Source organism: Serratia sp. JKS296, assembly GCF_900215445.1.
Taxonomy (GTDB): domain Bacteria; phylum Pseudomonadota; class Gammaproteobacteria; order Enterobacterales; family Enterobacteriaceae; genus Serratia; species Serratia marcescens.
The window spans coordinates 4,725,371-4,781,346 of the sequence record NZ_OCMX01000001.1; the positions used below are offsets into that span (position 1 = coordinate 4,725,371).

The 55,976-nt window shown below is 61.2% G+C and carries 54 protein-coding genes (1 of these 54 cut by a window edge); 15 read left to right on the plus strand and 39 right to left on the minus strand.

Features of this window, described 5'->3' with window-relative positions; genetic code table 11:
* Both ubiD and pepE read right to left on the minus strand, forming a co-directional pair.
* Positions 1-1,125, minus strand: the 5' portion of a protein-coding gene (ubiD, locus tag CRO23_RS22630) for a 4-hydroxy-3-polyprenylbenzoate decarboxylase (protein WP_015376309.1). The gene continues 396 nt to the left of window position 1, outside the view; only the first 1,125 of its 1,521 coding nucleotides appear in the window; its start codon is at positions 1,123-1,125; its stop codon lies off the left edge, out of view.
* A gap of 62 nt (positions 1,126-1,187) precedes the next feature.
* Entirely contained in the window at positions 1,188-1,913 is a 726-nt protein-coding gene (pepE, locus tag CRO23_RS22635; protein ID WP_004934469.1) for a dipeptidase PepE, read from the minus strand.
* 245 nt (positions 1,914-2,158) lie between these two features.
* Here pepE and rfaH point away from each other — a divergent pair, with 245 nt between their 5' ends.
* Positions 2,159-2,647, plus strand: a complete 489-nt coding sequence (gene rfaH / locus CRO23_RS22640; protein ID WP_004934466.1) for a transcription/translation regulatory transformer protein RfaH — start codon at positions 2,159-2,161, stop codon at positions 2,645-2,647.
* A gap of 45 nt (positions 2,648-2,692) precedes the next feature.
* Here rfaH and hemB read toward each other — a convergent pair whose 3' ends face one another.
* The 12 genes from hemB to udp all read right to left on the minus strand — a co-directional run bounded on the left by hemB (position 2,693) and on the right by udp (position 13,294).
* Entirely contained in the window at positions 2,693-3,715 is a 1,023-nt protein-coding gene (gene hemB / locus CRO23_RS22645; RefSeq protein WP_004934463.1) for a porphobilinogen synthase, read from the minus strand.
* Positions 3,716-3,729: 14 nt separating this feature from the next.
* Positions 3,730-4,512 (minus strand): 3'-5' ssDNA/RNA exonuclease TatD, encoded by a 783-nt coding sequence (gene tatD, locus CRO23_RS22650; protein WP_079450413.1) that lies wholly within the window; start codon positions 4,510-4,512, stop codon positions 3,730-3,732.
* Between the two features lie 53 nt (positions 4,513-4,565).
* Positions 4,566-5,336, minus strand: coding sequence for a Sec-independent protein translocase subunit TatC (gene tatC, locus CRO23_RS22655; RefSeq protein ID WP_004934456.1), 771 nt, complete (start codon positions 5,334-5,336; stop codon positions 4,566-4,568).
* 3 nt (positions 5,337-5,339) lie between these two features.
* Positions 5,340-5,891, minus strand: a complete 552-nt coding sequence (gene tatB, locus CRO23_RS22660; RefSeq protein WP_097102971.1) for a Sec-independent protein translocase protein TatB — start codon at positions 5,889-5,891, stop codon at positions 5,340-5,342.
* Between the two features lie 3 nt (positions 5,892-5,894).
* The gene (gene tatA / locus CRO23_RS22665; protein WP_016929449.1) at positions 5,895-6,158 is read right to left on the minus strand and encodes a Sec-independent protein translocase subunit TatA; all 264 of its coding nucleotides are present in this window, start codon (positions 6,156-6,158) and stop codon (positions 5,895-5,897) included.
* A gap of 80 nt (positions 6,159-6,238) precedes the next feature.
* Positions 6,239-7,870: a ubiquinone biosynthesis regulatory protein kinase UbiB gene (gene ubiB, locus CRO23_RS22670; protein WP_004934451.1), complete on the minus strand. Its 1,632-nt coding sequence runs from the start codon at positions 7,868-7,870 to the stop codon at positions 6,239-6,241.
* On the minus strand, positions 7,867-8,475 hold the full coding sequence (ubiJ, locus tag CRO23_RS22675) for a ubiquinone biosynthesis protein UbiJ (protein ID WP_097102972.1): 609 nt from the start codon (positions 8,473-8,475) through the stop codon (positions 7,867-7,869). Before ubiJ ends, ubiB begins: the two co-directional genes overlap by 4 nt.
* A gap of 13 nt (positions 8,476-8,488) precedes the next feature.
* Positions 8,489-9,244 (minus strand): bifunctional demethylmenaquinone methyltransferase/2-methoxy-6-polyprenyl-1,4-benzoquinol methylase UbiE, encoded by a 756-nt coding sequence (gene ubiE / locus CRO23_RS22680; protein WP_004934443.1) that lies wholly within the window; start codon positions 9,242-9,244, stop codon positions 8,489-8,491.
* A 78-nt stretch (positions 9,245-9,322) separates the two neighbouring features.
* Entirely contained in the window at positions 9,323-10,870 is a 1,548-nt protein-coding gene (rmuC, locus tag CRO23_RS22685) for a DNA recombination protein RmuC (RefSeq protein WP_097102974.1), read from the minus strand.
* A gap of 140 nt (positions 10,871-11,010) precedes the next feature.
* Positions 11,011-11,541 carry a DedA family protein gene (locus tag CRO23_RS22690; RefSeq protein WP_004934438.1) on the minus strand — a complete coding sequence of 177 codons (531 nt, stop codon included), beginning with the start codon at positions 11,539-11,541 and terminating at the stop codon, positions 11,011-11,013.
* 79 nt (positions 11,542-11,620) lie between these two features.
* Positions 11,621-12,403 carry a tyrosine-protein phosphatase gene (locus tag CRO23_RS22695; protein ID WP_016929452.1) on the minus strand — a complete coding sequence of 261 codons (783 nt, stop codon included), beginning with the start codon at positions 12,401-12,403 and terminating at the stop codon, positions 11,621-11,623.
* A gap of 129 nt (positions 12,404-12,532) precedes the next feature.
* Positions 12,533-13,294, minus strand: a complete 762-nt coding sequence (gene udp / locus CRO23_RS22700; RefSeq protein ID WP_004934432.1) for a uridine phosphorylase — start codon at positions 13,292-13,294, stop codon at positions 12,533-12,535.
* 487 nt (positions 13,295-13,781) lie between these two features.
* Between udp and CRO23_RS22705 the strand changes: the two genes are divergently transcribed.
* Entirely contained in the window at positions 13,782-14,609 is an 828-nt protein-coding gene (locus CRO23_RS22705; RefSeq protein ID WP_079450407.1) for a dienelactone hydrolase family protein, read from the plus strand.
* An 84-nt stretch (positions 14,610-14,693) separates the two neighbouring features.
* Here the strand turns inward: CRO23_RS22705 and metE are convergent, their stop codons facing one another.
* Positions 14,694-16,982, minus strand: a complete 2,289-nt coding sequence (gene metE, locus CRO23_RS22710; RefSeq protein WP_079452306.1) for a 5-methyltetrahydropteroyltriglutamate--homocysteine S-methyltransferase — start codon at positions 16,980-16,982, stop codon at positions 14,694-14,696.
* 90 nt (positions 16,983-17,072) lie between these two features.
* Between metE and metR the strand changes: the two genes are divergently transcribed.
* Positions 17,073-18,017 (plus strand): HTH-type transcriptional regulator MetR, encoded by a 945-nt coding sequence (gene metR / locus CRO23_RS22715; RefSeq protein ID WP_016929455.1) that lies wholly within the window; start codon positions 17,073-17,075, stop codon positions 18,015-18,017.
* A 16-nt stretch (positions 18,018-18,033) separates the two neighbouring features.
* Here the strand turns inward: metR and CRO23_RS22720 are convergent, their stop codons facing one another.
* Positions 18,034-18,894 carry a carboxylate/amino acid/amine transporter gene (locus CRO23_RS22720; RefSeq protein WP_016929456.1) on the minus strand — a complete coding sequence of 287 codons (861 nt, stop codon included), beginning with the start codon at positions 18,892-18,894 and terminating at the stop codon, positions 18,034-18,036.
* 151 nt (positions 18,895-19,045) lie between these two features.
* Here CRO23_RS22720 and CRO23_RS22725 point away from each other — a divergent pair, with 151 nt between their 5' ends.
* Positions 19,046-19,375 carry a hypothetical protein gene (locus CRO23_RS22725; RefSeq protein ID WP_016929457.1) on the plus strand — a complete coding sequence of 110 codons (330 nt, stop codon included), beginning with the start codon at positions 19,046-19,048 and terminating at the stop codon, positions 19,373-19,375.
* Here CRO23_RS22725 and CRO23_RS22730 read toward each other — a convergent pair.
* The 12 genes from CRO23_RS22730 to CRO23_RS22785 all read right to left on the minus strand — a co-directional run bounded on the left by CRO23_RS22730 (position 19,356) and on the right by CRO23_RS22785 (position 31,909).
* On the minus strand, positions 19,356-20,312 hold the full coding sequence (locus tag CRO23_RS22730) for an AEC family transporter (protein ID WP_016929458.1): 957 nt from the start codon (positions 20,310-20,312) through the stop codon (positions 19,356-19,358). The two genes, CRO23_RS22725 and CRO23_RS22730, sit on opposite strands and share 20 nt — an antisense overlap.
* Positions 20,313-20,372: 60 nt before the next feature.
* Positions 20,373-21,110: a glycerophosphodiester phosphodiesterase gene (gene ugpQ, locus CRO23_RS22735; protein WP_016929459.1), complete on the minus strand. Its 738-nt coding sequence runs from the start codon at positions 21,108-21,110 to the stop codon at positions 20,373-20,375.
* A complete protein-coding gene (locus CRO23_RS22740) occupies positions 21,110-22,180 on the minus strand; it encodes a sn-glycerol-3-phosphate import ATP-binding protein UgpC (protein WP_097102976.1) in 1,071 nt (356 codons plus the stop codon). Before CRO23_RS22740 ends, ugpQ begins: the two co-directional genes overlap by 1 nt.
* Before the next feature lie 5 nt (positions 22,181-22,185).
* Entirely contained in the window at positions 22,186-23,031 is an 846-nt protein-coding gene (gene ugpE / locus CRO23_RS22745) for a sn-glycerol-3-phosphate ABC transporter permease UgpE (protein WP_079452302.1), read from the minus strand.
* Entirely contained in the window at positions 23,028-23,915 is an 888-nt protein-coding gene (gene ugpA / locus CRO23_RS22750; protein WP_015376293.1) for a sn-glycerol-3-phosphate ABC transporter permease UgpA, read from the minus strand. The genes ugpE and ugpA overlap by 4 nt, the downstream gene beginning before the upstream one ends.
* 78 nt (positions 23,916-23,993) lie before the next feature.
* Positions 23,994-25,313, minus strand: coding sequence for a sn-glycerol-3-phosphate ABC transporter substrate-binding protein UgpB (gene ugpB, locus CRO23_RS22755; RefSeq protein ID WP_004934396.1), 1,320 nt, complete (start codon positions 25,311-25,313; stop codon positions 23,994-23,996).
* A gap of 187 nt (positions 25,314-25,500) precedes the next feature.
* Positions 25,501-26,688, minus strand: a complete 1,188-nt coding sequence (locus tag CRO23_RS22760) for an aminotransferase-like domain-containing protein (protein WP_097102978.1) — start codon at positions 26,686-26,688, stop codon at positions 25,501-25,503.
* Between the two features lie 44 nt (positions 26,689-26,732).
* The gene (livF, locus tag CRO23_RS22765) at positions 26,733-27,434 is read right to left on the minus strand and encodes a high-affinity branched-chain amino acid ABC transporter ATP-binding protein LivF (protein ID WP_015376292.1); all 702 of its coding nucleotides are present in this window, start codon (positions 27,432-27,434) and stop codon (positions 26,733-26,735) included.
* 268 nt (positions 27,435-27,702) lie between these two features.
* A complete protein-coding gene (gene livG, locus CRO23_RS22770; RefSeq protein ID WP_097102980.1) occupies positions 27,703-28,473 on the minus strand; it encodes a high-affinity branched-chain amino acid ABC transporter ATP-binding protein LivG in 771 nt (256 codons plus the stop codon).
* Entirely contained in the window at positions 28,470-29,753 is a 1,284-nt protein-coding gene (locus CRO23_RS22775) for a high-affinity branched-chain amino acid ABC transporter permease LivM (RefSeq protein WP_097102982.1), read from the minus strand. Before CRO23_RS22775 ends, livG begins: the two co-directional genes overlap by 4 nt.
* Entirely contained in the window at positions 29,750-30,676 is a 927-nt protein-coding gene (gene livH, locus CRO23_RS22780; RefSeq protein WP_015376290.1) for a high-affinity branched-chain amino acid ABC transporter permease LivH, read from the minus strand. The genes CRO23_RS22775 and livH overlap by 4 nt, the downstream gene beginning before the upstream one ends.
* A 117-nt stretch (positions 30,677-30,793) precedes the next feature.
* On the minus strand, positions 30,794-31,909 hold the full coding sequence (locus CRO23_RS22785; RefSeq protein ID WP_097102984.1) for a branched-chain amino acid ABC transporter substrate-binding protein: 1,116 nt from the start codon (positions 31,907-31,909) through the stop codon (positions 30,794-30,796).
* A gap of 405 nt (positions 31,910-32,314) precedes the next feature.
* On the opposite strand from CRO23_RS22785, the gene panM reads away from it, so the two are divergent.
* Genes panM through CRO23_RS22800 form a run of 3 tightly spaced genes read left to right on the plus strand, consistent with a single transcriptional unit; the run spans position 32,315 to position 35,983 of the window.
* The gene (panM, locus tag CRO23_RS22790) at positions 32,315-32,707 is read left to right on the plus strand and encodes an aspartate 1-decarboxylase autocleavage activator PanM (protein WP_016929466.1); all 393 of its coding nucleotides are present in this window, start codon (positions 32,315-32,317) and stop codon (positions 32,705-32,707) included.
* Complete coding sequence (locus CRO23_RS22795) at positions 32,704-33,921, plus strand: DUF3142 domain-containing protein (protein ID WP_097102986.1); 1,218 nt, start codon at positions 32,704-32,706, stop codon at positions 33,919-33,921. The genes panM and CRO23_RS22795 overlap by 4 nt, the downstream gene beginning before the upstream one ends.
* Before the next feature lie 43 nt (positions 33,922-33,964).
* On the plus strand, positions 33,965-35,983 hold the full coding sequence (locus CRO23_RS22800) for a hypothetical protein (RefSeq protein WP_097102988.1): 2,019 nt from the start codon (positions 33,965-33,967) through the stop codon (positions 35,981-35,983).
* A gap of 64 nt (positions 35,984-36,047) precedes the next feature.
* On the opposite strand, the gene rpoH is transcribed toward CRO23_RS22800, so the two are convergent.
* The 4 genes from rpoH to ftsY form a co-directional block, all read right to left on the minus strand.
* Positions 36,048-36,905, minus strand: a complete 858-nt coding sequence (gene rpoH, locus CRO23_RS22805; protein WP_004934345.1) for an RNA polymerase sigma factor RpoH — start codon at positions 36,903-36,905, stop codon at positions 36,048-36,050.
* Positions 36,906-37,222: 317 nt separating this feature from the next.
* Positions 37,223-38,176 carry a permease-like cell division protein FtsX gene (ftsX, locus tag CRO23_RS22810; RefSeq protein ID WP_004934340.1) on the minus strand — a complete coding sequence of 318 codons (954 nt, stop codon included), beginning with the start codon at positions 38,174-38,176 and terminating at the stop codon, positions 37,223-37,225.
* Positions 38,166-38,837 (minus strand): cell division ATP-binding protein FtsE, encoded by a 672-nt coding sequence (gene ftsE, locus CRO23_RS22815; protein WP_004934337.1) that lies wholly within the window; start codon positions 38,835-38,837, stop codon positions 38,166-38,168. Before ftsE ends, ftsX begins: the two co-directional genes overlap by 11 nt.
* Positions 38,838-38,842: 5 nt before the next feature.
* Positions 38,843-40,543, minus strand: coding sequence for a signal recognition particle-docking protein FtsY (ftsY, locus tag CRO23_RS22820; protein ID WP_079452299.1), 1,701 nt, complete (start codon positions 40,541-40,543; stop codon positions 38,843-38,845).
* A gap of 242 nt (positions 40,544-40,785) precedes the next feature.
* Between ftsY and rsmD the strand changes: the two genes are divergently transcribed.
* Both rsmD and CRO23_RS22830 read left to right on the plus strand, forming a co-directional pair.
* The gene (gene rsmD / locus CRO23_RS22825; RefSeq protein WP_097102990.1) at positions 40,786-41,406 is read left to right on the plus strand and encodes a 16S rRNA (guanine(966)-N(2))-methyltransferase; all 621 of its coding nucleotides are present in this window, start codon (positions 40,786-40,788) and stop codon (positions 41,404-41,406) included.
* The gene (locus tag CRO23_RS22830) at positions 41,396-41,668 is read left to right on the plus strand and encodes a DUF1145 family protein (protein WP_004934327.1); all 273 of its coding nucleotides are present in this window, start codon (positions 41,396-41,398) and stop codon (positions 41,666-41,668) included. Before rsmD ends, CRO23_RS22830 begins: the two co-directional genes overlap by 11 nt.
* Before the next feature lie 3 nt (positions 41,669-41,671).
* Here CRO23_RS22830 and CRO23_RS22835 read toward each other — a convergent pair whose 3' ends face one another.
* Complete coding sequence (locus CRO23_RS22835) at positions 41,672-42,028, minus strand: DUF2500 domain-containing protein (protein ID WP_028127633.1); 357 nt, start codon at positions 42,026-42,028, stop codon at positions 41,672-41,674.
* 160 nt (positions 42,029-42,188) lie between these two features.
* Here CRO23_RS22835 and CRO23_RS22840 point away from each other — a divergent pair, with 160 nt between their 5' ends.
* On the plus strand, positions 42,189-42,815 hold the full coding sequence (locus CRO23_RS22840) for a lysoplasmalogenase (RefSeq protein WP_016929474.1): 627 nt from the start codon (positions 42,189-42,191) through the stop codon (positions 42,813-42,815).
* A 40-nt stretch (positions 42,816-42,855) separates the two neighbouring features.
* Here CRO23_RS22840 and CRO23_RS22845 read toward each other — a convergent pair whose 3' ends face one another.
* Both CRO23_RS22845 and CRO23_RS22850 read right to left on the minus strand, forming a co-directional pair.
* The gene (locus CRO23_RS22845; protein ID WP_016929475.1) at positions 42,856-43,233 is read right to left on the minus strand and encodes an AprI/Inh family metalloprotease inhibitor; all 378 of its coding nucleotides are present in this window, start codon (positions 43,231-43,233) and stop codon (positions 42,856-42,858) included.
* 55 nt (positions 43,234-43,288) lie between these two features.
* Positions 43,289-44,752, minus strand: a complete 1,464-nt coding sequence (locus tag CRO23_RS22850) for a serralysin family metalloprotease (protein ID WP_016929476.1) — start codon at positions 44,750-44,752, stop codon at positions 43,289-43,291.
* Positions 44,753-45,433: 681 nt separating this feature from the next.
* On the opposite strand from CRO23_RS22850, the gene CRO23_RS22855 reads away from it, so the two are divergent.
* Positions 45,434-47,752, plus strand: a complete 2,319-nt coding sequence (locus CRO23_RS22855; RefSeq protein ID WP_097102992.1) for a zinc/cadmium/mercury/lead-transporting ATPase — start codon at positions 45,434-45,436, stop codon at positions 47,750-47,752.
* 80 nt (positions 47,753-47,832) lie between these two features.
* Here the strand turns inward: CRO23_RS22855 and tusA are convergent, their stop codons facing one another.
* The gene (gene tusA / locus CRO23_RS22860; RefSeq protein WP_025304890.1) at positions 47,833-48,078 is read right to left on the minus strand and encodes a sulfurtransferase TusA; all 246 of its coding nucleotides are present in this window, start codon (positions 48,076-48,078) and stop codon (positions 47,833-47,835) included.
* 220 nt (positions 48,079-48,298) lie between these two features.
* Between tusA and CRO23_RS22865 the strand changes: the two genes are divergently transcribed.
* From CRO23_RS22865 to CRO23_RS22875, 3 genes are all read left to right on the plus strand, one after another.
* On the plus strand, positions 48,299-48,958 hold the full coding sequence (locus CRO23_RS22865; protein WP_016929479.1) for a 7-cyano-7-deazaguanine/7-aminomethyl-7-deazaguanine transporter: 660 nt from the start codon (positions 48,299-48,301) through the stop codon (positions 48,956-48,958).
* A gap of 41 nt (positions 48,959-48,999) precedes the next feature.
* Positions 49,000-49,434, plus strand: a complete 435-nt coding sequence (locus CRO23_RS22870) for a GNAT family N-acetyltransferase (RefSeq protein ID WP_016929480.1) — start codon at positions 49,000-49,002, stop codon at positions 49,432-49,434.
* Between the two features lie 80 nt (positions 49,435-49,514).
* On the plus strand, positions 49,515-50,078 hold the full coding sequence (locus CRO23_RS22875; protein ID WP_016929481.1) for a DcrB family lipoprotein: 564 nt from the start codon (positions 49,515-49,517) through the stop codon (positions 50,076-50,078).
* A 33-nt stretch (positions 50,079-50,111) separates the two neighbouring features.
* On the opposite strand, the gene glpC is transcribed toward CRO23_RS22875, so the two are convergent.
* Genes glpC through glpA form a run of 3 tightly spaced genes read right to left on the minus strand, consistent with a single transcriptional unit; the run spans position 50,112 to position 54,215 of the window.
* Positions 50,112-51,311 carry an anaerobic glycerol-3-phosphate dehydrogenase subunit GlpC gene (gene glpC / locus CRO23_RS22880; protein ID WP_016929482.1) on the minus strand — a complete coding sequence of 400 codons (1,200 nt, stop codon included), beginning with the start codon at positions 51,309-51,311 and terminating at the stop codon, positions 50,112-50,114.
* Complete coding sequence (gene glpB, locus CRO23_RS22885) at positions 51,308-52,576, minus strand: glycerol-3-phosphate dehydrogenase subunit GlpB (RefSeq protein ID WP_079450399.1); 1,269 nt, start codon at positions 52,574-52,576, stop codon at positions 51,308-51,310. Before glpB ends, glpC begins: the two co-directional genes overlap by 4 nt.
* Positions 52,566-54,215: an anaerobic glycerol-3-phosphate dehydrogenase subunit A gene (glpA, locus tag CRO23_RS22890; protein ID WP_097102994.1), complete on the minus strand. Its 1,650-nt coding sequence runs from the start codon at positions 54,213-54,215 to the stop codon at positions 52,566-52,568. Before glpA ends, glpB begins: the two co-directional genes overlap by 11 nt.
* 364 nt (positions 54,216-54,579) lie before the next feature.
* Here glpA and glpT point away from each other — a divergent pair, with 364 nt between their 5' ends.
* Positions 54,580-55,935, plus strand: coding sequence for a glycerol-3-phosphate transporter (glpT, locus tag CRO23_RS22900; RefSeq protein ID WP_004934295.1), 1,356 nt, complete (start codon positions 54,580-54,582; stop codon positions 55,933-55,935).
* The last annotated feature ends 41 nt before the right edge of the window (positions 55,936-55,976 follow it).

Genomic DNA, 55,976 nt, shown 5'->3' on the forward strand with positions numbered 1-55,976 from the left:
TACCGCCAGGCGGTAAGAGCACCCTTCCGGCGGCAGATAGAAATCGACGATTTCCGGGAACTGCTTTTGCAGGATCGGTACGAACACTTCATTCAGCGCCACGCCCAGGATCGCCGGCTCATCCGGCGGGCGGCCGGTGTAGGTCGAGTGGTAGATCGCGTTGCGGCGCTGGGTGATGTGGGTAACGGTGAACACCGGGAACTGGTCGATTTCATTGTAGTAACCGGTGTGGTCGCCGTAGGGGCCTTCCGGCGCCATTTCACCCGGCTCGATATAGCCTTCAAGCACGATTTCGGCGCTGGCGGGCACTTCCAGATCGTTGGAAAGGCACTTCACGACTTCGGTTTTGTTGCCGCGCAGCAACCCGGCAAAGGCGTATTCGGACAAGGTATCAGGCACCGGCGTGACCGCACCGAGGATGGTAGCGGGATCGGCGCCCAGCGCCACCGCAACCGGGAAACGCTCGCCCGGGTGCGCCTGGCACCACTCCTGATAATCCAGCGCGCCGCCGCGATGCGACAGCCAGCGCATGATCACTTTATTCTTGCCCAGCACCTGCTGGCGATAGATGCCGAGGTTTTGCCGTTCCTTATGCGGGCCGCGGGTCACGGTCAGCCCCCAGGTGATCAGCGGCGCGGCGTCTTCCGGCCAGCAGTGCATCACCGGAATACGGCTGAGATCGACATCGTCACCCTGCCATACCTGCTCCTGACAAGGCGCGGATCCCAGCACCTTGGTCGGCATGTTCAGCACCTGCTTGAACTTCGGCATTTTGTCGAACAGATCGCGGAAGCCTTTCGGCGGCTCCGGTTCTTTGAGGAACGCCAGCAGTTTGCCGACTTCGCGCAGCGCGCTGATGTCTTCCTGCCCCATGCCCATCGCCACGCGATTGGCGGTGCCGAACAGGTTGCACAGCACCGGCATGTCATACCCTTTCGGGTTTTCAAACAGCAGTGCCGGACCGCCCGCTCGCAGGGTGCGATCGGCAATCTCCGTCATTTCCAGGTAAGGATCGATCGGCTGGCTGATGCGTTTTAGTTCCCCTCTCTTCTCCAGCAACGAGAGGAAATCGCGTAAGTCACGGTATTTCATGCTGATCATTATAACGGCCAGTGGGGAGGGCATTATAAGCCCTCTTCACGGTTGTTGCTGCAATTTTGTTAACGCCGCCCGCCGCCGGGTGGCCCTCAGCCGCAGTTGAACGGCACCAGCGCAGCCAGCGCGCGCGTATCCTGATATTCACGCGTCTCCTCACCGTGGCGGAACACCTTGAAGCCCTGCCCGTTAGCGCTGAAGTAACGCAGCGCATTGCCTTCAACGTGCAGCAGGCTACCTTCACGCAGCGCCACCACCGATTCGCTTGGGTTGATCGCGCAGAACTCCGCCAGGCGCTCGTCACGGGTTTCGCCCATGTGGCCGCTGATATGCGCGTCGATGTAGTGCGGGTTGATCTGCACCGGGAACAGCCCCAGCGCCGGCAGCACCACGCTGCAGCGCACCGGCATGTCATTGGTGGTGCGAATGCTCGGCGTGGCCACGTTGCAACCGGCGCTCCAGCCGACGTAAGGCACTTCACGCTCGCGCACCGCGCGCTGGATGGGCACGATCAGGCCTTGCTCGTGCAGCATTTGGTTCAGCAACCAGGTATTGCCGCCGCTGACCAAAATGCACTCCGCCTGCGCGATCGCCGCCGCCGGTGAAGCGGCATGGTGGATGCTGGTGACTTCAATGCCCAGCGTTTGCGCCAGTTCCTGCGCACGCTGGTCGTAGTCGTAACGAATCAGGGCGTAAGGGATAAAGACGGCGGATTTGATGCCGCGACGCGCAATCATCGCCAGCAACTGGCTTTTAGCGTACCCCAGCAGCTCGGCTTCGCCAGACAGCTTGCCGTTGCTCAACAGAAACAGCTCCATTTCTTTCCCCCTCGGTCGAAAACGATGAATAGCGTCACAGCCGGCGGCGCTACGCCTGTCATACTGTGACGGTAACAAATTTTTAGCCCTCTGTTATACCAGCGCCGTATCGATAAGTGTGTGACCCCTCGCTAATAGCCGCAGATTCATAGAGATAGGTGATGTTACACGCTGAAACTTGCATCACTATGTATCCGGAATAGCTTTTGATATGCTTACCGGCTGGCAGAAAGGCATGTGAAACTATGGAATCCTGGTATCTACTTTATTGCAAACGCGGTCAGTTGTTGCGGGCGCAGGAACATCTGGAACGGCAGCAGGTAAACTGCCTCAGCCCGATCATCACGCTGGAAAAGATCGTGCGTGGTAAGCGCATTGCGGTCAGCGAACCCCTGTTTCCCAACTATCTGTTTGTGGAGTTCGACCCGGAGCGCATTCACACCACCACCATCAGCGCCACCCGTGGCGTCAGCCACTTCGTGCGTTTCGGCGCGTTGCCGAGCGTCATCCCGAGCAAGGTGATCGATGAACTGCGCACGCACGCCAGCGAAACCTATGTCGATCCGGAAACCCCACAGCCGGGGGATACCGTTCTGATCGTCGACGGCGTGTTCGAAGGGCTGCAGGCGATCTACACCGAGCCTGACGGCGAAGCGCGTTCCATGTTGTTGCTGAACCTGATCAACAAGCAGGTCAGCCAAAGCATCGACAACCGACAGTTCCAGAAGATGTAATGCAAAAGGCGCCCTCAGGCGCCTTTTTGTTGGCTCATTTTACGCTTAGCGACGCATCGCGTCGTCGTGCAGCCACTGGGCGACACGCTTGGCGAAGTAGGTCAGCACGCCGTCGGCGCCGGCGCGTTTAAAGCACATCAACGATTCCATCACCGCAGGTTGCTCCTGCAGCCAGCCGTTCTGAATCGCCGCCATATGCATGGCGTACTCGCCGGACACCTGATAAGCGAAGGTTGGCACACCGAAGGTATCCTTCACGCGGCGCACAACGTCGAGGTACGGCATGCCTGGTTTCACCATCACCATGTCCGCACCTTCCTGCAGATCCTGCGCAATCTCCTGCAGCGCTTCGTCGCTGTTGGCCGGATCCATCTGATAGGTCTTCTTGTTGCCGCCCTTCAGGTTGCCGCTGGAGCCCAACGCATCGCGGAACGGGCCGTAGTAGCAGGAAGCATACTTGGCGGAGTAAGCCATGATTTGGGTATTCACCAGGCCCTGCAATTCCAGACGATCGCGGATCGCCCCGATGCGGCCGTCCATCATGTCGCTCGGCGCCACGATTTCCGCGCCCGCTTCGGCATGGGACAGCGCCTGACGCACCAGAATGTCTTTGGTCACGTCGTTAATCACATAACCCTGCTCATCGATCACCCCGTCCTGCCCATGCGTGGTGTAGGGATCGAGCGCCACGTCGGTCAGAATGCCCAGCTCAGGCACCGCGTCTTTCAGCGCGCGCACCGTGCGCTGTACCAACCCTTCAGGGTTATAGGCTTCTTCCGCATGCAGCGATTTCAGGCTCGGTTCGATCACCGGGAACAGGGAAATCACCGGCACGCCAAGTTTGGCGATGGTTTCCGCTTCCTTCACCAGCAGATCGATCGTCATGCGCGATACGCCCGGCATCGAGGCCACTTCTTCCTGGCGGTTGCTGCCTTCCATGACAAACACCGGATAAATCAGGTCGTTGACCGTCAGTTGATTCTCGGCCACCAGGCGGCGGCTGAAGTCGTGACGGCGCACGCGGCGCATACGGCGACCAGGGAAGGTGCCCGGAAATGCATAGCTCATAGTTTTCTCCTAGCTCAAACCAGCCGGAATAGCCGGCGGGCGTTCTCATCGGTTTTTTGCCCCAGCCATTGCGGCTCTTCCCGCCGCCAGACGGCGACCTGCTGCACGATGTGGGGCAGGAAACAGGGTTCGTTGCGGCGAGATGCGGGTTTAGGCTGTAAATCCCGGGGCAACAGATAAGGGGCGTCAGTTTCCAGCAGCAGACGCTCGGCTGGGATCTGCGGCAACAGTGCGCGCAGTTCCAGGCCGCGCCGCTCGTCGCAGACCCAACCGGTAATCCCGATCGACAAACCCAGCGACAGGCAGCTTGTTAATTCTTCGGCGGTGCCGGTGAAGCAGTGCACCACGGCCGCGGGCAGTTTATCCAACCACGGCGTCAGTAGCTCGGCAAAACGTGCGTGTGCGTCGCGGCAATGCAGAAACACCGGCAGCGCCAACTCCGCCGCCAGCGCCAGCTGCGCGGTGAACGCCGCTTCCTGCTGCGCGGGCGTCGAGAAGTTGCGATTGAAATCCAGGCCGCATTCGCCGATCGCCGCCACGTCAGGGCGTGCGGCTAACGCATAAATCTGCTCGGCGGCGTGTTCATCCCAACCGCTGGCGTAGTGCGGATGCACACCGGCGGTAGACCAACAGTAACCCGCATGTTGCTGCGCCAGTTCCGCCGCTTCGCGGCTCTCTGCCAGATCGGTGCCGGTAATCAACATCCCGGTAACGCCCGCCGCGCGGGCGCGCTCCACCACCGCCTGGCGATCTTTGGCGAATTGGCTGCTGGTCAGATTAACGCCGATATCAAACATGATTTTTTCCAAAGCAAAAGCCGCCCAATGGGCGGCTTCGCAATCAATGTGGATCAGGGGGCTGGGGGTTCGTCACCCTCGTCTTCTTCTTCCGCTTGCGGACGACGTTTGCCGGTATAGAAGCGAGCGAAGAACACCCCCACTTCAAACAGCAGATACATCGGTATTGCCAACAAGGTTTGCGAGAACACGTCTGGCGGCGTCAACAGCATGCCGACCACAAACGCGCCAACCAACACATACGGCCGTTTCTTCTTCAGATCTTCCGGCGAGGTGACGCCACTCCAGCACAGCAGAATGATGGCGACCGGCACTTCGAAGGCAACGCCGAACGCCATAAACAGCGCCATGACGAAATCGAGGTAGTTTTTAATGTCGGTCGCAATGGTCACCCCCATCGGCGCGGTCTTGGCGAAGAAGCCGAAGGCCAGCGGGAACACGATGAAGTAGGCGAAAGCCATGCCGAGGTAGAACAGCAGGCTGCTGGACACCAGCAGCGGCATCATCAGGCGGCGTTCATGCTTGTACAGCGCCGGCGCGATGAATGCCCACACCTGATACAAAATCATCGGCGCGGAGACGAACACCGAGACGATCATGGTCAATTTGATCGGGGTAAAGAACGGTGACGCCACGTCAGTGGCGATCATGCTCGCCCCGGCCGGCAACTGCTTCAGCAGCGGCGCAGACACCAGTTGGTAGATGTCGTTGGCGAAAAACACCAGCACCACGAACACCGCCAGCACGCAAATAATCGAGTTCAACAGCCGCTTGCGCAGCTCTATCAGATGACTGATAAGGGGTTGGGTATCTTCAACAGCCATGTATTAACGATCGCCACTAGGTTGGTGAGACGCTGGGGTTTTATCCGCAACAGGTTCGACAGGTGCCGGCGCGGTTTCCACCGGCGCTTTAGCCGGTTGCGCCGCCACCGGCGCGACGGCTTCAGGTTCCGTGGCCGGTTTTGGCACGGCGGCGGGCGCGCTGGCGCGGGTTGCCGCTTCCGCCGGCGTCACGCCGTCGTGCAAAGCTTCCGGATCGGTGATCTGCGAGTTATGAATGGTGTTCGCCAGCTCTTCTTTCTCGCCCTGGTAGGTGCGTTTCAATGATTCCGCCGCGTCTTTCAGCTCATCCATCGACGCCTTCAGTTCCGGCGTCAGGTTCTGCAAGCCAGCCTGTTCCGCTTTTTTCAGGCTGTCCTGCAGTTCCTGCAGCTTCAGTTCCTGAGACAGTTCGTGCTGCACCGAGGCCGCCAGCGAGCGCAGCGCGCGGATCCAGCCCGATACCGTTCTGACCGCGACCGGCAAGCGTTCCGGCCCCAGAACAACCAGGCCGATCACCAGCACCAGCAGCAGCTCACTAAACCCAATGTCAAACACGGTTTATACCTGCTCTTTGTTCTTCGACTCTTCCGGTTTCACTTCCGGCTGCTTTTCGGTAATAGGCTTGGCCGAGAAGTCAGCGTCATCCAGGCTGCTTTTCTCAGCCGTGTTGGGGGTCGACGGCGTATCGTCGCCGATCGCCTTCTTGAAGCCCTTGATCGAGGCGCCGAGATCGGAGCCCAGCGTGCGCAGTTTTTTGGTACCGAACAACAGCACCACGATCACTGCGATGATCAACAATTGCGTAATACTAATACCGCCCATTTTAATTACCTCTAATTTTAAAGGGTCTTTTAAAGCCAGCCCGCATTATAGGGCCGACTTTACCAGAGTGACGAATTAAATCAGGTGGTTCGCTTCCAGCCAATCACCCAGCATACGATGCCGGCGGCCATCATCCAGGCGGGAAACACCTCGATTTGCCCCAGCAGCAGCAGCGTGCCGCTTACCAACAGTGTAGCGCCAACGCCGAACAAATAACGTGACTGCCCCTGACGAACCCGCTGAGCCTGCATCTGGTTGGTCAGCTTATCAACGCTTTGTTGCAACAGTTTATGCTGCTGCAGGCTGTCGTAAAACAGCTCGGGCAGTTCCGGCAGCTTCTCCGCCCAGAACGGCGCTTTCTCTTTCAGCGCACGCACCACGGCAGGAATGCCGACCTGATCGCGCAGCCAGCTCTCGAGGAACGGCTTGGCGGTAGTCCACAGATCCAGCTGCGGGTAGAGCTGACGCCCCAGACCTTCAACATACAGCAAGGTCTTCTGCAATAACACCAGCTGCGGCTGCACTTCCATATTGAAGCGTCGTGCAGTGTTGAACAGGTTCAGCAGCACGTTGCCGAAGGAAATCTCCGCCAGCGGCTTCTCGAAAATCGGCTCGCACACGGTGCGGATGGCGAATTCGAAGTCTTCCACGTTGGTGTCGCGCGGCACCCACCCGGAGTCGACGTGCAGTTCCGCCACCTTGCGGTAATCGCGATTGAAGAAGGCGATGAAGTTTTCCGCCAGGTAGCGTTTATCATCCTTGTTCAGCGAACCGACGATGCCGCAGTCGATACCTATGTAGCAAGGATCTTCCGGATGTTCGTAGCTGACGAAAATATTACCGGGATGCATGTCCGCATGGAAGAAGCTGTCGCGGAAGACCTGGGTAAAGAACACCTGGACGCCGCGTTCCGCCAACAGTTTCATGTTGGTGCCCTGCTGTTCCAGCGTGGCGATGTCCGATACCGGAATGCCGTAAATGCGCTCCATCACCAATACGCTTTCGCGGCAGTAGTCGGAATAAACTTCCGGTACGTACAGCATGGGGCTGCCGTCGAAATTGCGGCGCAGCTGAATGGCGTTAGCCGCTTCGCGCAGCAGGTTCAACTCGTCCAGCAGGGTTTTCTCGTACTCGCGTACCACTTCGCGCGGGCGCAAACGGCGACCGTCCGGCAACAGCTTCGGCACCCAGCCTGCCAGCCGGTACATCAGACGCACGTCGGCCTTGATAATCGGCCCGATATCCGGCCGGATCACCTTCAGCACCACTTCCTGGCCGGTGGTTTTCAGCCGCGCGGTATGCACCTGCGCGATCGAGGCAGAGGCCAGCGGCTGCTGATCGAAGTCATCAAACCAGGTCTCCAGCGGGCCGCCCATCGCCAGCTCGATATGCTTACGCGCCAACGCGCCATCGAAAGGCGCCACCCGATCCTGCAGCAGCGTCAGCTGATCGGCAATGTGCGGCGGAAACAGATCGCGGCGGGTCGACATCATTTGGCCGAACTTGATCCAGACCGGCCCCAATTCCTGCAGCGCCAGCCGCAGACGTTCACCCAACGGTTTGTCCTTATGCCGATTCGGCATCCAGAACAGCAGCCGGCGGCCAAAGCGCAGCGGCAGCGTCAAACGCATTTTAGGGATCAGCTCGTCCAGCCCGTAGCTGAGAAAAACGCGGACGATAAAATACAAACGGCGCAGTTCGCCTGGGGTCATCGCTTGCCCTCCAACTTGTCCATGCGGGCAGACAGCGCCTCCGCGCTGCGGGCGAGTGCGTCAACTTCTTCGTTGAACCACACCACTTCCAGCGGCCCCGGCGCCAGGCGCCACTCTTCGGTCAACGCCTCCGCCATCCCCTGCTGCCGGCGCATAAAGCCAGCTTTCAGCAGCGAGGCGCCTTTATCCAGCGCCTGTGTAATGCCTTGGGCGGCAATATCGCCGATGTAGGGCGCCAGCCATTCCGCCGGATCCCACTCCGCCAGATCGAGCAGGCCAACCAACTGTTGCACCACCTGAATATCGCCTTCCACCGTCAATTCGCCGCTGCGCATCAGCACCGGCAGCTGCTGGCGATCGCGCAGCTTAAGTAAGGCGGGAATGCGGCTACGCACGGTGCAATCGGCGCTGTCTTCAGACTGCCCCAGCACATCCACGCGCAGTTCGCTGAACACCAGCACCAGCGGTGAAGCCAGCTCTTCCAGTTCGATGCGCAGCACCTTGCCCGCCAGGCGTTGGCGGGCGGCTTTCATGCTGCGATCGCGAAACAGCAGGTTATTCAGCGAGGTTTCCAACGCGCCGGTCAGCAGAGGGGTAAACAGCATCGGCATCTCCCTCTCAGAACTTGAAGCCGCGATGCAGGGCGACAATCCCACCGGTCAGGTTGAAATAGGTGACGTTTTCAAAACCGGCGTTGCCCATCATGCCCTTCAGGGTTTCCTGATCGGGGTGCATGCGGATCGATTCCGCCAGGTAACGGTAGCTGTCAGGATCTTTCACCACCAACTCGCCGATCTTCGGCAGCACGTGGAAAGAGTAGGCGTCATAGGCTTTGCTCAGCGGCGCCAGCAGCGGCTTGGAGAACTCCAGCACCAGCAGACGGCCGCCCGGTTTCAGCACGCGGAACATCGAGCGCAACGCTTTGTCTTTGTCGGTGACGTTACGCAGGCCAAAGGAGATGGTGATGCAATCGAAGTAATTGTCCGGGAACGGCAGCGCTTCGGCGTTGGCCTGCACGTAATTGATGTTGCCGACGATGCCGCGATCGCGCAGCTTCTCGCGCCCCATCTTGAGCATCGAATCGTTGATGTCCGCCAGCACCACCTGCCCCTGCTCGCCGACCATGCGGGAGAACTTGGCGGCCAGGTCGCCGGTACCGCCGGCCAGATCCAGCACGCGCTGCCCGCGGCGCACGCCGCTGCAGTCAATGGTGAAACGCTTCCAGATACGGTGAATACCGAACGACATCAGGTCGTTCATCACGTCATACTTTGCCGCTACCGAATGAAAAACGTCCGCCACCATGGCCTGTTTTTCGTCTCTAGCGACGGTGCGAAAACCGAAATCGGTGGTTTCCTGCGATTGATCTGCCATTGTCCTGCCTGCTATTCAGTCAATTTTGTGTGGATGAGTGTACCAGAAGCCCGGAAAATACCCCACCTCGCCACGGCCTCAGCCGTGCGAAACGAAGCCCGATTCCCCGGCGGTATCGTCATCGTCGTTCGTCTGCGGCAGCGCGGCGACATCATCGTCGTTCGCCTCTTCCGCTTCATCGTGTTGCGCGCCGGCTTGCTGCGCCAGCAGCGGGTTTATCGGCCGTTTGACTTCAACCCCCAACGCGCGGAAACCTTCAATTTGGCCGATAAGATTACCACGGCCTTCGCTCAGTTTGTTCATCGCCTGACGATAACTGCCCCGCGCCTTGTCCAGGCTCTGCCCCAGTGCGGACATATCGTCCACGAACAGCCGCATCTTGTCATACAGTTTCGCCGCGCGATCGGCGATGCGCTGGGCGTTCTGGCTCTGATGCTCATAGCGCCACAGGTTGGTGATGGTACGCAGCGCCACCAGCAACGTGGTCGGGCTGACCAGCATGATGTTGTGCTTAAGCGCTTCGCTGATCAGCTCCGGCTCGCGATCGATAGCCAGCAGGAAGGCGGGCTCGACCGGAATGAACATCAGCACATAGTCCAGAGAACGCAGCCCCGGCAGCTGCTGGTAGTCCTTGCGACCCAGCATGCGGATGTGGCCGCGCAGCGAGGCAATATGTTCGCTCAGCGCCGCTTCGCGCTCCGCCTCATCCTCGCCGTTGAAATAGCGCTCGTAGGCGATCAGCGACATCTTGGCATCGATCACCACATCCTTGCCCTGCGGCAGGCGTACGATCACATCAGGCTGCATGCGGCTCTGATGATCCACCCGCACGTTGACCTGCGTTTCATACTCATGCCCTTCGCGCAGACCGGAGGCCTCCAGCACCCGGCTCAGCACCACCTCGCCCCAGTTGCCCTGCGTTTTGTTGTCGCCTTTCAGCGCCTTGGTGAGGTTGATCGCCTCACGCGCCATCTGCGCGTTCAACTGCTGCAGATTGCGTATCTCATGCGTCAGCGTGTGGCGCTCCCGCGCTTCCTGGCCGAAGCTGTCCTGCACCTGACGGCGAAAACCGTCCAGCTGTTCGCGCAACGGCAGCAGTAAACGATCCAAGCTTTGCTTATTTTGCTCGTCAACCTTGCGGCCGCTGTGTTCAAAAATGCGGTTGGCGAGGTTTTCAAACTGGGTGGTGAGGCGCTGTTCGCTGTTGATCAGCAGACGCTGTTTCTCCTCCGCCGCCATGCGCGTCTCTTCCAGACGGATGGTGACTTCGCGCAGCTCAGCCTCCTGCGCGCTGTTAACCTCGCGCTGGGCGCGCAGCTCTTGGTTGAGCAGCTCGCATTCGTTGCGCCAATGGGTGAGCTGTTGCAGCTTCTCATGCCCGGCCGCCAGTTGGCTGTGCAGATTGCGCAGCTCCAGCTCGCTCTGGCGCAACTGCTGCTCGTGGCGCTGTAGCGTTTCCTGCCGCACGGCCGTTTCCTGCTGCGCCTGCTGCAACGCTTGCTCCAGCAACCGCAGTTCGGTTTCATGTTGCGCATGCGTCTGCTGCACCCGCAGACTGGCGATCAGCCACCCCAACAGCATGCCGATCGCGACGCCGCCAATCCCATAAATCAGACTGGTATCCACCCTGCCTCCTGTTGCACCTAGCCGTTGCGGCGTTTTGCTCGCCCATTGCCCGTCACGTTAAGGGGAGGCTGTATGGATGTCCAGCCTGATTTTGCCGGCCGCGCACAATATTGCGCGGCGCTGCGCAATTTAGCGAGAAATCAGCCCAGCCACTGGCTGAGCCACTTGATGCCGAATGCCCCCGGCGCCAGAATGCCAAACGCCCAGATCATCGCCGACGTGACGTTGGCCAGCTGGAAATAGCGCTGCGGCATGCCGCAAATGCCGCCCACCAGCGGCACCACGGCGCGCAGCGGGCCGAAGAAGCGGCCGATGAAAATGCCCAGCACGCCCCAGCGCTCGAAGAAGGCGTGGCCGCGCGCCAGCAGCTGCGGATTGCGCGACAGCGGCCACATATGGGCCACGCGATCCTGATAGTGATAGCCGATCCAGTAAGAGAGCCAGTCGCCGAAAAACGCCCCGGCGGCGGCAGCGGCCCAAATCGGCCAAAAGGCGATGCCGCTTTCGCCGATCAGCGCGCCCAGCGCCAGCAGGATCACCGTGGCCGGCAGCAGCAGCGACAAAAACGCCAGCGACTCGCCGAACGCCAGGAAGAAAATGATGGGAATGGCCCAGCCTTCGTGCTGACGCACGACATCGCTGACCCAGTTGATAACGTCATTGAGGCTCAATACGGGGCTCCTGATACGCGATGGTTCGCCGCCTAGGATAAGCCGGGGCGAGTTAAACCCCGGCTAAACACGCGGCAATTTACTCGAGGTAGAATGCCTGCAGCGCTTCGCGCTGGGCCGCGCCCAGGCCGTATTCCGCTTCCAGCCAGCGGTCGGTGGAGCCGTATTGCCGGCGGATGCAGCCCAGCGCCGTCATCAGGAACTCCTCGCGCGCGCTGAGCACGTAGGCGAATTGCTCCAGCGCCGCCGCATTCAGCTTGATAGAGAGCTGATCCAGCATCTGTTCGCGGAAAGTGGCCAGCGTGGTTTCGGTCAGCAGATAGTCTTCCAGCACCGTCGCTTCGTCGGCCCCCAGCGCGAACAGCACCAACGCCGAACCGACCCCGGTGCGATCCTTGCCGACCGCGCAGTGTTGCACGATCGCGCCGCCGCCAGGGTTGCTCAACAGCTGCGCCAGCCGCTGATAGGCCGCATTGCCGAACGGCAGACGGCGATACAGCTCCAGCATGAACGCCCGAGCGTCGAAAGCGGCCAGCGTTTCGTTGGTGAGCTTTTCCAGGTTGGCGTTGACTTCGCTGCTCAGCGGGTTGGCCGGCACATGGTGATAGTCGGCGCCATTCCACAGAATATCCGGTTTGGCCTGCACCTCGTCGGCATCGCGGTAGTCCAGCACCGAACGCACCGGCACTCCAGCGAGGAAAGTGCAGTCGTTTTCCGTCAGCCGCTCGAGAGAACCGGAGCGGAACAGCAGGCCGCGTTTGATGCGGCGCCCGTCGGCCACGCCGTTGCCGCCGAAGTCACGGAAGTTAATGCCACCGTCGAGCGGCGCAAGCGAAGGATGAAGCAGGATCTGGGCGGTCATAAACGTCCTCGTTGTTTTTGTTATGACAACGCGCGGCAGCCATCGGCGCAGCGCTGAGGAGTATCACCGTAACAGATTAGCCGCGAATGGAAAAACGGGCCGCGTCGGCGGCCCGTTGAGGGGAGGCGATTACAGCAGACGGCGGGCGGCGTCCACCACGATCTGCACCGCTTTGCTTTCGGTGTTTTTCATGGTTTCGGCGTTCGGGATCTCTTGCTGGGTGCGGTTAACGATCACCCCAGCCACCATGCCGGCACGCAGTCCCTGGCTGGCGCACATGGTCAGCAGCGTGGCGGATTCCATTTCATAGTTCATCACGCCCATCGCCTGCCACTCTTCCATCGAACCTTTAAAACGGCTGACCACGCGGCCGGAGTAGGTGTCGTAACGTTCCTGACCCGGGTAGAAAGTATCGGAAGAAGCGGTTACGCCAATGTGGGTGGTCGCGCCGCTGGCTTTGGCCGCTTCCACCAGCGCGGTGGTGCAGGCGAAGTCCGCGACCGCCGGAAACTCCATCGGCGCAAAGTGCAGGCTGGCGCCGTCGAGGCGTACCGCCGCCGTAGTCACCAGCACGTCACCGACGTTGATATTGGCCTGAATGGCGCCGGTGGTGCCGATGCGCAGGAAGGTGCGAATGCCCAGCTGCGCCAGCTCTTCCACCGCGATAGAGGTAGACGGGCCGCCGATACCGGTGGAGCAGACGATCACCGCCTTGCCGTCCAGCTCTGCGCGCCAGGTGGTGAATTCACGATGGGAGGCCAGATGCACCGGATTTTCCATCAGCTTGGCAATCTTCTCTACGCGCTGCGGATCGCCCGGCACGATGGCAAGCTGGGCCCCTTGTAAATCGTTCTTGGTGAGGCCGAGATGAAAAACGTCAGACTGAGACATACGAGACTCCTCATGGATCATGTTTATTGGGAGGAACAAAAAAGCACTCTACTGAAAATCGCCGCTTAATTTCGTGACGATAGTCACTATGAAAAGAGAAACAAATGACATGCTACATATTTTTTGTGAATTAAGTCACAAGAAAACCCATTAATGAGCCGCCCTCAAACCGCTAAACCTCAGTCTAGCCGATAAACCTTGCCGCTCCCTGCCCGTTGGTTGCCGACTGAAACTATTTAGCGCATCAATTCGAAATACCCCCATCTTATCGGTTGCTTAGGGACAAAAAAGCCCTCTAACGCACCTTATGGCACTTACGCGGGCCAAAACGCGTAATAACATGATAAAAAGCGCTTAAAAATGCCGCAAAGCCAGATAATTAGCCGTTTTTTATCGACTTGTCCGAAAGTGCGCCACGCAGCGCCAATAATGGGTAATCTTTCCTATAGTTAATCTCAGCGCTTTTTTCTATTGCACGGAGACCGCAATGAAAACCGAACATGTGATGACATTAGAACAGGCTCAGGGGGGATTCGCCCCGGCCGCCGCGCCGTTGGCCACCTCCGCGATTATCACCGACGAACAGGGCATTCACGCCGGGCAAACGACCATCCCTTCTCAGGGCGACGCGCTGCCGGCCTACGTCGCCAAACCCGCCGACCATAACGGCCCCTTTCCCATCGTGCTGGTGGTGCAGGAAATCTTCGGCGTCCATGAGCACATTCAGGATCTGTGCCGTCGCCTGGCCAAGCAGGGCTATCTGGCGATCGCGCCCGAGCTCTATTTCCGCCAGGGCGATGCCAACGACTACAGCGATATCGGCGAGCTGTTCCAGCAGTTGGTGACCAAGGTGCCGGATCGTCAGGTGTTGTCCGATCTGGATCACGCCGCGCACTGGGCTATTCGCCACGGCGGCGACGCCGGCAAGCTGGCGATCACCGGTTTCTGCTGGGGCGGCCGCATTACCTGGCTGTACGCGGCGCACAACCCGCAGTTGAAGGCGGCGGTCGCCTGGTACGGCAAACTGGTCGGCGAGAAAACGCTGAATTCACCGAAGCATCCGGTCGATGTCGCCACCCACCTGTCAACGCCGGTGCTGGGGCTGTATGGCGGGCAGGACAACGGCATTCCGCTGGAGACGGTGGAAACCATGCGTCAGGCGATCCGCGCCGCCAACGCCGAGGCCGAAATCGTGGTATATCCTGGCGTCGGGCACGCATTCAACGCCGACTATCGCCCCAGCTACAACGCCGAAGCGGCGGAGGACGGCTGGCAGCGCATGCTGGCGTGGTTCGCCCAGCACGGCGTCAAATAATGTCCCTCGCATAAAAAAGGGCGCCGAAGCGCCCAATCATCACACCAGTAAATCTATAAGCGGCGGTTCATCCGCCGCACGGCATCACGCGTGCTCGCGCAGGCGCTGCGCCGCCAATACCATGTTGGCCAGCGACTGCCGGGTTTCCGGCCAGCCGCGAGTTTTCAGGCCGCAATCCGGATTGACCCACAGGCGTTCTGCCGGGATGTTCTGCGCCGCTTTACGCAGCAGCGCTTCGATCCATTCCACGCTCGGCACGTTCGGCGAGTGGATGTCGTAGACGCCCGGCCCGATTTCGTTCGGGTATTCGAACTCTTTGAAGGCTTCCAACAGATCCATATCGGAACGCGAGGTCTCGATGGTGATCACGTCGGCGTCCAGCGCGGCGATGGATTCCATGATGTCGTTGAACTCGCAGTAACACATGTGGGTGTGGATCTGGGTGTCATCCCGCGCCACGGCGGCATTCAGTTTGAAGGCGTCCACCGCCCAATTCAGGTAGGCGGCCCAGTCGGATTGGCGCAGCGGCAGCCCCTCGCGCAGCGCAGGTTCGTCGATCTGGATGATGCCGATGCCGGCTTTTTCCAGATCCTCCACCTCGTCGCGCAGCGCCAGCGCAATCTGCTTGGCGATCACTTCGCGGGTCACATCTTCACGCGGGAACGACCAGCACAGGATGGTCACCGGCCCGGTCAGCATGCCTTTCACCGGTTTGTCGGTCAGCGACTGGGCGAATTTGGCCCATTCGACGGTGATGGCTTCCGGGCGGCTGACGTCACCGATGATGACCGGCGGCTTCACGCAGCGGGAGCCGTAGCTCTGCACCCAGCCGTTCTGGGTAAACACGAAGCCGTCGAGGTTCTCGCCGAAATACTCCACCATGTCGTTGCGCTCGGCTTCACCGTGCACCAGCACGTCCAGCCCGAGACGTTCCTGCTCGACAATCGCCTGTTTGATGTGCTCACCGATGCTGGTGCGGTAGTTATTGCCGTCCAAACGGCCCTGTTTGAAGTCGAGACGCAGGCCGCGGATCTCGGTGGTCTGCGGGAACGAACCGATGGTGGTGGTCGGCCAGGCCGGCAGGTTGAAACGCTCGCGCTGCGCCCTGGCGCGCTCGGCGTAAGCGCTGTGGCGTTCGCTGTCCTGCGCGGTGATCGCGGCCAGCCGGCGCTCAACCTGTGGGTTATGCACACGGCTCGACTGACGGCGGGCGCGGATCGGCGCGCTGTAGGCGTCCAGTTCAGCCTGTTTCGCCGCGTCAGGCGCGTTCAGCGCAGAGCTCAACAGCGCCAGTTCGGCGCATTTTTGCAGCGCGAAGGCAAACCAGCTTTTCACTTCTTCGTCCAGACGGCTTTCCACGCTCAAGTCGATCGGGCTGTGCAACAGTGAACAAGAGGAGCCAATCCACAGCGGGCGAGTACCCACCAGCGGCTGCAAGCGCTCAAACCAGCGGCTCAGATCGGCGCGCCAAACGTTGCGGCCGTTGATCACCCCCAGTGACAGCAGCCAGTCTTTCGGCAATGCGGCGCTCAGCGCGGCGATATCGTCATGACCGGCGACCAGATCGACGTGCAGCCCCTGCACTTGCAGCGTGCGAATGGTGTCGAGGTTATGGCCGACGCTGTCGAAATACGTGGTCAACAGCAGCTTCACCTGCCCCTGCAGCGCATCGTAAGCCGGTTTGAACGCGTCCAGCCAGGCTTGCGGCAGTTCCAGCACCAGCGCAGGCTCGTCAATTTGCACCCACTCAACGCCGCGCTTCGCCAGCTCGGCCAGCACCTGCTGGTAAACAGGCAGAATCTCTTTCAGCAGCGACAGGCGGTCGAACGGCTCACCCTTCACTTTCCCCAGCCACAGATAGGTCAGCGGACCCAGCAGCACCGGCTTGATGCGATGGCCGAGCGCCAGCGCTTCATCCACTTCGTCCAACAGCTGAGTCCAGCCCAGCTTGAACTGCTGGCCTTGCTGGAATTCGGGCACCATGTAGTGGTAGTTGGTGTTGAACCATTTGGTCATTTCCGCCGCGGCCGCCGGCTCGCCGGTCGGTGCGCGGCCACGGCCGATGCGAAACAGCGTGTCCAGATCAATAGAGCCATCCGCATTCTGATGGCGCGCCGGCACATTGCCCAGCAGCAGGCTGGTGGTCAACACATGATCGTACCAGGCGAAATCGCCGACCGGCACCAAATCCACCCCGGCCTGTTGTTGCTGCTGCCAATGACGAGCGCGCAGCTCGCGGCCAACCGCCAACAGCTCTTCCTGCGTTGAGTTGCCGGCCCAGTAGCTTTCCTGAGCTTTTTTCAGCTCACGTCGTAGCCCAACGCGAGGAAAACCCAGTGTGTGATTCAAAATTGCCATCGTCATATTCCCCATTTAGCCGTCCAGATGTTTACACATCCATAATCAGCAGGTACTGTATTAACCACAAGCGCAATTTATTCACTGTCAATGTGAAGGACTCTCATGATCGAACTGAAACATTTACGGACGCTGCAGGCTCTGCGCAACAGCGGTTCGCTGGCGGGGGCGGCGGCCCAACTTCATCAGACGCAGTCTGCCCTGTCGCACCAGTTCAGCGATCTTGAGCAACGTCTGGGCTTCAAGCTGTTCGTCCGCAAGAGCCAACCGCTGCGCTTCACCGCCCAGGGCGAGATCCTGCTGCAGCTGGCGGAACAGGTGCTGCCGCAGATCCAACAGGCGCTGCAGGCCTGCCACGAGCCGCACCAGACCACGCTGCGCATCGCCATCGAATGCCACAGCTGCATTCAGTGGCTGACGCCGGCGCTGGACAACTTCCGCCAGCGTTTCCCGCAGGTGGTGATGGACTTCACTTCCGGCGTGACTTTCGATCCGCAGCCGGCCCTGCAACAGGGCGAGCTGGATCTGGTGATGACGTCGGATATTCTACCGCGCAGCGGCCTGCACTATTCGCCGATGTTCGATTTCGAGGTGCGTCTGGTGCTGGCGCCGGATCATCCGCTGGCCGGCAAGCCGCACATCGAGCCGGAAGACTTGAGCGATGAAACGCTGTTGATTTACCCGGTGCAGCGCCAGCGGCTGGATATCTGGCGGCATTTCCTGCAGCCGGCGGGCGTTAACCCGGCATTGAAGAACGTCGATAACACACTGCTGCTGATCCAGATGGTATCGGCGCGGATGGGGATTGCGGCGCTGCCGCACTGGGTGGTGGAGAGTTTCGAACGGCAGGGGCTGGTGGTGACCAAAACCCTGGGTGACGGCCTGTGGAGCCGCCTGTACGCCGCCGTGCGCGACGGCGAACAGCGCCAGGCGGTGACCGAAGCCTTTATCCGCTCGGCCCGCCAGCACGCCTGCGATCATCTGCCGTTCGTGCGCGATGCGGCACGCCCCGGCGCGACCGGCGCCAAAGCGTTGGCGGCCGGCGTATAAACTGTCGGCCCCCCGTTTAGCCGAGCTGTTTCGGCGCCACCCAGCGGCGGTGCACCCACAGCGAAGCGACGATCACCGCCCCGCCGATGATAAAGCTCGGCCAGTGCGGCTGCTGCTGCCAGATAGCCAGGTTGACCAACAAGCCGGCCGGCACATGCATGTTGTTCATGATGCCGAGCGTGCCGGCATCCACCTGCGTCGCGCCGTAGTTCCACATGAAATAGCCCAGCCCCGACGCCACCACGCCCAGCCAGATCAGCACGCCCCACTGCAGGTTGGTGGTTGGCAGCTGCTGCGGATTGCCCCACAGGAACCAGGCCACTACCGCCACCGCCGCCGCCCCCAGGTAGAACCAGGAAAAGGCGGTGTGCTGCGGCAAGGGGTGCACTTCCATCAGGCGCTTATAGCCGACCATGCCGATGGCGAAGCTGATGTTCGCCGCCTGCACCAACAGCAGCCCCCACCAGAAGTGTTCGCTCAGTTGGTGATAGCGAATGATCGCCGCGCCCAGCACCGCCAGCAGCGCGCTGAACACATAGCCCCAGCGCAGACGGCGGCCGCTCAGTAAGTCGTAGATCAGCGTGATGTACAGCGGCGTCAACACGGTGAACAGCAGGAATTCGGGTACCGTCAGGTAGAGATAGGCGCGGAAGCTGAACAGATACATGATGCCCAGTTGGAAGGCGCCCACCAGCATATACAGCAGGATCACCCTGGGCTTGATATTGCGCCAGCGCAGGAACGGCAGGAACACCAGCGCCGCCAGCCCGATGCGCACCAGCGCCGAGAACCCGCTGTCGACATGGCCCGCCAGGTACTCGCCGATCAGGCTGAAAGAAAACGCCCACAGGATGGTGGTTATAACCAAAAGCAGCACGATGGGTTCACCCTAAAAAGACCGAAAGGGCGATTGTAACGGAAGATGGACGCATAAGGGGATGAAAGGCGGTTTACATCTGAACAAAAGACAAACTACCAGCAAAATTTCACCGCTGAGTTAGGCTTAATAAAAAGGCGAGGTAACCATCATGAAAACGTCTCACATTCTGTTCGCTCTGCTGTTACTGCCTGGGTTGGCGGCGGCGGCCAACGGCGTAACCGACCTGCGCTCACAGCAGCAGTTACTCAACCAAAACAGCCAGCAGGCGCAGCAACAGCGCTTGTTGAACAACCGGCAGATGGATCAACGCCGCCTGCAGCAGCAGCGACAGTTCGACAATCAACGGCAACAGCTGTTGCAAACCACGCCGAACGGCGGGCAACTGCTGCCTAACGGCAACCAGCCGCGCGATCCGTTCAATCGCACCGCGCCGGCGGTGCCGCAGGCGCCGCTGCCGGCTACGCCCGCACGCCCATAACGGTGAGGATCAGCGGCGTGGTGATCGCCGCCAGCACGGTGGACATCACCAGGCTGGTGGCGGCAGGGCCGGTGAGCGTATTGAACTGGCGCGACATCAGGTAGACGTTCACCCCCACCGCCATCGACCCAAGCAGCACCACAACCCGGGTCTCCATCGGCGGCAGATCCATCATCCAGGCCAGCAGCCAAATCACCAACGGCTGTACCAGCAACTTCAGCACGCAGATGGCGCTGCTCAGCTGCCAGCCTTCGCTGATGCGGTACTCGGCGAGCCCCATGCCAAGCACCACCAGCGACAGCGGCGCCGCCACCTGGCCGAGCATGCTGACCGGCCGATCGACGAAGTCCGGCAACGGCAAGCCGGTCAGGCTAAACAGCGTGCCGGACAAAATGCCGACGATCAGCGGGTTGGTCAGCACGCTGCGCGCGGTTTTAGCGAAGCCGCCCAGCGTCGGCGAGCCGTTGCGCGCCCATTCGATCGACACCGTCACCAGCGTCCACAGGATCAGGCCGTTGAACACCAGCACCAGCGCCACCGACGGGATCGCCGCCTGCCCCAGCATTACGCTGGCGATCGGTAAACCGAGCATCACGTTATTGGAGAAAATACCGCCCAGCGCAAACACCGATCCGGCGACGCCATCCAGCCGGAAGAGGTGCCGGGCGACCAGGCGGCCAAGCACGAACACGATCAGGCAACTGCCGAAGAACGCGATCAACAGCCGGGCGTCGACCGCCGGGCGCTGCGAGAAGTCGCACATCATGCGAAACAGCATGGCGGGCAAGGCGAGGGAAAACACGAAACGCGTCAGGCCATCGGTGATGCTGGAGGGCCATTTCCCCCAGCGAATCAGCCCATAACCCAACGCGATCAGGGCGAACAGCGGTAAAGACAGCACGATCTGGTGCCACAGTGACATCATAAAGCCTGGCATCGCATTCCTTCCGTTGGCGCGGCGGCAAGGCTTGTCGTCGCGGGATTTATCGGCGCCGGATTAAAAATCCGAGCCAATCAAATCTATCCGGTCGGTGCAAATGCAGTCAACGCCCCAGTCGAGCAGCAGGCGCGCGCGATCCGGTTGGTTGACGGTATACACCAGAATGCGTAGACCGGCGTCTTTCAACGCGTTCACCCGCTCGGCGGTCAGCGCTTTGTGGTCGATATGCAGCGAGACGCAGTCCAGACGCTCCGTCAGCTCGCGCCAGTTGTCGTCCCACTCCTCCAGCAGTAGGCCACGCGGCAAATCCGGCACGGTGCGCTGCGCCGCCGCCAACGCTTCCACCGAGAAGGAGGAGAGCAGCGGGTCGGTCTGCCCTTGCCACAGCAACCGCGCCGCCAGCGCCACCACCCGCCCGGTTTCATCGTCGCTGCCGGTGGTCGGTTTGATCTCGATATTGGCCATCAGGCCGTGTTCCCGGCAGCGTTCCGCCACCTCCGACAGCAGCGGCAGCCGCTCGCCCTTGAAGGCCGAACTGTACCAGTTGCCGGCGTCCAGCTGCACCAGTTTGTCCCACGGCAGTTCGCCCGCCACGCCCCAGCCGTTGCTGGTGCGATCCAGCGTATCGTCATGCAGCAGGAAAATTTGTCCGTCCTGCGCCAGTTTGGCGTCGAACTCGATCATCTTGTGGCCGTGGCGCGCGCCGACGTCGATCGCCGCCAGGGTGTTTTCCGGCGCCAGAGAACCGCCGCCACGGTGGGCGACAATATGAGGGTAAGGCCAGGGTCTCGTCATCAATCCATCCGTAATCCGCTGTGGGTGTCAAAGAAGTGCAGCGCCTGAGCAGGCAGTTGCAAATATAGCGTACTGCCCGCCGCCGGCAAGGTTTCATGCGACAACCGCGCGATCACCCCGTGACCGCCCCACTGGCCGTGCGCCAGATTGTCGGCCCCCAGCAGTTCCAGCGTCTGCAGCTGCAGCGGCACGCCCTGGCCTTGCGCCACCAGCTGAATATGCTCAGGCCGAATGCCCAGCGTCAACGGCCGCCCCGCCCACTGCGGCTTGGCCGCCGGCAACGGCAGCGCCATGCCGTCCGTCAGCACCAGCTGGCCGCCGTCGGCGCTCAGGGTGCCGGGCAGCAGGTTCATCGCCGGCGAGCCGATAAAGCCGGCGACGAACAGCGAAGCCGGCCGCTGATATACCTCGCTCGGGGTGCCGATCTGCTCCGCCACGCCCTTGTTCATCACGATCACCCGCTGCGCCAGCGTCATCGCCTCCACCTGATCGTGGGTCACGTACAGGCTGGTGGTTTTCAGGCGTCGGTGCAGCTGCTGCAGCTCCAGGCGCATCTGCACCCGCAGCTTGGCGTCCAGGTTGGACAAGGGTTCATCGAACAGGAACACCGCCGGTTCGCGCACGATGGCGCGCCCCATCGCCACCCGCTGGCGCTGGCCGCCGGAAAGTTCGCGCGGCTTGCGCTTGAGCAACGGCTCCAGCTCCAGAATGCGCGCCGCCTCCTCCACCCGCTGGCGGATATGATCCTTGCCGAAACCGCGGATCTTGAGGCCGTAGGCCATGTTGTCGTACACGCTCATGTGCGGATAGAGCGCGTAGTTCTGGAACACCATCGCGATGCCGCGATCCTTGGGCTCCAGATCGGTCACGCGCCGGGTATCGATATAAATATCGCCGCTGGTGGTGCGCTCCAGCCCGGCCACCATCCGCAGCAGCGTGGATTTGCCGCAGCCGGACGGGCCGACCATCACGATGAATTCACCGTCCGCCACGTCGAGGTCGATCTGTTTGATCACCGGCGTTTTACCGTCGTAAGACTTGGTGACCGCCTGTAGTTTTAATCCTGCCATCGTCGTTATTTCTCGCTATCAACCAGACCGCGCACAAACCAGCGCTGCATCAGAAGCACCACCGCCAGCGGTGGCAATAAAGTCAGAATCATCGCCGCCATCACCTGGTTCCACTGGGTCGGCGCGCCGGAAGTGGAGATCATGCTCTTGATGCCCGCCACCGCGGTGCCCATCGAGGCGTCGCTGGTGATCAGGATCGGCCACAGGTATTGGTTCCAGCCGTAGATAAAGGTGATGACGAACAGCGCCGCCAGATTGGTTTTCGACAGCGGCAGCACAATGTCCCAGAAGAAACGCATCGGCCCGGCGCCGTCGATGCGCGCCGCCTCCAGCAGCTCATCCGGCAGCGTCATGAAGAACTGGCGCAGCAGGAAGGTCGCGGTGGCCGAGGCCATCAGCGGCAGCGTCAGGCCGGTGTAGCTATCCAGCAGGTTGAGGTTGGAGATCACCTCCACCGTCGGGAAAATGCGCACCTCCACCGGCAACATCAGGGTGAGGAAAATCAGCCAGAAAAACAGGCTGCGCAGCGGGAAACGGAAATACACGATGGCGTAAGCCGACAGCACCGACACCGCGATCTTGCCGCAGGTGATCGCCAGCGCCATGATCACGCTGTTGAGCAGCAGCAGCGAGAACGGCACCTTGAGGTTGCCCACGCCGCCCTGCCAGATATTGCGAATGTTCTCCCACAGGTGGCCGCCGGGCTCCAGCGTCATCGGCACCTGAAACACCTGTTTGTCGTCCAGCGTGGCGGCGACAAAGGCCACGTACAGCGGGAACAGCACCACCAGCACGCCGATAATCAGCATCACATGGCTGAAGATGTCCAGCCCGCGTCGATTCTCAATCATTGGTAGCGCACCTTACGTTCAACGAAGCGGAACTGGATCACCGTCAGGCCGATCACCAGCAACATCAGGATCACCGACTGCGCGGCGGAACTGGAGAGATCCAGCCCGGCGAAGCCTTCGCGGTAGATTTTGTAGATCAACGTGGTGGTGGACTGCACCGGCCCGCCGCCGGTGGCGGCGTCGATCACCGGGAAGGTATCGAAGAAGGCGTACACCAGATTGACCACCAGCAGGAAGAAGCTGACCGGCGCGATCAGCGGCAGCACCAGATGGAAGAAACGCCGCACCGGGCCGGCGCCGTCTATGGCCGCCGCTTCCACCAGCGAACGCGGAATAGACTGCAGCGCCGCGAGGAAAAACAGGAAGTTATAGCTTATCTGCTGCCATACCGAAGCCAGCACCACCAGGAACATCGCCTGGCCGCTGTTTTGCGCATGGTTCCAGTTATAGCCCAGACCGTTGAGGAAATGGGTGATCAACCCCAGACCGGGGTTGAACAGAAAGATCCACAGCACCGCCGCCACCGCCGGCGCCACCGCGTAGGGCAGGATCATCAGCGTGCGATAGAGGCGGCTGCCGCGCAGCACGTAGTCCACCAGCGCGGCGAAGAACAGCGAGACCGCCAGCCCGATGCCCGCCACCAGAAAGCTGAAGATCAGCGTGGTGTAGAACGAGTCGAGGTAGTAAGGATCCTGGAACAGCTGTTTAAAGTTATCCAGCCCGACAAACTGGCTGGACAGGCCGAACGGATCGAGGCTCTGCACCGAATACCACAGCGCCTCGCCGGCGGGCCATAAAAAGAAGACGGCGGTAATCAGCAGCTGCGGCAGCACCAACGCATAGGGCAGCCAGCTGCAGCCGAAACCGGGACGGGAAGATGACATAGCAGTTAAACCATTAATCGGGTACGGAAGGATCGGCGTGAAGACGCGAGCCCGGTCTGCCGGGCCCGCGACGCGGGGTTACTTGGTCGAAGCTTCGAAGCGGCGCAGCAGCACGTCACCGCGCTGCACGGCAGCGTCCAACGCCTGCTGAGGCGTTTTCTTGCCGGTCCACACGCCTTCCAGTTCCTCATCCACCACGCTGCGGATCTGCGGCATGTTGCCCAGGCGCAGGCCCTTGGTGAACGGCAACGGCGGCTTGTTCAGCATCTGGCGAGTGGCGACGTCGGCACCCGGGTTCTTGTCGTAGAAGCCCTGCTGCTTGGTCAGATCGTAAGCCGCGGTGGTGATCGGCAGATAGCCGGTCTTCTGGTGCCATTCGGCGGCGATTTCCGGCTGCGCCAGGTACTGCAGGAATTCGGCCACGCCCTTGTAGGTGGCGGCGTCTTTGCCGTTCATCACCCACAGGCTGGCCCCGCCGATGATGGCGTTTTGCGGCGCATTTTTCGCGTCGGCGTCGTACGGCATCATGCCGACGCCGTAGTTGAATTTGGCGTAGTGCTTGATGTCCGCCAACGAACCGGATGAGGCGGTGGTGATGGCGCAGTCGCCGTTATAAAACTTCTCGGTGGATTCGTCTTTGCGGCCGAAATAGGTGAAGTCGCCCTTCTTGTTCATCGCTTCGAGCAGCGCAATATGTTTGACCTGCAGCGGTTGGTTGAACTCCAGCTTGGCGCTGGTGCCGCCAAAGCCGTTGTTTTCACTGGCGAACGGCACGCCGTGCCAGGCGCTGAAGTTCTCCAGTTGGATCCAGCCCTGCCAGCCGCTGGCGTAACCGCACTTCATGCCGGCTTCGCGCAGTTTGGCGGTATCCGCCGCCAGTTCCTGCCAGGTTTTCGGCGGTTGATCCGGGTTCAGGCCGGCCTTTTTGAAGGCGTCTTTGTTGTAGTACAGCACCGGCGTGGAGCTGTTGAACGGCTGCGACAGCAGATGGCCGCTCTTGTTGTCGGTGTAATAGCCGGCCACCGTCGGCACGAACACCGACTCGTCGAAGTTGATGCCGGCCTCTTTAAACACTTCATAGACCGGTTTGATGGCTTTGCTGGCCATCATGGTGGCGGTGCCCACCTCGTAAACCTGCAGGATCGCCGGCGCCTTGCCGGAGCGGTAAGCGGCGATGCCCGCCGCCAGGCTCTGTTCGTAGTTGCCTTTATAAACCGGCACAATCTTGACGTCGCTGTGCGACTGGTTGAAGCGATCCGCCAGAGAGTCCACTTCTTTACCCAGTTCGCCTTCCATCGAATGCCAGAACGGGATTTCTGTCGCCGCCAGCGCCTGTGCGCTGACCGCCAGGGTCAATGCGACGCACAGCGTGGTTTTGCGAATAGCGTAGGTGAGCATGCCTAACTCCTGAAAAAGCTGGTGTAAAAGCGCGTGAGCGAAAAGAATCAGTTTTTTGTTCGGAAGCTAACATGCCATGCGCGGATGACAGAAAAATAACCGTTAGATGACAGCCACATGACGGCAAGGTGAAGTGAAGATGGCGGTTTGATGTCGGCGGCGGGCATAGGCTCCGCCGCCGCGAGGATTACAGCGAACGGCGCAGGCGCGCGACCGCTTCTTGCATCTGCTGCTCGGTGGCGGTGGCGAACGACAGGCGGAAGGTCGAACGATCCGGGTTGTCGGAGAAGAAGTATTCCCCCGGCACGAACACCACGCCCTGCTGCAGCGTAGTGTTCAGCCATGCGGTGGCGTTGAACGGCTGGCGGAAACGCGCCCACAGGAACATGCCGCCCTTCGGCTTATCGAAGGTGATGTAGTCGCCCAGCTCCTGCTCCACCAAACCGGCCAGGATCTCGCCCTTTTGCTTGTAGGCGGCGCGGATCTTGTCGATCTGCGCCGGCAGGCGATCCAGGCCGAGGTAGCATTCGACGATGCTCTGCGACAGGGCGCTGGCGTGCAGATCCGCCGCCTGTTTGATGATCGCCACTTTATGCAGCAGGAACGGCGGCAGGATCGCCCAGCCCAAGCGCAGGCCCGGCGCCAGGATCTTGGAGAAAGTCGAGGTATAGATGATGTGGTCGGTGTTGCCCAGCACCCGCTGCGACACCTGATGCAGCGTCGGGTGGCGCTCTTCGGTGAAACGCAGTTCGCCGTACGGATCGTCTTCGATGATCAGGAAGTTATGTTCGGCGGCCAGCTTCACCAGCAGTTCGCGGCGCGCGGCGCTGAGGGTAATGCCACTGGGGTTGCCGAAGTTCGGCACCACGTACACGCCCTTGATGCGCTGGGTTTTCAGCAGTTCGGCCAGCTCTTCCACCACCATGCCGTCGCTGTCAGACGAGACCGACATGATGTTGGCCTCCGCCAGTTCCAGCGTTTGCAGCGCCGCCAGGTAGGTCGGGCGCTCCACCACAAACACGTCGCCCGGGTTGACGATGGCGCGCATCACCAAATCCAGTGCCTGCTGCGAGCCGGCGGTGACCATCACCTCTTCCGCGCCAGCGGTGACGCCGCGCTCGGCGCACAGCGCGCAAATGCGCTCGCGCAGCAGCGGGCTGCCCTCGGTCAAACCATACTGGAACGCGCTTTTCGGCTGTTCGGTGATCGCCTGCTGGGTGGCGATGCTCAATCCTTCGAAATCGAACAGCGCATCAGAGGGGATGCCGCCCGCCAGCGAAATGACGTGTTCCATCTTGCTGTGCTTAAGCAATTCACGGATGGCCGAACTTTTTACGTTAACGATGCGCTGCGCGAGTAACCCTTCTGTCTTCATTTCTTCTTCTCGTACCTGATTATTTTAATTCGTAGGGGGGCGGATTAACCGCCCAGATACGCCGACCTCACTGCTTCGTTGGCTAACAATGCAGCCCCCGTATCTTCCAACACCACGCGGCCGTTTTCCAGCACATAACCGCGGTCCGCCAATTTCAGCGCCTGATTGGCGTTTTGCTCCACCAGGAAGATGGTCATGCCCTCTTCCCGCAGCTGCTGAATGATGTCGAAGATCTGCTGGATGATGATGGGCGCCAGCCCAAGCGAAGGTTCGTCGAGCAGCAGCAGCTTCGGCTGGCTCATCAGCGCGCGGCCGATGGCCAGCATCTGCTGTTCGCCGCCGGACATGGTGCCGGCGCGCTGGCTTCGGCGCTCCAGCAGGCGCGGGAACAGCGTGAACACCCGTTCGATGCGCTGCTGATATTGGTGACGATCGGCGAAGAAGCCGCCCATCGCCAGGTTTTCTTCCACCGTCATGCGCGAGAAGACGCGCCGCCCTTCCGGCACGATCGCCACCGCTTCGCGCATGATGCGCGAGGTTTGCCACTGGGTGATGTCCTGCCCCTGGAAGACGATGCTGCCTTCGCTGGCGCGCGGTTCGCCGCACAGGGTGCCGAGCAGCGTGGTTTTACCGGCGCCGTTGGCGCCGATTAACGTCACGATTTCGCCCTGACTTATCGTGAGACTGACCTGATGCAGCGCCTGGATTTTGCCGTAATGGGCGGATACCTGATTGAATGACAACATAAAGACTGCGCCCCGTCATTGTGCGTGAGCATCGCTGGTGATTATTTCGCTGCGCAGCAAGGCGCGAGCCGTGAGGTTTGGTGGGCCAAATAAACGGTGAGTAACGCAGCGGCGCGGCGAAATAGCCCCAGCCCTGCGGGTCGCGCCCCAAAAACCCGCTCTCTGCGTTGTCAGATTCGAACATAGTCCCGCTATGTTCTTCATCTTCCGCCTTGATAGCGGGTTTTTGGGTCTGCGACGATGGCACGAACAATGATGGGACACAGTCTTAAGCCTCGCCCAAATAAGCCCGGATCACATCCGGATTGTTGCGGATCTCCGCCGGTGTGCCCTGCGCCAGCGGCGTGCCCTGATTCACCACGTAAATGCGATCGGAGATGCCCATCACCAGCTTCATGTCGTGCTCGATCAGCAACACCGAGACCTTATGCCGATCGCGCAGCTCGACGATCAGATGATCCAGCTCGTCGGTCTCTTTCGGGTTCAGACCGGCGGCCGGTTCGTCCAGCATCAGCAGCTCCGGCCGGGTCACCATGCAGCGGGCGATCTCCAGCCGACGCTGCTGCCCGTAGGCCAGATTGCCCGCCGAACGGTTGGCCATATCCAGCAGGCCGACGCGCTCCAGCCACTCCGCTGCGTGCGCCAGTGCCTCGGCTTCGGCGCGGCGGAAGGCCGGGGTTTTCAGCAGCCCGGCGAACACGCCGCTTTTCAGGTGCTGATGCTGCGCCACCAACAGGTTCTCAATCACCGTCATTTCACGGAACAGCCGCACATGCTGGAAGGTGCGCACTACGCCCATACGGGCGATGGCCTGCCCCGCCAGCCCTTCCAGATGGCGATCGCGCAATTTGATGGTGCCGCCGCTCGGGCGGTAGAAACCGGTCAGGCAGTTAAACACCGTGGTTTTACCGGCGCCGTTGGGGCCGATCAGCGACACGATTTCGCCTTCATTGAGCGTCAACGCGACATTGTTGACCGCCAGCAGCCCGCCAAAACGCATTGACAGGCCTTCCACCTGCAGTAAAGGTTGAACGCTCATGCCTGTTCCCCCTTGCCCGCGTGAATGTCCGCCGCCTGCAGCTTCAGCTGCGGCCGTTTCATCGGCAACAGCCCCTGCGGCCGCCAAATCATCATCAGCACCATCAGCGCACCCAGCAGCAGCATGCTATATTCATTCAGATCGCGCATCAGCTCGCGCGACACCACCAACAGGATCGCCGCCAGAATGACCGCGAACTGCGATCCCATGCCCCCCAGTACGACGATCGCCAACACGAAGGCCGACTCGACGAAAGTGAAGGATTCCGGGCTGACGAACCCCTGGCGCGCGGCGAACAGCGTGCCGGCAAACCCGGCGAACGCGGCGCTGATGGTAAAGGCGGTCAGCTTGATGCGCGTCGGGCTGAGGCCCAGCGAGCGGCAGGCGATCTCGTCTTCGCGCAGCGCTTCCCAGGCGCGCCCGAGCGGCATGCGCAGCAGGCGGTTGATGACGAACAGCGTCAGCACCACCAGCAGCAGCGCCACCAGGTACAGAAATACGATGCGATCGCTCGGATCGTATTTCAGGCCGAAGACGTTATGGAAGGTATCCCAGCCGCCGTCGCGCACGCTGCGGTTAAACTCCAGGCCGAAGAAGGTCGGTTTCGGGATCTGGCTGATGCCGTTCGGCCCGCCGGTGATCTCGGTATTGTTCAGCAGCAGGATGCGCACGATCTCACCGAAGCCGAGCGTCACGATTGCCAGATAGTCGCCGCGCAGCCGCAGCACCGGGAAACCGAGCAGGAAGCCGAAGGCGGCGGTGACGATGCCCGCCAGCGGCAGGCTCTCCCAGAAGCCGAGGCCGTAATAGTGATTCAGCAGCGCGTAGGTGTAAGCGCCGATGGCGTAGAAACCGCCGTAGCCGAGCACCAGCAGACCGGACAAGCCCACCACCACGTTGAGGCCGAGGCCCAGCATCACGTAGATCAGCGTCAGGGTGGCGATATCCACCGTGCCGCGCGAGACCAGGAACGGCCAGGCGACCGCCGCGACGATGAGCAGAGCCGCCAGCAGCTTTTGCCGCGGCGTGGTGCCGTCGAAGCTCGGCAGCACGAACGCCGGGCCGGAGACTTTTTTCAATCCTTGCTGCAGCAGCGGGCGCAACAGCTGGAAGAAAAAGACGATGACGCAGCCGATGCCGATCCACATCCAGCGCACTTCCGCCGCGCCGTGCACCACCAGCTTGGTGCCGTCCAGGCTAAGCTGCATGCCCATCAGGAATGACGCCATCACGAACAGCACCGCCGTGGCGATCAGCGCATTGAGCAGATTGAGTTTCATACTTTCTCAACCTCCGGACGCCCGAGGATGCCGGTCGGCATGATCAGCAGCACCACGATCAGCAACGCGAACGACACCACGTCTTTATATTCAGTGCTGAGGTAGGCGGAGGTCAGCGCTTCCGCCACGCCCAGCACCAGGCCGCCGATCATCGCGCCGGGAATGCTGCCGATACCGCCCAGAACCGCGGCGGTGAAGGCTTTCATACCGGCCATAAAGCCGATGTAAGGGTTGATGACGCCGTAGAACTGGCCGAGCAACACCCCGGCCACCGCCGCCATCACCGCCCCGATGACGAAGGTCAGCGAGATCACCCGGTCCGTGTTGATGCCCAGCAGGCTGGCCATCTTCAGATCTTCCGCACAGGCGCGGCAGGCACGGCCCATGCGCGAATAGCGGATAAACAGCGTCAGCGCCAGCATCGCCAGGAAGGTCACGAGCCAGATGGTCAGCTGCATGGTGCTGATGGTGGCGGCGAAGCCGTTGCTTTCCCCCAGCACCCACTGGCCGGTCACCAGGCTGGGCAGCGCCAGATCGCGTGAGCCCTGCGTCAGGCTGACGTAGTTTTGCAGGAATATCGACATGCCGATGGCCGAGATCAGCGCAATCAGGCGCTTGGAGTTGCGCACCGGCTTGTAGGCCACCCGCTCGATGCTCCAGCCGTAGGCGCTGGCGATGACGATCGAGACCAGGAACGCGGCGCCGATCAGCAACCAGCCGACGTCGATACCGAGCATCATCAGGGCGGCGATGACGATAAAGGAGACATAGCTACCGATCATGTACACCTCGCCGTGGGCGAAGTTGATCATGCCGATGATGCCGTAAACCATGGTGTAACCGATGGCGATCAATGCATAGGTGCTGCCCAACGTTAAGCCGTTGAACATCTGCTGCAGAAAATAGAGGAGCTGCTCTGACATACTCTGAACCCTTGGCTGCGAAACCCGCCGGCGGAGAACCGGCGGGTAAAGGGAGACGGGGCCGGCAAGCCGACCCGCCGGGCGCAGCGGGCTGCGCCCCACCCTAATCATTATGGCTTATTTGATCGGTGTGGACGTGCCGTTGGCATGCCATTCGAACACGCCGAACTCGAAGCCTTTCAGATCGCCCTTGTCATCCCAGGTCAGCGGCCCCATCACGGTCTCCACCGGCTTGCCGGTTTTCAGATCCTTGACGATATCCGCCGGCTCCTGGCTGCCGCTGCGCTCCATGCCGGTGGTCAGCGACTGCAGCGCGGCATAGGTGGTCCAGACGAACGGGCCGGTCGGATCCAGCTTCTTGGCTTTCAATGCATCGACGATCGGCTGGTTGGCAGGCACCTGGTCGTAGCGTTTCGGCAGCGTCACCAGCATGCCTTCCGAAGCGGCTCCGGCGATGTTGGACAGCGAGGAGTTGCCCACGCCTTCCGGCCCCATGAAGCGGGTGGTCAACCCGGCCTGCTTGGCCTGACGCAGGATCTGGCCCATTTCCGGGTAGTAACCGCCGAAGTACACGAAGTCGATATTTTCTTTCTTCAGGCGCGCCACCAGGGTGGAGAAGTCTTTGTCGCCGGCGGTGATGCCTTCGAACATCGCCACTTCAGTGCCCTGTTTTTTCAGGCTGTCGCGCACCGAGCGCGCCAGGCCTTCGCCGTATTGCTGCTTGTCGTGTACCACGGCGATGCGCTTCGGCTTGATGTCGCTGAGGATGTATTTGGCGGCGGTCGGGCCCTGATCCGAGTCCAGGCCGGTAGTGCGCATGATCATCTTGTAGCCGCGGGTGGTGAGATCGGCGTTGGTGGCCGCCGGAGTAATCATGATCACGCCTTCGTCTTCATAGATATCGGACGCCGGCTGGGTGGACGAGGAGCACAGGTGGCCGATCACGTAGCGAATGCCGTCGTTGATCACCTTGTTGGCGACCGCAACCGCCTGTTTCGGGTCACAGGCGTCGTCGTATTCCACGCCGACCAGCTTGTCGCCCTTGATGCCGCCCTTGGCGTTGATGTCGGCAATCGCCTGGCGCGCGCCGGTAAACTCCATGTCGCCATACTGCGCAACCGGGCCGGACATCGCCCCGACGATCGCCACCTTGATGTCTTTCGCCATGGCCGCCTGGCTCATGGTCATCGCAATACAACCCGCCAGCAGTGCCTTACCTGTTGTTAATTTCATCCGCAAATCCCCATCTGTCGTTGTGAACGTACCTGTTGTGTTTGCCTGCGCCCGATCGTTATTGACCGCTTTTGTTATAAGTAATAATGATTTAGGCGTTTTGTCGGCATTATTTTCTAATAAGACTTTATTTTTCATGCCATTAAACAGGAATTTTCTTCTGCAAATCAACTTCATCCGGCAGAAACAAGCGGTGTAAACAGGATAAAATTCGAATTAAATCTGCGCTCTTTACCTTGAGGCGCAGTGCGTTGTGCTGGTTAACAATCCGTTTACTAACTATTTACTCGGAAAATGCCCCATGCAAAAAACATATTGCACAGTAATCGTACAGAAAAACTTACACAACGCTCTGCACAAGATCTATTACACTGTCGACATCATTTAGCTGCTCGGAAATTCTGCATGAAACTGACCATCGAGCGCCTGACCGCGCTGTCCCCGCAAGACCTTATCGACCTCGGTAAAATTTGGCCGCACCAGCAGCCGGAACAGTGGCAGCGCTGGCTAAGCGACGGCAGGGCGCTGTTCGCCGCCCGCTTCAACGAGCGTCTGCTGGGCGCGGTGAAAATTGCGCTGCAGGACGACCGCGCCGAACTGCAGGATCTGCTGGTGCGCGAAGTGACGCGCCGCCGCGGCGTCGGTCTTTACCTGGTGCAGGATGCGCAGCGTCAGCTGCCGCAGGTCGCCCACTGGCAGCTGTCGACCGCCGGTCTGGCGCCGCGCGAACGCGGGGAAGTCGATAACTTCATGCGCGCCTGCGGCTTTGCACCGCAGGGCGATCTCTGGCAAAAATGAAACGCCGGTTGGCGGCGCTGGTTTTGATTGCGCTGGGGTTGGCGGCCTGGTTCGCCGGGCATCAGCAGGCGCTGCGCCTGGCCTCAGGCTGGGATCAGCAGGTTTATGTCTGGCAGCGGGTGTGGACGCCGCAGCACGCCGATGCGCTGGCGCACAGCCGCGATCTGTTCAGCGGGGTGCGAGTGCTGGCGCTGCAGGTGCATCCGCGTGAAGGCTGGCGGGAAATCCCGGCCGATCTCAGCCTGCTGAAGCAGGACGGCCGCCCGCTCTGGCTGGTGGCGCGCCTCGACGGCCAGCTGCCGCAGCTGGACCAGGCGGCCATTATCCAGCGCCTGCTGGCGCTCACCCAGCGCTGGCAGGCGGCCGGGCTGCCCGTCACCGGCGTCGAGATCGATCATGACGCCGCCACCGCCCGCCTGCCGGACTACCAACGCTTTCTGCAGCGGTTACGCCAACGGCTGCCCGCCGCTGTGCAGCTCGGCATCACCGCCCTGCCGGCCTGGATCGGCTCGCCCGACCTGCCCGGCGTACTGCAACAGGCCGACAGCTCCGTCCTGCAGGTGCATGCGGTGCTCTCGCCGCAGCAGGGGCTGTTTGACGGCCCCTTGGCGCTACGCTGGGTGCGGCAGTACGCCGCCGTCACACCGAAGCCGTTTCGCGTCGCGCTGCCGGCTTATGGCATGGCGCTGCTGGGGTTTGATGCGCAGGGTGCGCAGGTGGAGAGCGAATCCTCGCTGCGCGTGGCGGGCAACGGCCGTGAGCTGACGGTCGCGCCGCAGCAGATCGCCGATTTTCTGCAAACGCTGGCGCAGCAAACGCCGCCCCGGCTGCGCGGCATTATCTGGTTCCGCTTGCCGCTGGCGGACGATCGGCGCGCCTGGTCGCTCGCCACGCTGCGAGAGGTGATCGAACGGCGGCCGCTGAATGTCGACTGGCAGGTAAAATTTAGGCCTCAGCCACAGCAAAACGGGCTGTATGATCTGATAATTCATAACAACGGGCCGGTGGACGCCCCGCTGCCGCAAGAAGTCATCATCCGCGCCGACGACTGCCTGGCGGCGGACGCGGTCGGCAACTACCGGCTGGAGTCCGCACCGCAACGGCAACGCTTTATTCGAATCAGCGGCGATCAGCTGCGCGCCGGACAATCCCGGCCGCTGGGCTGGCTGCGCTGCCAACAACTGACGCCAGGAGGCACCCTTGTCACACCTTGATACGCGCGCGGCACGGAACACCCGCCGCCTTCTTCCGCTGGCCATGCTGATCGGCGCCGCGCTGGCGCTGCCGCTGAACGGCTATGCCTGCGGCCCGGATTTTCCTAACCGGCTGCTGATCGACCGCAACGGCACCCTGCTGTATATGCCGGAGGGCAATTTCGCCTTCGAAGCCGGCCGGCTGGTGCCGATGGATAAACAGCTGCCGCACTGGCAAGCCCCGCCGCCGCCGATGCCGCCGAAACCGATGCCGCAATCGCCGGAAACGATCGCGATCGGCAAAATGCGCGCCGCCAAAACGGTGGAAGAGGCTGACGCCGTCAATACGCAGGGGTTGTCCAACGCTGCGCGTCTCTATCAACTGGGCGCCGTGGCTTTCGCCAGCCACGATCCGCGCGCCACTGACTATTTCCAGCAGGTGCTGAAGCTACCGGCCGCCGAGCAGGGCGACTGGGGACTGCGGGCGCAGTATTCGCTGGGGCGGGTACTGATGGCGGACCACGGGACGCCGGTGAATGAATCTGGTGAAACCGCCCCCCCCGCCGAGCATCCGCCAAAAGCCGCGCTTGAACAGGCGCTGGCGGCATTCCAGCAGGTGATCGATCGGGTGAAAAACGGCGTCGCCGATCCCGATCAGCTGGCGCTGAGCAGTCTTGGGCAACAGGCGCGCATTCACCTGTGGCTGGGTGACGTCGCCCCCGCCGCCCACCTGTACGCGCAACAGGCGGCGCAGGGCGATCCGAGCGGCGGGCAGTCGCTGCAGTACGTCTCCAGCCTCCTGGTCAATCCCGACCATTTGGACACGCTGAAGCAGGTTATCGGCGATCCGTTGATCCAGCAGCTGGTGACCATTGAGCTGTTCGCCCGCAGCGGCAACCTGCAAATGGCGGATACCGACGGCAACGGCCGCTCCGCGCAAATCATCAGCCAGATCCTGACGTTGCTGGACGGCTCAGTGAAAAGCGGCTTCGCCGGCAGCGATCGGCTGGCGGCGCTGGCTTACCGTTCGGGGCAATACCCGATGGCGGCGAGCCTGCTGAAAAACGCCGGCGACAGCGGCCTGGCGTGGTGGCTGCGCGCCAAAATGGCGCTGCGCGACGGCGACGTGAAAGCCGCCACCGCCGCCTACGCCAAGGCGGCAAGCGCGTTCCCCGCCGACGAAAGCTGGGGTGAACAGCGCAACGCCGACTTCGTCGCGGAAACCATCGTGCCCGAGTGCCGGGTGGCCGGCGAACAGGCCATCCTGGCGCTGAACCGCGGCGACTATCTGCAGGCGATGGATCTGCTGTATCGCGGCAAAGCGCTCTACTGGGCCGACGTGGCCGACGTGGCGGAGCGGGTGCTGACCGTCGATGAGTTGAAAGGCTTTGTCGATAAGCACGCCCCGGCGCCGACGACGCCGCTCAAGCCGGTAAACCCGGACGACTACGGCGGCCAGCAGATCACGCCGGAAGTGCAGCTGCGCGAACTGCTGGCGCGGCGGCTGATGCGCGTCGGACGCGCGCCGGAAGCGCTGGCCTATTTCGATATCCCCAACTACCGGCAAGCGGCGCAGCAGTATGCCGATGAGCTGAAGGCCGCCAAGGACAAATCCGCCGCGCCGCTGACGCGCGCGCAGGCTTACTATCGCGCCGCCAACCTGCTGCGCGCCCAGGGGCTGGAGTTTACCGGGTATGAGATGACGCCGGATTACGCCATCTATGGCGCCGGCTATTCCTATCTGGGGGATGCGTTCGATACTCGCGAGCTGAAGCATAAAAGCTGGATCGACAGCGTAGAAGCGGCGCGCGCCAAGGCGGCGCTACCGGAGGAAGACAACCGTTTCCTGCACTATCGCTGGCAGGCGGTGGGGCTGGCGCAACAGGCGGCCGATCTGCTGCCGCCGAAGAGCCAGGCCTATGCCGCCGTGCTGTGTAACGCCGCCAGCTGGGTTATCAAGCGCGACGCCAAAACCGGCCGCGCGCTTTATCAGCGCTATATCAACACCGGCACCCGTTATCCGTGGGCGGCGAAATTCGGCTACGACTGCCCGGCGCCGGACTTCGCCGCCGTGGCGCCATAACGCCGAATTTCAGGCACTAAAAAGCCCGGCTTGCCGGGCTTTTTTTATCGAATCTCGCATCGACTCAGGCTTCGATCGCCATTTTGAGTTTCTTCATGGCGTTCTTTTCCAGCTGGCGCACGCGTTCGGCGGAAACGCCGTACTGATCGGCCAGCTCCTGCAGCGTCGATTTGTTGTCGTCGTCCAGCCAACGGGCGCGAATGATATGCTGGCTGCGCTCGTCCAGACCTTCCAGCGCATAGGCCAGTTTGTCTGCGGCGTTGCTTTCCCAGTTATCTTCCTCGATGCCTTCGGCGAAGTCCGAGCTCTTGTCCTGCAGGTACAGCACCGGCGCCATCGACTGGCCATCGCGAGCCTCGTCGTCCGGAGTCGGATCGAACGTCATATCCTGCGCCGCCATGCGCGATTCCATCTCGCGCACGTCTTTGCTGGTTACGCCCAGCTCGCGGGCCACCAGTTCCACTTCGTCCTGGTTGAACCAGCCCAAACGCTGTTTGGTTTTGCGCAGGTTAAAGAACAGCTTGCGCTGCGCTTTGGTGGTCGCCACTTTCACGATGCGCCAGTTGCGCAATACGTACTCGTGGATTTCCGCCTTAATCCAATGCACCGCAAAGGAAACCAGACGCACGCCGACTTCAGGGTTGAAGCGGCGAACGGCTTTCATCAGGCCGATGTTGCCTTCCTGAATCAGATCCGCCTGCGGCAGACCATAGCCTGAATAGTTGCGGGCAATATGAGCGACAAAGCGCAGGTGAGACAGGATGAGCTGCTTAGCGGCATCCAGATCGCCCTGATAATGCAGCCGTTCAGCCAGCTCCCGCTCTTCCTCTGCCGTCAGCATCGGATAGGCGTTGGCTGCCCGGATATAGGCTTCCAAGCTACCTTGGGGTACTAAGGCTAAAGTTTGCATTTCTTTGGTCATTCAAACCCTCTCTATGAGAATACAAAATCATGCAGGTGATTATTACAGCGGGGAAATGATTGATTCTACGGCAGTTGCTGAAGCAAAAGCGGTTCCACACGCCGGACACCTTAACATTTGCTGCAATTTTTGACCGTACTCCGCCCTAGAAGTTCACCCTTTTTTGCAAGCATTGTCGCTGACAATACGTGACGAGGGTGCAGGCCGATAGGGAATTTGTGCGCTAAGAAGAGAGGGATGGTGCTGACTTCGCTTGAGGTCACTCTTCTCCCGCAACGCGATCAAAAGCAGCAGGAGAAGAGTATACCAAAAAAATCTTACTGTGGTGTAAATCGGCGTAAATGTTGCACCGTCGCCAACCAGGCGGCGATCCAGCCGATCATCGCGGAGATGATCAGCAGCAGCAGCGCCTCATCCCAGCCCAGCCCGTGCAAGGTGAAGGTAGTGCCGAACACTTTGGCCACGCCGGCGACCACCGACTCCAGCTGCCACACCAGCGCCCCGGACAGCACCAGCGACAGCAGCGCGCCGGCAAAGCCCAGCATCGCCCCGCCGTTGAGGAACGGCCGCAGGATAAAACCGTCTGTGGCGCCGATCAGTTTCATCACGTTGATGGTGTCGCGACGGCTGAAGATGCTCAGACGCACGCTGTTGCCGATCACCAGGAACACCGCCACAATCATCAGCACGCCGATGATCGCCGCAATCTGGCCCGCCAACCCGGTCAGCGCCGCCAGGCGGGCAAACCAGCTGTCATCCATACGCACTTCTTCGACGCCCTGCACCGCCGCCACGCGATCGCGCAGGGTGTTGAGGGTGTCCGAACTCTGGAAACTCAGCTTCGGCGTGACGATCGCCACCGCCGGCAACGGGTTCTCTTCCAGCATGTCCAGCGCGCCGCCAAAGCCCGACCAGTTGCGGAACTCGCCGCGCGCTTCTTCACGCGACAGGTAGTTCACCTTCTCCACGCCGGCTTCCGCCTTGATGGCGTCGAGCACTTTCAGCGCCGCGTCGTCATCGAGCGATTTATCCAGATAGACGGTCAGCTGCGGCGTCGGATACCACTGGCTGGCCGCGGTGCTGACGTTTTTCCACACGATATAGCACACGCTCGGCAGCGTCAGGGAAATGGCGATCACCATCACCGTCAGCAGCGTCGCCAACGGCTGACGCAGCATGTCTTTGATGGCATTCATCCAGGCGTAACGCCACTGTTCGCGCCAGCCGCCGCGCAGCGCCTTGCTCTTGGCGGTTTTTGCGTTATTGGCCATGGTGAGCGCCTCCTTGCATGCGGCCCTGGCTCAGCGTCAGGATGCGGTAATTGCGGCGGGCGATAAGCCCGGTGTCGTGCGTCGCCATCAGAACGGTCACGCCGACGCGATTGAATTCTTCAAACAGGCGCAGAATGCCTTCCGACAGCGCATCGTCCAGGTTACCGGTCGGTTCATCCGCCAGCAGCACCGCCGGCTTGTTCACCACCGCGCGGGCGATGCCCACGCGCTGCTGCTCACCGCCGGACAGCTGAATCGGGAAGTTCTTCGCTTTATCCAGCAAACCGACCTTGTCCAGCGCGGCGGAAACGCGGCGTCGGATATCTTCAGTGCTGGCGCCGGCGATGATCAGCGGCATCGCCACGTTGTCATACACCGTGCGATCCAGCAGCAAGTGGTGATCCTGGAAGATCATGCCGATCTGCCGACGCAGGAACGGCACCTCGCGGTTTTTCAAGCGGCTGATGTCGTGGCCGCCAAACCAGATGTGGCCGGCGCTGGGCCGTTCGATACCGCAAATCAGTTTCAGCAGGGTACTTTTCCCCGCGCCGGAATGGCCGGTCAGAAACGCCATCTCCGCCGGGCGCAGATGGAAATCGACCCCCTGCAGCGCTTGCCGTCCGCCCAGATAAGCTTTACTGACCTGTTCAAAGCGAATCATCCGTATTAATCCTCTCGGGCAAAAAGTGCCTCAATAAAATCGTCAGCCTTAAACGGCCGCAAATCTTCGATGCCTTCCCCGACGCCGATATAGCGGATCGGGATACCGAACTGATCGGCGATGGCGAAGATCACCCCGCCCTTGGCGGTACCGTCCAGTTTAGTCAGCGTGATGCCGGTTAAGCCCACGGCCTCATTAAATAATTTCGCCTGACTGACGGCATTCTGGCCGGTGCTGGCATCGAGCGTCAGCATAACCTCATGGGGGGCCTGGTCGTCCAGTTTTTTCATGACGCGGACGATCTTCTTCAGCTCTTCCATCAGGTGCGATTTGTTCTGCAGACGGCCGGCGGTATCGGCGATCAACACATCGATGCCGCGCGCCTTGGCGGCCTGCACCGCATCGAAGATCACCGAAGCGGAATCCGCGCCGGTATGCTGCGCCACCACCGGAATGCGGTTGCGTTCGCCCCACACCTGCAGCTGTTCCACCGCCGCGGCGCGGAAGGTGTCCCCCGCCGCCAGCATCACCGACTTGCCCTCCGCCTGGAACTGACGCGCCAGCTTGCCGATGGTGGTGGTTTTACCCACACCGTTCACGCCGACCATCAGGATGACATACGGGGTTTTCCCGCTGACATCCAGCGGCCGATCGACCTTGGCCAGAATTTCGGACATTTCCTCCTTCAGCTTGCCGTACAGCGCTTCGGCGTCTTTCAGCTGCTTGCGGCTGGCGTGCTGGGTCAGGGAGGTGATGATCTTGCGCGTGGTGTCCACGCCGACGTCGGCGATCAGCAGCTGTTCTTCCAGCTCGTCGAACAGGTCGTCGTCGATCTTTTTACCGCGGAACAGCCCCATAAAGCCGGAACCGAGGTTTTGCTTGGTCTTCAGCAGGCTGCGCTTCAGGCGCGCGAAGAAGCCCTCTTTGGTCGGGCGCTCCTGCTCTTGCGCAACGGCCGGCACGACAGGCTCCAGCGGCTCTTCTTCCGGCTCGGGCTCGATGACCGGCTCAGGTTCGACGACTGGCTCGGGTTCAACCACTGGCTCTGGCTCGACCACCGGCTCGGGTTCAACCACCGGCTCTGGCTCGACGACCGGCTCAGGTTCAACCACCGGCTCTGGCTCGACGACCGGCTCAGGTTCAACCACCGGCTCTGGCTCGACGACCGGCTCAGGTTCAACCACCGGCTCTGGCTCGACGACCGGCTCAGGTTCAACCACCGGCTCAGGCTCGACGACCGGCTCAGGTTCAACCACCGGCTCAGGCTCGACGACCGGCTCTGGCTCGACCACCGGCTCAGGCTCGACGACCGGCTCAGGTTCAACCACCGGCTCAGGCTCGACGACCGGCTCTGGCTCGACCACCGGTTGCTGCTGCGCCGCCACTTGCTCGGTGACGCTGACGATCTCTTCAGCTAACGCTTGCGGCGCCGCCGGATGTTCAGCCGCCGCCGGTAGGTTTTCCGCGATTTGTTCACCGGCCTGACCGTTATCCCACTCTCCCGGGGTGTCGACGGAGGCGGCAGGTTCAGATTCCTGGGCGGGGAGCTTGTCATCCAGCTTGGCGGCGGCCGGTTCAGCCGGCGTCTCCGCGGCCTGAGGTTCCGCCTGCTCTACCGACGGCTCAGGTTGCTGTTGCTCTTCTTCCTTTTCCTTCTGGCCAAAGCCCAGCCAGGAGAAAAACCCACGTTTCTTATCTTTTGCCATGTTATGACTCTACTCCGTACCGAAGGCTCGCTTACCCTCCATACCTGAAGGATATATGCTGACAATAATCCGCCGAGTCTATCACTTTCCCTCGCGCAGCAACACGCATCCGGCATGCTTTCCGGCGTGAAATCAGACAACAACGTTTTACCGTTCCCCCCGACGCCCGTCACCGGTAGAATAGGGACAACTTTTCGTTAACCTCGGCGGCCCCGCGCCGCGAAAGAAACCAAACAACGCTTATGACAAGACTCACGCCACGGGCAGCGGCCAAAAAACCGCCCCAGGCCGCAGCCGGACAGATCCGCATCATCGGCGGCCAATGGCGCGGCCGCAAACTCCCGGTGCCGAACAGCCCGGGGCTGCGCCCCACCACCGATCGGGTGCGCGAAACCCTGTTCAACTGGCTGGCGCCGGTGATTCAGGGCGCGCGCTGTCTGGACTGCTTCGCCGGCAGCGGCGCATTGGGGCTGGAAGCACTGTCGCGCTATGCCGGCAGCGCCACGCTGCTGGAATTCGAACGGCCGGTGGCGCAGCAGCTGGAAAGAAATCTGGCGCTGCTGCAGGGCAAAGGGGTGGTTATCAACACCAACGCGTTGAGCTGGCTGGCGGGTGACGGTCAACCGTTCGACGTGGTCTTCCTCGATCCGCCGTTTCGCAAAGGCCTGCTGGCGGAGACCGCCCTGTTGCTGGAACAGCGCGGCTGGCTGGCCGACGAGGCCTGGATCTATGTAGAAGCCGAGGCGGAAAGCGCCGCGGCGGACGTGCCTGCCAGCTGGCAGCTGCACCGGGAGAAGGTCGCCGGCCAGGTGGCCTATCGCCTTTATATTCGTTCGCAAGAGAAAACCGATCATGCTGATTAATCTGGGCCGCCTGCTGATGCTGTGCGTGTGGGGCTTCCTGCTCTCTAACCTGTTCCATCCATTTCCCAAGCCGCTGAAGTATTTCATCGACGTGGCGCTGTTCTTTATGGTGGTGATGCACGGCCTGCAGCTGGTGCTGTTGAAATCCACCCAGCCGAAGGATCAGCCGATCAGCTACTGGCAAGAGGCCAAGATCTTTATCTTTGGCGTGTTCGAGCTGCTGGCCTGGCAAAAGAAACAGCCGCCCATCAAGAAGAAGTGACCGCTACGGCTGAGCGGTGAACGAGACGAAGCGCGTGCCCTGCATGTTCAACGTGCCCTGCGCGCCTTTTTCAATCGGGTTGTACTGCCATTGCTTCAGCCGCAGCTGGATGTCTTCACCGCCCTGGTTCGGGCTGAACACCACCTCGTAATACATCGGCTCATTGACCAGCGGTTCGCGCTGCGGCGCACGGGTCTTGGCGACCGGCACCGCGCGTTTGTCGCTCACCGTCACCTGCAGACTGCGCATCGGCGCGCGATCGTTTTCCGCCTCCTGCTGGCGCTGTTTGAAGTAGCGTTGCGTGGCCAACACGGCGATCAACGCCATCACGGCGACAAAAAACAACGGTGGCTTACTCATCGGTTTCCCATTTCCTTCGCGGCTAAATCAGCGTAAACATAGCATTCTCAAGAAAGCATTGTCGATCGCCGGCAGGCTACCTACACTGAAATGAAGAAGTGACATGGGTGACAGTTTGGAGCCGGTGGTTGCGGCTCCCTCATACATAAGGAAGACATAAATGAGTTGGCCGTTCCTTGCCGTATTCTTTTCCGGTTGGCTGTTCGTCGACGCCTCTTACCGTGGGCCGCGCTGGCAGCGCTGGGTGTTCAAACCCGTCACGCTGCTGTTGCTGTTGCTGTTGGCCTGGCAGGCGCCGGTGCTCGGCGCGGCGGGTTATCTGATCGTACTCGGCCTGCTGGCGACGCTGATCGGCGACGCATTGCTCCTGTTGCCGCGCGAACGGGTGCTGTACGCCATCGGCGCCTTTTTCCTGTCCCACCTGCTGTACACCCTGAGTTTCGCCAGCCAGATGACGTTCAGCCTGTTCTGGCCGCTGCCGCTGGCGCTGCTGGCGATCGGCGCACTGCTGCTGGCCACCGTCTGGACCCGGCTGGAAGAGATGCGCTGGCCGATCGTTACCTACGTGGCGATGACGCTGCTGATGGTCTGGCTGGCGGGCGAACAATATTTCCTGCGCAGCACCGATTTCGGCTTCTCGCTGCTGATCGGCACCTCGCTGCTGCTGCTGGCCAACGTGGTTTGGCTGCTCAACCGCTACCGCTTCACCTTCCGCGCGGCGGACGCCATCGTGGCTTTCTGTTACTTCTCCGGCCACTTCCTGATCGTGCGTTCGCTCTACCTGTAGAGACCTGCCGCGGGTTCGGCGCGCCGAACCCGTTTCTTCATCAAGCCAGCGCTTTCAACGTCAAAGCCTCATCCGCACCCAGCTGATTGCGGTACAGATCGCCGTCGCGCGAGAAGAACGCCAGCGTGCTGCCATCCGCCCGCAGCAGGGCGATGCCGTCCGGCGCCGGGCGCCAGCCCACCACTTCCGCCGCAAACACGCTCTGCAAACAATGTTGCCGATCCACCAGCTGATAGCCGTTGGTCTCGCTTTGTTCATCCGCCAGAAACTCGATTTGGCATTGCCGTTCGCTGTCGGCCACCTGCCATTGTCCCGCCAGCGACTGCGCGGTCGGCAATGCCAAACTGCCGGCCATCACCGCGCTCGTCACCATCATGCCGCCCGCCGCCAAGGCGGTGCGCGCTAAAGTACCTTTCATACCGGGCTCCCGCATCACGCCCGGCCGAGACTGCGCCGGGCGTTCCGTTGCTGTGTTACACGATAAAGTCCGTGGCGACGTCTACCTGGCCGACGATTTTCACCAGGAAGTCCGGCGCCTGATGCCCACCGATGTTCACCGACAAATCGGTCACGTTGCTGGACGCGTTGTAGCTCAGCAGCGCCTCACCGGCCGTGCCGCTGAAGTGATCGACGAAGTGAATGAAATCGCTGCTCTGCGCTTCTTTATTGAAGAACGACAGGTCGATCTTGTCGATCCCCTTCTGGAAGTCGCGGATCCAGTCTGAAGCGCCCGGTGCGGAATCGCTGGCGGCAGAGAACACGAAGATGTCTTTGCCGGCACCGCCCCACAATTCATCCGCACCGCCGCCGCCGAACAGCACGTCGTTACCCGCGCCGCCTTTCAGCACGTTGTTGGCCGCGTTGCCGACGATCACGTCGTTGCCGGAACCGCCAATGGCGTTCTCAATGGTCACACCGGCGGCGATCGAGACGTTGCCCTTCAGGCCGCCCACGTCGGAGAACGATTTCTCGTTCAGGTTGATGCGCTGGTTAGCGGTGTAACCGGAGAAGTCGAAGGTATCGTTGCCGCCCGCATCCCAGGCCGCAAAGATCACTTTCTGCGAGTTGCTGGTGGTGCTGAGGAAGTCACGACCGGTATTGGAGTTAAAGCCGTACACGGTGTCGCCGGTGCGGGTCGACAGGTTGGCGCCATACAGATGCTGAATGGCGGCAATGTCATCCAGCAGCGGAGCCGCGGCATAGTGACCGCCGTTGTCGCCACCGGTATTGGTTTCACTCCAGTAGCTCATCAGGCTGAACTGGCGGGTATCTTCCGCATAGGTGACATCTCTATAGGTCGGGTTGCCCTCACCGGCGTTGTAGTCGCCCGGGTGGCTCAGGCCCAGCGCATGGCCAATCTCATGGGTGAACGTCTGGCGGCCGTAGTCTTCGGTCGCCGGATGCTTCACGTTGGATTGGTTGACGTTGTACCAGGTCTGGCCGCCCAAATCCTGGCCCTGCCAAATGGTGTTCGGCAGGAAGGCGTAGGCCTGGGTGCCGTAATCATAGTGGCCGGGACGATCCTGGCTGTAATTGCCGAAGGTGATATTGGCCTTTTGACCGGCCGCCACTTCGGTGAAGGTGATATTGGCGACGTCGGCCCAGGACTGCAGCGACAGCTTAGCCTGCTGCTGCTGTTCCGCGCTGAACTTGCTCAGCCCGGTGTCGCCGGCAACGTTGGTGGAAGAGAACTTATAGTCCGGGAACGAGAAGGTTAATTTGACCGGCTGGCCAAATACCTTGTAACCGTTCCAGGTTTGGTTCTCACGGGTAATAAACAGCCCAGCTTGCTCGTTAGAAAATGAATCCTTGCCATTAATCTGAATCCCGTTACCCCGCTCATGATAATGCAGCAGGTCGTCTACAGCATCGTAACCGGTTGTCGCGGCAGCGAGGCTGGATTCAGTAATTTCAATTGCCTTTTTAGTAGATTGCATTGGTTCGATTCCACTCATTACCTGATTGATATCAATCAGACAGATAGACATAACCTCCCCGTAAGCCACGGTTAATGAACCTCAAGCTTGCTGGAAGGGGCTTATGCGCCGTTACCGGCAGTGTGTTAGGTAGAATTAATGCATATATATCAGCAAATAAGATCACCATTAAAAATGGTAATCGATTCCAATTATAGGCAGGACCGTAAAACTGCACATAAAATAATCAACCATTTATTATCGCAACGAAAGTTTGTTATGCTGCTTTTTAGGCTTCTTTACAAAGCAAATGAAACTTGATGAGGATAAGTTGGCACCAAACTTCAATAGCAATGCGGCCTGCAGACTCAAGCGAATCATGCTGGCTTTACTCGGGGGAAAAGGTAAATTTTGCTAAAGCGTTATAGATTAATAACTCTTTATTATTAGGTCGGGCGATTTTTTAGTTTCTATAGGAATATTATTTTCTTATTTAAACTAACGGCAGCGAGCCTTTTCGCCCAAATAGGGGATAAGAAAAGCCGATATATTTAAATTCGCATTATTCATTATTGAATGATTCCCCCTTTCTACGCTTGAACGTCGTTAGCAATAATTCTCATCCGGCGCTTGACTCTGGAGTGGACTCCAGGGTGTAGAGTCAGTTGAGCAAACCCGTTTAACAGCCCGAAGGGGGACGTTATGCACAATCAGCAAAACCATAATCATCAGGAACATCACCACGCCGAAGGCGGATGCGGCTGCAACCACAGCCACAGCAAAACTCAACATGGCTGCAGCAGCGAACCGAAAAACGCCGCCGCACAGGCCGAACACGCCCACCATCATCACGATCATGGCGATAGCGGCTGCTGCACCGCCGCGCCCGACGATCCGGATGAGGAAAGCGACAGGCTGGCCGCCGCTCCCCCTTCCGGCAGCCAACGTTTCAGCTGGAAAGTCACCGGCATGGACTGCCCCAGCTGCGCCAAAAAAATCGAAAATGCCGTCACGGCACTTCCCGGCGTCGACAGCGCGCGCGTGTTGTTCGCCACCGAGAAACTGGTGGTCGACGTGCAGTCCGATATCAGCCTGCGGATCCAGGACGCGGTCGCCCAGGCCGGTTTTACCCTGCTCGGCGCTCAAACCGCCAAAACCGCCGCGCCGAAAACCTCACGCTTCGGCGAATTCGCGCCGCTGCTGCTGTTAACCACCCTGATGGTGGTCAGTTGGGCGCTGGATCGGGTTAACCCGGAGCTGGGCCGCATCGCCTTTATCGCCACCACGCTGGTCGGGTTGGCGCCGGTCGCCGCCAAGGCGCTGCGTTTGATTCGTTCCGGTACGCCGTTCGCCATCGAAACGCTGATGAGCGTGGCGGCCATCGGCGCGCTGTTCATCGGCGCCACCGCCGAAGCGGCGATGGTGCTGCTGCTGTTTATGGTCGGCGAACTGCTGGAATCCTACGCCGCCAACCGCGCACGGCGCGGGGTGACGGCACTGATGGAGCTGGTGCCTGAAGATGCGCTGCTGCTGCAAGGCACGGAACGCAAACGCGTGCCGGTCGCCAGCCTGCGCCCCGGCGACGTGATTGAAATCGCGCCCGGCGGGCGCCTGCCGGCCGACGCCGAGCTGCTCAATCCGTTCGCCAGCTTCGATGAAAGCGCCCTGACCGGCGAATCGGTGCCGGTCGAGCGCCAACAGGGTGAGAAAGTGGCCGCCGGCAGCCTGTCCGTCGATCAGGCGGCGCAGATGAAGGTGATCTCCGAGCCTGGCAAAAACGCCATCGACCGCATTTTGCAGCTGATTGAAGAGGCCGAAGAGCGCCGCGCGCCGATCGAACGCTTCCTCGATCGCTTCAGCCGCTACTACACCCCGGCCATTATGCTGCTGGCGGTCGCGGTGATCCTGGTACCGCCGCTGCTGTTCTCACAGCCGTGGGAGACCTGGATCTATCGCGGCCTGACGCTGCTGCTGATCGGCTGTCCATGCGCGCTGGTGATCTCAACGCCGGCGGCCATCACATCAGGGCTGGCGGCCGCCACGCGGCGCGGCGCGCTGATTAAAGGCGGCGCGGCGCTGGAGCAACTGGGCCAGATTCAAACCATCGCCTTCGATAAGACCGGCACCCTGACCGAAGGCAAGCCGACGGTCACCGACGTGCTGCCTATCGGCGCGCTGACCGAACAACGGCTGTTGCAGCTTGCCGCCGCGGTGGAAGCCGGTTCACATCACCCGCTGGCGCAGGCGATCATCAACCGCGCCGCCGCAAGCGGGGCTGAGTTGCCGCTGGCGCAGGCGCGCCGCGCGCTGGCCGGCGTCGGCGTGGAAGGGATCGTGGACGGCAAGACCGTGCTGATCAGTGCGCCGGGCAAGCTGGCGCCGGGCCTGCTCGCCACCCAATGGCAGAACCAGGTAGACAAGCTGGAAAACGCCGGTAAAACGGCGGTGGTGGTGCTGGAAGACGGCGCGCCCATCGGTTTGCTGGCGCTGCGCGATACGCTGCGCGGCGACGCCAGGCAGGCGATAGCCGAACTGAACGCGCTGGGCATTCGCGGCGTGATGCTGACCGGCGATAACCCGCGCGCCGCCGCGGCGATCGCCGGCGAGCTGGGCCTCGACTATCGCGCCGGTCTGCTGCCGGAAGATAAGGTCAGCGCGGTCACCGAACTGAGCGAACTGCGCCCGACGGCGATGATCGGCGACGGCATCAACGACGCCCCGGCGATGAAAGCCTCCAGCATCGGCATCGCCATGGGCAGCGGCACCGACGTGGCATTGGAAACCGCCGACGCCGCCCTGACCCACAATCGGCTGGTGGGCGTCGCGGAGATGATCCGCATCTCGCGCGCCACCCACGCCAATATCCGGCAAAACATCACCATCGCGCTGGGGTTGAAAGGGGTCTTCCTGATCACCAGCCTGCTGGGGCTGACCGGGCTGTGGCTGGCGGTGCTGGCCGACTCCGGCGCCACCGCGCTGGTCACCGCCAACGCGCTGCGGCTATTGAGAAAGCGCAGCTAAGTTTGGAAACAAACACGGGCGCGGCATACCGCGCCCGTTGTCATTTGGGGGAGGGAACTTTTAACTCGGCCGCGCCGCCGTTAGACGCCTTTACGCAGCAGATAACGGTATGGCGCCTGCTCGGTCTCCTGCGCCACCAGCGTGTGCTCCATAAAGCGGCAGAACCCCGGGATATCGCGGGTGGTGGCCGGATCGTCGGCGATAATCAGCAGCGTTTCGCCGTTGTCCATATGGCGCACGGTTTTGCGCACCATCATCACCGGTTCCGGGCAACGCAGCCCCAGCGCGTCGAGCGTCTGGTCTGCCTGGGCAAATAAGTCAGTCATGCAATTTTTCTCGTTCAAAAACGATCGGCGAACGCTCGCCGCATCTCATTAGCGCCTAGTTTACGCCGGTAGTTTTTCTGCGCAAGATGCGTTAACGTTTGCGTTAAATTTAACCATTGCATTGGTTGCGCAAACGCGTATCATGCCGCCGCGCAGCGTTTTTTGCTGTTTTGACAAGACACACTGGGTTCCCTCACCCCACTGCTAAAAAGGCTACAACATGTATTCGTTTACCGCACAGCAGCGCTTCACCGCGTTGGTCTGGCTTTCGCTGTTTCATATCGCCATCATTACCTCCAGCAACTACCTGGTGCAGCTGCCGATCACCGTTTTCGGCTTCCATACCACCTGGGGCGCCTTTACCTTCCCGTTTATCTTCCTGGCGACCGATCTGACCGTACGCATTTTCGGCGCGCCGCTGGCGCGACGCATTATCCTGGCGGTGATGGTGCCGGCGCTGTTCATCTCTTATGTGATCTCCACCGTCACCTATCAGGGAGAATGGCAGGGCTTCGCGGCGCTGAGCAGTTTTAACCTGTTCGTGGCGCGCATCGCCGTCGCCAGCTTTATGGCCTATGTGCTCGGCCAGATCCTCGACGTACACGTCTTCAACCGCCTGCGCCAACGCAGCGCCTGGTGGGTGGCGCCGGCGGCGGCGATGTTCCTCGGCAACATCAGCGATACGCTGGCGTTCTTCTTCATCGCCTTTTATAAGAGCAGCGATCCCTTCATGGCCAACAACTGGGTGGAGATCGCGCTGGTGGATTACAGCTTCAAGGTGATGATCTGCCTGCTGTTCTTCCTGCCGATGTACGGCGTGTTGCTGAACATGCTGCTCAAACGCATCGCGGCGCGCAGCGGCGGCCTGCAGCCGGGCTGAGTCGTGTTATTCTGGGCGGCCTTATCCTTTGGAGGCCGCTCATGACCCCAATCGTCCGCACCGCCACGCTCGAAGACATCCACCGCCTTTACCAACGCATCCCCGAATTCGGCGGCCTGCATAGCCTGGCCGATCTGCAGCAACGTATCGGCGCCGCCCCCGCCAGCCTGTTGATCGCCGAGATAGCCGGACAGCCGGCCGGTTTCAAACTCGGTTATCAACGGCAGGAAACGGTGTTTTACAGCTGGCTGGGCGGCGTGCTGCCGGCATTTCGTCGCCACGGCGTGGCGCAGGCCTTGTTGGCTGAACAGGAACGTTGGGCGCGGGCGCAGGGCTATCGGCAACTGACGGTCAAAACCCGTAACCGGTTCCGCGCCATGCTGACGATGCTGATCGCCCACCACTATCAGATTGTTCAGCTGGAAAAGAAAGGCGAAGTGGCTGATTATCGGCTATTACTGGAAAAAAACTTGTGACAACATCTGCCTTGCATTTCAACCTGGAATAGGTTGCGATACGACAGTGAATCCCTACCGGAAAGGAAGAAGGAAGCCCGATGCGTAAAGTAGCGAAATTGATGGGTATCAGCCTGCTGGCGCTTGGCCTCGCGGCCTGCGACGGCGAAACCAAAGACACCAAGGCAGCGCCAGACGGCGCGGCGGCCAGCGCGCCGGCCGGGCAGCAGGTGAGCCTGCTGGACGGTAAACTGGCGTTCACCCTGCCGGTCGGCATGGCGGATCAGAGCGGCAAGCTGGGCAACCAGGCCAACAACATGCATGTTTACGCAGACAGCACCGGTCAGCGCGCGGTGATCGTCATCTTGGGCGACAAGACCGCCGACAGCCTGGAGACTCTGGCCAAACGCCTGGAGAATACCCAGCGCGCGCGTGACGCCAACCTGCAGGTGATCACCAACAAGGCGCTCGACGTCAACGGCGTGCCGCTGCGTCAGCTGGACAGCATCATCACCAGCGGCGGTGAAAAGGCTTATTCTTCCGTCCTGATCGGTTCGCTGAACAACAACATGCTGACCATCCAGGTAACGCTGCCGGCAGACAATCAGCAGCAGGCGCAGACTGAAGCCGAAGGCATCATCTCTACCTTGAAGCTGAAACAGTAATCCCGCAGGGGCCGGCCTGCCGGCCCTTTCGTTTTATGCCAACGCCTGCGCCAGCAGGGTGATCGGATGTTCGCAGCGCTTGCTGGTGGACATTTCTATCTGCCATTTGCAGGTCTCGCAGTCGGTCACCACCAGATCCACCCCGCTCTCTTCTATCTGCCGGAACAGCGGCGCGCCGATGCCTTGCGACGTGGCGTAGTTCTCCGATTTGAACCCGTAGGTGCCGGCGATGCCGCAGCACTGCGAATCCAGCACCACCAGCTCCAGCCCCGGTATCTGCCGCAGCAGCTCCAGGGTGTAGGCGGTCCAGCCCATCTTCTCCATATGGCAAGGCGTGTGATACGCCACCCGCAGCGGCGTGCGTTTCAGCGGCAGGCTGCGCCCCTGATTGATCAGGCGATAGAGATAGCGCGTCGCCAGCTCCACCCGATCGCGCACCGGGGTGGTGTCTACGTCCAGCAAGTGGGGGTATTCGTCGCGCAGGGTGAAGGTGCAGCTCGATGAAGTGGCCACCACCGGAATGCCGCGCTCCAGCACCGTTTCATGCAGCGACTCGGCGTTAACCCTGGCCTGCTTCTTGGCCTGCTCGATAAACCCGTTGGCGATCAGCGGCACGCCGCAGCATTTCTCGCGCTTCAGCAACTGCACGCCGATATCCAGCGCATTGAACACCCGGATCAAATCCTTGCCCAGCTGCGGGTGGTTATAGTTGACGAAGCAGCCGTGGAAAAACGCCACCTGCTCGGCGTAACGCTGCTGCGCCTGCGCCTGTTGCCGGTACCAGCGGCGGAAGGTGCCGAACGAGTATTTCGGCAGTTCGCGGCGGTGATCGATCTTCAACGCCTTGTCCAGCAGCTTGCGCACCGGTTTCAGCCCGGTGGCGGCGTTGACGATCGGCGCAAACGGCGTCGACAGCGAGCCCATGATATCGGTGTGGCTGAGGATGGCGTCACGCAGCGTCGGCTTGCTCTGGGCGAAGTCGGCGCGGGCGCGCTGAATAATGTCGCCGATTTTGACGTCCGACGGGCAGGCCACTTCACAACGCTTGCAGTTGGTGCAGTATTTCAGCGCTTCGTCGTACAGCGCCGGGTCTTTCAGCCGCAGCCGCTCGCCGTCCGGCCCCGCCTGTTTCGGCCCCGGATAGAGCGGGTTCACTTTGGCGACCGGGCAGTAGGTGGTGCAGACGGTACATTTGATGCAGCTTTCAAAGCTGTGGTCCTGATGCAGGCTCATACGCACTCCTCCGCGGCGATCTGCTGCGCGACGTGCAGCGCACCGATCAATGACACGCCGGCGCCGCAGCCCTGCTGCAGCGGATCGTAGCCGCCGGCGACCGCGCCGATGGCATACAGATTGTCGAACGGCATTCCCTGCTTCATCGCCCGCAGCCTGCCGTCGGTGCGCACGCCAAACTGCAGATAAGGCTGTGGTGCGAACAGCTCGCGCCGGCTCCAGTCGGCGCGATCGGCGCGGCTGTGCACGTCCAGCCCGAAGATCGGCTCGCGTACCCGGTCGAAATCGGCCACCAGCCCATTGCTGAAGAAGCTGCCGCTGGCCAGCACCACCTGCTGCGCCCGCAGCGGAATATCGCCGTGGTTGCGGGTGTACAAACCGGTGATGCGACCGGCCTCGCTCTCGGCGCGCAGCACGCTGTCGCCCGGCATGAAAACGCCGCCCAACTGCTGGAAACGCCGCCGCAGCGCCTGATGCAAGCGCATGCCGGGCACCGAAGGCGGCAACGTCGGCAGCAGTCGGATCGGCTTGCCGACCGCATCCTGCAACACCGCCAGCGACGCGTCGTCCTCCAGGCCCAGACAGGCCGGCAGGAAGAGCGCCTCGGCCTCGCCCGCCAGCCGCCGCAGCTCTTCGGCCATCGGCGGCAGGCTTTCCATCAAATCCAGTACCCGGGCGATGTTCACCGCACGAAACTCGCTGGGGTTATTGCGCAATCTGTCCAGCGCCGGCATGTGCAGATAGGCCACGTCCGTCTGCACGCCGAGCTCGCGGCTCAGGGCGTCGGCGGCCATCTGCGGTTGGAAGTCGAGGAACCCTTCGATGCCGATCACCGCAATGCGCCGCCACGGCAGTTGGCCGGTCAGCGGCAGCGTCGGGATCGCCTGCGGGCTGAGCCAGGTGGCGCGGCGCGTGCCGAGCGGCGTAATGCGCAGATGGTTGTTCACCCCCTCGCCCTGCAGATTCAGCCCGCAGCGTTCCAGCAGCCGCTGCGCGGCGGCGGACAGCGCCGCCACCCGGCCGGGCCCGATCAGGGCGTACGGATGCTGCGGCGCCTGTTGCGCCAGCTGCGGCAACGCCGCCAGCGGCATCTCGACCGGCGTGCCGTCCGGCAATCTCGCCAGCAGATCGAGCGAGCCGGAGGAGAAGTAGAGCGCGCTCTGGCCAGAACTGACCACCGCGCAGCGCTTGCCCTGTTCGGCCACGGCAATGGCGCAGCTCAGGCCCGCCAGACCACCGCCAATCACCACGACGTCAAATCGCATCATCCGCCTCCTGCTCCTGATCGGCCTGGGCTTCAAGCCCGCATAATCCCTGGTAAACCCAACTGGTGAATTCGCTCTCGCGCAGCGCATCGCCCCAGGCGATCGGCCGTACGCCTTTCCAGCGTTCGTTGAGGAACTGCGACAGTTGCGCGATGGATTGCTGCGGCGTGCTGACGTTAAAACGCGTCAACAGCCCGGCGGCGCGGCAGGCGCAGAGTTCGCCCTGGCAGGTGCCCATGCCGACACGGGTGCGGCGGCGCAGATCCACCAGGTTATTGACGGTCAGCGAGTTGACGGCATAGCGCACTTCCCCGGCGGTCACCGCCTCGCATTCGCACACCAGGCTGGTGTCGAGCCGATCGGCCGCCGGCACCTGGCTGGCGCGATCGCCGTGGCGGTAAATTGCCGAGCCGCGAATGCTGGCGGGCAGAGAAACCACGCTGCGCACCGTTTCCTCCGCCGACTGACGGGATCCGGGCAGCGCGTCCTGCGCGGTGGTGCACGGACTATTTACGCCGAGCTTTTCGCATACCTTGTCGGTGGCCCACTCCGCCATCAGGCGGTAGGTCATCAGCTTGCCGCCGGTAATGGTGATAAACCCTTCCAGCCCGTCGCGGCTGGCGTGATCAAGCAGCACGATGCCGCGGCTGACGTTGCGCCCGCTGGGATCGTCGTCGCTGGCCACCAGCGGCCGCACCCCGGCATAGGCGCGCAGAATGCGGGTCTGCGCCAGAGTGGGCGCCAGCAGCGCCCCTTCGCGGATCAGAATGTCCACCTCCTGCGGCGTCACCAGCATGTTATCGATTTGGTCGTAGTCGATATGGGTCGAGGTGGTGCCGATCAGCGAGATGGTGTCGCCCGGCACCAGGATGTCGGCGTCCGCCGGTTTGCGGCAACGGTTGATCACCATATTGTTGATGCGGTGACCGAGGATCAGCAGCGCTCCCTTGGCTGGGAACATGCGGATGCGCAAATCGGCGTATTCGGCGATCTGCTGGCCCCAGATGCCGGCGGCGTTAACCACCACCGGTGCGTGCAGCTCATAGCGCCGCTGATTCTGATGGTCGTAAACGCGCACGCCCGTCACCCGGTCGCCGCTGCGCAGCAGCCCCACCACCTGGTGGTAAGTCAGGATCTGCGCGCCGTGTTCGCGCGCGTCCAGCATGTTGGCGGCGGTCAGCCGGAAAGGATCGACGGTGCCGTCCGGCACCCGCACCGCGCCGATCAGCGCCGGGTTAGCCGCCGGCTCCAGCCGCAGCGCTAGCTGCGGGTCGATCGCCTCGGCGTCGATGTCGGCCTGGCGGCAGGCGGCGATAAACTGCTGCTGATAGTCCAGCGAGTCCTGCGGCAGGGTGATGAACAGCCCATCGGTGCGCTCGATACAGTGATGCGCGATGCGTTTCAGGATGCGGTTCTCTTCGATGCACTCGCGCGCCGACTCGCCGTCGGTCACCGCATAGCGCGCGCCGCTGTGCAGCAAGCCGTGGTTGCGGCCGGTGGCGCCGGTGGCGATGTCGTGACGCTCCAGCAAAATGCAGCGCAAGCCGCGCCGCGCACAATCGCGGGCAATGCCTGCGCCGGTGGCGCCGCCGCCGATGATGATCACATCCGTTTCGCCGCCGTCAAAATAGCTGCTCATGTCGCTCCCTCAGGATCGGTAGTTATGAGCCTATTGAGCCACGGTTATTAGGGTCTTTGTTTGATAAGGAACAAGAACGAACATAAAACGAAATAAAAATGTCCACAAAAAACCATCAATGTGATCATAATCACGATTTTTGGACGTTTTTCTATTTCATAACGTTAACGAATCGCTCAAAATCCGCCGTGGTTTCATGAAAGTGTAACAATTGCGCCATTCGTCACAGCGACACCAGGCGTATTTGATGACAATGGCGCTCGTTATGGAACACAAAAACACCACATTCGATATCCGCTCAATCATCAAATGAACGTAAAAGGTCATATTGATGTGATAACAGATAAAGCCATCGGAGGCGCTCATGTTGAGTATTTTTAAGCCGGCCGCACACATCGCCCGTGTGCCGAGCGATAAGGTAGACCCGCTCTACCGTAAGCTGCGCTGGCAAATTTTCCTGGGGATCTTCTTCGGTTACGCCGCTTACTATCTGGTGCGTAAGAACTTCACCCTGGCCATGCCTTACCTGATCGAACAAGGCTTCAGCCGCGGCGACCTCGGCTTCGCGCTGTCGGGCATCTCCATCGCCTACGGCTTCTCCAAATTCATCATGGGTTCGGTCTCCGACCGTTCCAACCCGCGAGTGTTCCTGCCTGCCGGCCTGATCCTGGCGGCGGCGGTGATGTTGTTCATGGGCTTCGTGCCGTGGGCCACCTCCAGCATCGCCATCATGTTCGTCCTGCTGTTCCTGTGCGGCTGGTTCCAGGGCATGGGTTGGCCGCCGTGCGGCCGCACCATGGTGCACTGGTGGTCGCAGAAAGAACGCGGCGGCATCGTTTCCATCTGGAACTGCGCCCACAACGTGGGTGGCGGCCTGCCGCCGCTGCTGTTCCTGCTGGGCATGGCCTGGTTCAACGACTGGCACGCGGCGCTGTACATGCCGGCCTTCGGCGCCATCCTGGTGGCCCTGATCGCCTTCGCCCTGATGCGCGACACCCCGCAATCCTGCGGCCTGCCGCCGATTGAAGAGTACAAAAACGACTACCCGGACGACTACAGCGAAAAAGACGAAGAAGAGCTGACCGCCAAGCAGATCTTCATGCAGTACATCCTGCCGAACAAGCTGCTGTGGTACATCGCGGTCGCTAACGTGTTCGTCTACCTGCTGCGTTACGGCATTCTGGACTGGTCGCCGACTTACCTGAAAGAAGTGAAGCACTTCGCGCTGGACAAGTCTTCCTGGGCTTACTTCCTGTACGAATACGCCGGTATCCCGGGCACCCTGCTGTGCGGCTGGATGTCGGACAAAGTGTTCAAAGGCAACCGCGGCGCCACCGGCGTGTTCTTCATGACGCTGGTGACCATCGCCACCGTGGTGTTCTGGATGAACCCGGCCGGTAACCCGACCGTAGACATGATCTGTATGCTGGTCATCGGCTTCCTGATCTACGGCCCGGTGATGCTGATCGGCCTGCACGCGCTGGAGCTGGCGCCGAAGAAAGCCGCCGGCACCGCCGCGGGCTTCACCGGCCTGTTCGGCTACCTGGGCGGCTCGGTCGCGGCCAGCGCCATCGTCGGCTACACCGTAGACTTCTTCGGTTGGGACGGCGGCTTCATGGTGATGATCGGCGGCGGCGTGCTGGCGGTTATCCTGCTGCTGCTGACCATGTTGAACGAGAAGAAACACCACGCGGAAATCGCTGCCGGCAAGCGCGGCTAACCGTCACACGACTTTTGCATGATTTAAAGGCCGCCCTGCGG

Bases quoted from the DNA above. Each gene is read 5' to 3' on its own strand.
- CRO23_RS22830 (WP_004934327.1), top strand. From the start codon at position 41,396: ATGCTGATTAATCTGGGCCGCCTGCTGATGCTGTGCGTGTGGGGCTTC.
- CRO23_RS22705 (WP_079450407.1), top strand. From the start codon at position 13,782: ATGAAAACCGAACATGTGATGACATTAGAACAGGCTCAGGGGGGATTC.
- rfaH (WP_004934466.1), top strand. From the start codon at position 2,159: ATGGAATCCTGGTATCTACTTTATTGCAAACGCGGTCAGTTGTTGCGG.
- glpT (WP_004934295.1), top strand. From the start codon at position 54,580: ATGTTGAGTATTTTTAAGCCGGCCGCACACATCGCCCGTGTGCCGAGC.
- CRO23_RS22795 (WP_097102986.1), top strand. From the start codon at position 32,704: ATGAAACGCCGGTTGGCGGCGCTGGTTTTGATTGCGCTGGGGTTGGCG.
- CRO23_RS22695 (WP_016929452.1), bottom strand. From the start codon at position 12,403: ATGACCGCCCAGATCCTGCTTCATCCTTCGCTTGCGCCGCTCGACGGT.
- ftsY (WP_079452299.1), bottom strand. From the start codon at position 40,543: ATGGCAAAAGATAAGAAACGTGGGTTTTTCTCCTGGCTGGGCTTTGGC.
- hemB (WP_004934463.1), bottom strand. From the start codon at position 3,715: ATGAGCTATGCATTTCCGGGCACCTTCCCTGGTCGCCGTATGCGCCGC.
- ugpA (WP_015376293.1), bottom strand. From the start codon at position 23,915: ATGTCATCTTCCCGTCCCGGTTTCGGCTGCAGCTGGCTGCCCTATGCG.
- CRO23_RS22800 (WP_097102988.1), top strand. From the start codon at position 33,965: ATGCTGATCGGCGCCGCGCTGGCGCTGCCGCTGAACGGCTATGCCTGC.
- rsmD (WP_097102990.1), top strand. From the start codon at position 40,786: ATGACAAGACTCACGCCACGGGCAGCGGCCAAAAAACCGCCCCAGGCC.
- CRO23_RS22740 (WP_097102976.1), bottom strand. From the start codon at position 22,180: ATGGCAGGATTAAAACTACAGGCGGTCACCAAGTCTTACGACGGTAAA.
- panM (WP_016929466.1), top strand. From the start codon at position 32,315: ATGAAACTGACCATCGAGCGCCTGACCGCGCTGTCCCCGCAAGACCTT.
- livG (WP_097102980.1), bottom strand. From the start codon at position 28,473: ATGAGCGTTCAACCTTTACTGCAGGTGGAAGGCCTGTCAATGCGTTTT.
- CRO23_RS22875 (WP_016929481.1), top strand. From the start codon at position 49,515: ATGCGTAAAGTAGCGAAATTGATGGGTATCAGCCTGCTGGCGCTTGGC.
- CRO23_RS22730 (WP_016929458.1), bottom strand. From the start codon at position 20,312: ATGCCAGGCTTTATGATGTCACTGTGGCACCAGATCGTGCTGTCTTTA.
- pepE (WP_004934469.1), bottom strand. From the start codon at position 1,913: ATGGAGCTGTTTCTGTTGAGCAACGGCAAGCTGTCTGGCGAAGCCGAG.
- ftsE (WP_004934337.1), bottom strand. From the start codon at position 38,837: ATGATTCGCTTTGAACAGGTCAGTAAAGCTTATCTGGGCGGACGGCAA.
- tatC (WP_004934456.1), bottom strand. From the start codon at position 5,336: ATGGCTGTTGAAGATACCCAACCCCTTATCAGTCATCTGATAGAGCTG.
- ubiJ (WP_097102972.1), bottom strand. From the start codon at position 8,475: ATGCTGTTTACCCCTCTGCTGACCGGCGCGTTGGAAACCTCGCTGAAT.
- rpoH (WP_004934345.1), bottom strand. From the start codon at position 36,905: ATGACCAAAGAAATGCAAACTTTAGCCTTAGTACCCCAAGGTAGCTTG.
- livH (WP_015376290.1), bottom strand. From the start codon at position 30,676: ATGTCAGAGCAGCTCCTCTATTTTCTGCAGCAGATGTTCAACGGCTTA.
- CRO23_RS22840 (WP_016929474.1), top strand. From the start codon at position 42,189: ATGAGTTGGCCGTTCCTTGCCGTATTCTTTTCCGGTTGGCTGTTCGTC.
- livF (WP_015376292.1), bottom strand. From the start codon at position 27,434: ATGTTGTCATTCAATCAGGTATCCGCCCATTACGGCAAAATCCAGGCG.
- CRO23_RS22855 (WP_097102992.1), top strand. From the start codon at position 45,434: ATGCACAATCAGCAAAACCATAATCATCAGGAACATCACCACGCCGAA.
- ugpE (WP_079452302.1), bottom strand. From the start codon at position 23,031: ATGATTGAGAATCGACGCGGGCTGGACATCTTCAGCCATGTGATGCTG.
- CRO23_RS22785 (WP_097102984.1), bottom strand. From the start codon at position 31,909: ATGAAATTAACAACAGGTAAGGCACTGCTGGCGGGTTGTATTGCGATG.
- CRO23_RS22870 (WP_016929480.1), top strand. From the start codon at position 49,000: ATGACCCCAATCGTCCGCACCGCCACGCTCGAAGACATCCACCGCCTT.
- glpA (WP_097102994.1), bottom strand. From the start codon at position 54,215: ATGAGCAGCTATTTTGACGGCGGCGAAACGGATGTGATCATCATCGGC.
- CRO23_RS22725 (WP_016929457.1), top strand. From the start codon at position 19,046: ATGAAAACGTCTCACATTCTGTTCGCTCTGCTGTTACTGCCTGGGTTG.
- CRO23_RS22850 (WP_016929476.1), bottom strand. From the start codon at position 44,752: ATGCAATCTACTAAAAAGGCAATTGAAATTACTGAATCCAGCCTCGCT.
- CRO23_RS22760 (WP_097102978.1), bottom strand. From the start codon at position 26,688: ATGAAGACAGAAGGGTTACTCGCGCAGCGCATCGTTAACGTAAAAAGT.
- ubiE (WP_004934443.1), bottom strand. From the start codon at position 9,244: ATGGCAGATCAATCGCAGGAAACCACCGATTTCGGTTTTCGCACCGTC.
- metE (WP_079452306.1), bottom strand. From the start codon at position 16,982: ATGGGGAATATGACGATGGCAATTTTGAATCACACACTGGGTTTTCCT.
- CRO23_RS22845 (WP_016929475.1), bottom strand. From the start codon at position 43,233: ATGAAAGGTACTTTAGCGCGCACCGCCTTGGCGGCGGGCGGCATGATG.
- ugpQ (WP_016929459.1), bottom strand. From the start codon at position 21,110: ATGACGAGACCCTGGCCTTACCCTCATATTGTCGCCCACCGTGGCGGC.
- ubiB (WP_004934451.1), bottom strand. From the start codon at position 7,870: ATGACCCCAGGCGAACTGCGCCGTTTGTATTTTATCGTCCGCGTTTTT.
- glpC (WP_016929482.1), bottom strand. From the start codon at position 51,311: ATGAGCCTGCATCAGGACCACAGCTTTGAAAGCTGCATCAAATGTACC.
- CRO23_RS22775 (WP_097102982.1), bottom strand. From the start codon at position 29,753: ATGAAACTCAATCTGCTCAATGCGCTGATCGCCACGGCGGTGCTGTTC.
- glpB (WP_079450399.1), bottom strand. From the start codon at position 52,576: ATGCGATTTGACGTCGTGGTGATTGGCGGTGGTCTGGCGGGCCTGAGC.
- ugpB (WP_004934396.1), bottom strand. From the start codon at position 25,313: ATGCTCACCTACGCTATTCGCAAAACCACGCTGTGCGTCGCATTGACC.
- CRO23_RS22835 (WP_028127633.1), bottom strand. From the start codon at position 42,028: ATGAGTAAGCCACCGTTGTTTTTTGTCGCCGTGATGGCGTTGATCGCC.
- tatD (WP_079450413.1), bottom strand. From the start codon at position 4,512: ATGTTTGATATCGGCGTTAATCTGACCAGCAGCCAATTCGCCAAAGAT.
- tusA (WP_025304890.1), bottom strand. From the start codon at position 48,078: ATGACTGACTTATTTGCCCAGGCAGACCAGACGCTCGACGCGCTGGGG.
- tatA (WP_016929449.1), bottom strand. From the start codon at position 6,158: ATGGGCGGTATTAGTATTACGCAATTGTTGATCATCGCAGTGATCGTG.
- metR (WP_016929455.1), top strand. From the start codon at position 17,073: ATGATCGAACTGAAACATTTACGGACGCTGCAGGCTCTGCGCAACAGC.
- udp (WP_004934432.1), bottom strand. From the start codon at position 13,294: ATGTCTCAGTCTGACGTTTTTCATCTCGGCCTCACCAAGAACGATTTA.
- ftsX (WP_004934340.1), bottom strand. From the start codon at position 38,176: ATGGCCAATAACGCAAAAACCGCCAAGAGCAAGGCGCTGCGCGGCGGC.
- CRO23_RS22865 (WP_016929479.1), top strand. From the start codon at position 48,299: ATGTATTCGTTTACCGCACAGCAGCGCTTCACCGCGTTGGTCTGGCTT.